Raw genomic sequence first — 54,832 nt, 5'->3', positions numbered from 1 at the left:
GCCCCGCTTACGTGTTTTACTTTATCGAAGCGATGCAGCAGGCGGCCGCCGAATTGGGTCTCACGCCCGAGCAGGGCACGCAGCTGGCGATTGCCACCTTTACGGGCGCGGCGCAACTGGCGGCCAATTCCAGCGAACCCGTGTCCTTGCTGCGCGAGCGCGTCACGTCGAAAGGCGGCACGACGTACGCGGCCCTGACCAGCATGGAAGAGAGCGGCGTCAAGGCGGCCATCGTCAAGGGCATCAAGGCTGCCGCGCAGCGCGGGCGCGAGATGGGGGACGAGCTGGGCAAATAAACGCTACATGACCTTGACGGCGCGGCCGATATACAGGATCGGCCCTGTCGGCCTGCCTGTCGGCGAGCCCGTTTGCGGTTCCAGCGTGATTTCAAACAGTTGGTCGGGCTGCAGCGGCGGCAGCTTATCCAGGGTCAACTTGAGGCTTTGCCCCGGCTTGACGAGGCCCAGCGAGACAGGGGCGCCCCAGTCCTTGCCCTTGGTCCAGAATTGCAGGGCTTTTTGCTGCGGCACGCTAGTCGGCCCCAGCGGAATCAGGCTCAGGTCGCGGTTCTTGCCGCCCCGTCCGCCCGCCTGCACGATCCAGCCCGGCGATTTATCCTGCGGCGCCACCAGCACCACCAGGTAGCCGGGTCCGCTTGGCGCTTGCAGTTGCACGCTGACCAGCACGGCCAGCGCGGCCGTGGCCGCCAAGCCGCTACCGGCCAGCACTCTCCAGAAAGCCAGGCTGTTCCACCACGCTTGCCAGCCGCCCGCTTGCCGCACGGCCTTCGGCGTGAACAGGCTGGCGCTGATGCGCGGCCACAGCTGGGCCGAGGGCGTTTCGGGCGGCGCCAGCGTGGTCAAGGGCAGCAGACGCCGTTCCCAGGCATCGACGGCGTCGCGCAACGCTGGCTCGCGCGGCAAACGCTGTTCCACTGCCGCCCGTTCGGCCAGCACCAATGTGCCCAGCACGTATTCGCCAGCCAGCCTTTGCAAATCTTCGTCGCTGTCGATCATCCCATGCACTCCCGCAAGGCGGCCAGGCCCCGCTTGACCCAGGCTTTGACGGTCCCCAGCGGCGCTTGCAGGCGCTGCGCGATTTCGCTGTGGGAACAGCCATCGACATAGGCGTACAGGATGCTATTGCGTTTGCCTTCATCCAGGTGGCCGAGGCAATCATGCAGCTTGCCCAGATCCGCCTGGTCGGCATAGGCCTCGCCCGTATCATGGCCTTGGCGTTCGTGCAGCAGGGTTTCCACGGTATCCTCGTCGGCTGACAGTTCATGGGCGCGGGCACGCGCCACGTCCAGCGCCTGGTGCCGCACCACCACATAGATCCAGCCCTTGCCGCTGCCGCGCGTGGCGTCGAAACTGCCGGCGCGGCGCCAGATGTTCAGGAAGGCGTCGTGCAGCACGTCTTCGGCCAGGGCCCGCTGGCGCACGATGCGCAGGGCCACGCCCAGCAAATAGCGGCTTTCCTGCTGGTACAGGCCGTGCAATGCCTGCTGCTCGCCCCTGGCGCAGGCGCGCAGGGCGGCATCGTAATCGTAAGGGGCGGCGTGGGCTGGCAAGGTCGGCGCAATCGTCAGGAGTAAACGGTTAGCAAGTTTTCAATGCCGAGTATAGGCCAGAAACCAGCTTGCCAACCGTCAACGCCAGGTATTTATACGGCTTTCCAGAAGATATAATCGGCCTGGTAGGGCACCCATTGTTTGGCGCCGATGGACTCCATGCCGCAGGGGCTGCTTGGCGCCACGCCACCGCTGGTGGCCACGCGCTGGATGTAGCTGACGCCCTGCATGGCGCCGCTGCCCATGGCCGGGTTGGCTTTCACCAGTTGATACGGGATGTTACCCGTGCCGGCCGGCGCCACGGCCACTTGCGTCGCCGTTACTTTCGAGCCATCCAGGTTGGCCCAGGTGGCAGGAGGACCGACGTAGGTGCCCACTTGCATGCCGCTGCGGTCGTTCAAGGTCGCATCCGGTCCCACGAAGACCCATTCATGGCCCGTCATGTCTTTTTTCGCCTTGCATTCGTAGGCGATCTTGCCCACGCCCACCGTTTGCATGGCCACCTGGTGGCCATCGGGCACTTTCACGGCGTTCGGCAATTGTTCCTGCGAATAGCGCGCGCTCATGGGGGCGCAGGCGGCCAGCAGCAGGGCGGCGCACAGCACGGTGAGGGAAGGGGCGGTATGGCGTGGGGCGATGATGGCATGCATGGCAAGCTCCTGGTAGTTGGCTCAACCGGCTGGTTGATACCATTACTACGCAGGGGTTTGCCATTTGGATGCAGCCAGGAAAAAAATAATTTATTCCGGCGTTTCTTTCTTGCTGAAACGCTGGGCCAGCGCCAGCACGACGGGCATGGCGGTGGTGGCGTGCTTGAGCAGCGCGCCGCTGGCCCGCAGCAGCGGCAGGAAACGGCGCGGACGTACGAGCAGCAGGCCCAGCACTGCCCCCCCTATCATCAGGGGAATTTTAAAGCGCGTGGCCAGGGTGTGGCGCAGATTGCCGCCCGTCAAAGGTTCCAGCAATTGCCGCGTCTGCACGCCCAGGGCCAGGCGCTGCAGCGCACATTCGGCCAGCAGCGCGTCGCGCCGCTGCGCCAGGCTGGTGGCCGTGTGCACATGCGACAGTTTGGTAGGGTGCGTGGTCATGGCCGCTCCGATCCCCGGCGGGCCAGCAGTTGCAGCTCGTCCAGGTCTTTGTTCAGTTCGGAAAGTGTGAAGGACAGCAGTTTCGGCTTGCTGCGGAAACTGGCGCGCACGCCCAGCAGGGTGGCGATGGCGGCAACGATGAAGACGGCGGCCGTGATGGCGATGGCGGCGATGCGGTGCGTGTCCCAGAACAGCACGATGACGAGGAACACGATCAATACCAGGCCGACAAACAGGCACAGCAGTGCCAGCATGGCCAGGGCCAGATACGACAGGAAGCGCAGCGACTCTTCTTCCATTTCCACGGCCGCCAGGGCCAGACGGGTCTGGACGATGGCGGCGAGAGTCGCTGCGACTTGGGCGACATGGTGCACGATAGCCATATGCTGCCTTTCGCGTCAGGAGACGGCTTATGCCGTCGGTACTAACTAGCGGCGTGACGAGGAAAGCAACAGGCCGAACAGTACGCCCACGACGGCGCCCGCGCCCACGGCTTTCCACGGATTGTCCTGCACGTACTCGTCGGTGGCCTTGGCCGCCTTCCTGGTACGTTCGAGCAAGTCTTCTTCCAGCTTGATCAAGTCTTTCTTGGCCGTTTCCAGCGTGGCGATGAACTTGTCCTTGACGGCTTTGACATTCTCGCCCGTCTGATCCTTGGCGCCGTCGAGCCAGCCTTCCGCTTCATTGATGACGGTTTTCAGGTCGCCCACCAGTTTGTCGCGCGCCTTGTCGGCGTCGGCGAGGATGCTGTCGCTGCTGGATTTTCCGGTATGTATCGAGCTCATGTATTACCTCTTGGAAGTGAAACTGCACAGTGAAATACCAGTGTAGGCAGCTGCGGCCAGGCTTGTCTTGCGCCGCCTCAAGGGCTACCGCGGCGCAAGGATGATTGCTTAACGGAAAGCAAAGTCCAGAACCACGCCCGCAAACACCGCTGCTCCTAGCCAGTTATTATGCCGGAATGCCGCAAAACACGGCATACGCTCGCGTGCGCGGATCAAGGTGTAGTGGTAAACGGCGCAGCCGGCCGCAACTACCAGGCCCGCGACGAACCAATAACGCAAGCCCAGGGACCAGCCGCAGGCCAGCCACAGCAGCAGGAAAACGGCGTAGCAGAACATGACGATGGCCACGTCGTAGCGGCCAAAGGTGATGGCCGACGTCTTGATGCCGATTTTTAAATCGTCGTCGCGGTCGACCATCGCGTATTCCGTATCGTAGGCCACGGCCCAGAAGACATTGCCCAGCAGCAGCAGCCAGGCGACGACGGGCACGGAATCCGTGATGGCGGCAAAGCCCATGGGGATGCCGAAGCCGAAGGCGATGCCGAGATACGCTTGCGGGATGGCAAAGAAGCGCTTGAAGTAGGGATAGGTGCCGGCGATGATGACGGCGGCCACGGACAGTTGCTTGGTCAGCGCATTCAAGGGCAGGATCAGGCAAAAGGCCAGCACGGTCAGCACGCCGGCCACGGCCAGCGCTTCCTTGCCGCTGATGCGTCCGCTGGTGATGGGACGCTCGGCCGTACGCTTGACGAATTTGTCGATATCCTGGTCGGCGTAGTCGTTGATGGCGCAGCCGGCCGAGCGCATCAGGAAAGTGCCGAGAGTAAAGATGAGCAGCAGCCGCCAGTCCGGCACGCCCTGCTGCGCCAGCCACAGCGCGCACAGGGTAGGCCACAGCAGCAATACGGTACCGATAGGCTTGTCCAGCCGTATCAGGCGGAAATACAGCGCCAGCTTGTTCATGGAAGACTCGATCTTGTTGAAGAGAAAGGTCGATTATCGCAAATAGTATGTAAATGTACTATTCGTCGTCTTCGCACAAGGGGGTGATGCCAGGCAAGTTGCAGCTGGCGATGGCCGCGCACAAGGCGTCGATGGCCGCCTTGCGCGTAAAACTCTTGCGCCACAGCATGACCACCCGGCGCGATGGCACGGGTTCCGCGAACGGCCGGTATTCAAGCATGCCGTCGGTGGCGTGCATATTGGCGACGGAGGCGCGCGGCAAGACGGTCAGGCCGATGCCGCTGGCCACCATGTGGCGGATGGTTTCCAGTGAAGAACCTTCGAACGTGCGCTGCATGCCGTTGCCGGGCGAGGAAAAACGCGCCATTTCGGGGCACACTTCCAGCACCTGGTCGCGGAAACAGTGGCCATTGCCCAGCAGCAGCATGGTTTCCGATTTCAAATCCTGCGCGGCGATTTTGTCGCGCGCCGTCCACGGATGCTGGCGCGGCATGGCGACGACGAACGGTTCGTCATACAGTTCCTGCATGGCCATGCCATGGTCGGGCAGGGGCAGGGCCATGATGGCCACGTCCAGTTCGCCCTGGCGCAGCAATTCGAGCAGGCGAACCGTGAAGTTTTCCTGCAAGATCAAAGGCATCTGCGGCACCTGGTCTATCATGGCCTTGACCAGGGGCGGCAGCAGGTAGGGGCCGATCGTATAGATCACGCCCAGGCGCAGGGGGCCGGCCAGCGGGTCCTTGTTTTGCTTGGCGAGTTCCTTGATGGCGGCCGTCTGTTCCAGCACGCGCTCGGCTTGCGCAATGATCTGCGCGCCCAGGGGCGTGACGGAGATTTCCGCGCCGCCCCGTTCGAACAGGACGACGCCCAATTCGTCTTCGAGTTTCTTGATGGCCACTGACAGGGTGGGCTGGGCAACGAAACAAGCTTCGGCGGCATGGCCGAAGTGCTTCGCTCGCGCGACTGCAACGATATATTTCAGTTCAGTCAGTGTCATAGGTTGATTGAAACACAGGAAGTACTTACTTGCAATGAATGAAAGGTGGCGCAAACGTGAAACTGTGGCGCCGATGGCGTATTGTAGCGGATCGCCCCCTATAATGCGGGACCGGGCGGCGGAGGGAGAGGGCGATGGAACTGCGGATGCAGGCGCTGGAAGCGGCGATCAATTACTGGCGAGCTAGGCAACCGGCGCGCGGCAATGAATATGCGCTGTCGCCGCCCGTCAGCCGCCTGGCTCGCGTGTATGCACTGATGATTTATTACCGGCAAGATCGCATTGCCGAAGAGGGCCTGGAACCGGCCGTCCTGGCCTTGATCGATGCCTGGCGCCGGGATGCGGGCGGCATCCAAAGCGATAGCCACGTCTGAGCTTGACCATAATTAACCCAACAAGAGATATCCATGCCTGACTTTGAAAACAAACTGTGCAGCCGTGATGAACTGCGCGTCCGCGCGCAAGCGCTGCCGAAACCGGTGGTGGTGACGAACGGCGTGTTCGACATTTTGCACCGCGGCCACGTGACGTATCTGGCGCAGGCGCGCGCACTGGGCGCTTCGCTGATCGTTGCCGTGAATACTGATGCTTCAGTGAAACGCCTGGGCAAGGGCGACGACCGTCCCCTGAACAACTGCGAAGACCGCATGGCCGTGCTGGCCGCGCTGGAAGCGGTGAGCCTGGTCGTGCCATTCTCGGAAGACAGCGCGCTGGAAGTGGTGCAGGACATTCAACCGGAAATCTATGCCAAGGGCGGCGACTACGACATGACGGCCATTCCGGAAGGCAAGGCCGTGCTCGCGTATGGCGGCCAGGCCGTGGCCATCGATTTCGAGCATGACCGCTCGACCACCAAGCTGTTGACGAAAGTGCGGACGCAGCAGGGCTGAGGAAGCTCGTCAATGTTTCCATACAGATAAAAAGACGTTACTATGAGAACTGCCAGGGCTGCGACTTCGTTTCGACAGCCCCAGCACGTTACACCGTCTGATATGCATTGCTTGTCATAGAAAATAAATGGATCATAAAACTTCTGGGGATTGGCCACTGCCCTCCGGCGCCTGGTACGTCGATGACGAGGGCGCATGGAGCATGCAGCGCAGCGCGGACGGCCAGAACGTCTCGCCCTTGGTGAGCCACGCCGATATTGGCAAGCTGATGCTGGCGCGGCGCCTGCCTGCGACCGCCGACGCGCCCGTGCGGCAGTTTCCGCCCGAATTCTCGTTCGACCCCGCCTCGGGCGCGGCCTTGCAAGTGCCGCCCGACACCTCTATTACCCCGCCGTGGGTGCCGCCCTACGGCGCACACCCCGTCAGCGACGTGCCGCCGGCCGGCCCGTCCGGCTTGCGCCAGGCCAGCGTACCCCTGAAACTGGCCGACCAGCGCGCCCGCGAAGAGCATGCGCAGGCCGATGCCTCGCTGCCCATGCCGCCGCCCGGCGAATACGAATTCTTTTCCGCCCAGTTCGGCACCGGCGCGCCCGCGCTGCTGGCGCTCGACCCGCGCAAGGCCGTCCTGCACGCGTGGCTGCCCGCCTCGAAACGCTGGCTGGCGCTGGACCCCGACTATGGCAGCCTGCTGGCCGAATCGGACCTGGCCCACGGCGCCTGGCGCGCCGAGCTGGTGCCGGAGTTCAATAGCGTGCTGGTCTTGCCGACCAGCCATGGCCTGGCTTGCATCCGTCCCGACGTGCCATCGCTGACCTACGTGGTCGAGCACGTGGGCGGCGCGCCGTGCGTGGCCAGCCCCGTCTGGTTCCAGAACCGCCTGTGGGCGCCGCTGCGCGACGACGATGGCCGCATCCGCTTCGTCAACCTTGACGCCGCGCAAAAGCCGGGCAGCGATGTGCTGCTCGACGGCCTGGCCGACCTGGGTAGCGTCAGCGCGCCCGTGGCCTACAACCGCATGGCCGTGTGGCCCTGCGCCAATGGCCAGCTGCGCTTGCAGCTGCAGCCGGACGGCAACGTGGCCGCGTCGTTTACGCCCTGGCCCGAAGGGCTGGTGCCGCATTTCGAATTCGGCAGCCCCTACGTGTCGCGCGACGGCGGCCTGTGGCAGCTGTGTTTCGAGCGTAGCCGCGGCACCTATGTCTATGTGAAACTGGGCGCGCAGTCCGAACGGGCCGACGCGCTGGCGCCGCGCCTGTGTTCGGGCAGCTTCAATTACCGCTTTGCCACCAAGCTGAAAACGGCGCCGTGGGAAGAGCCGGAACACGGCGACGATGGCGGCAAGAACCAGGCCGTCATGCCGCTGCTGGAGTCAAGCGTGGGCAACAGCGTCTTCGGCGTCAAGTTCGCCACCAGTGCCGGCCTGTCGAGCGTGCTGCGTTCGAACGAGCGCCTGGCGGCCCAGCTGGTGCAAGACGACGAGTTGCGCGAAACCGTGTTTCACACGTTCGCCGTCAGCGAGCCGTGGCGTGTGCGCCTGTTTGTCCACGAAGGCATGCTGTGGGCGTATCACTCGCTGCTGTCGCGCATCGATGGCTGGGCCTTGCAGGCATGAAAGCGCGCGTCCTGATCGCGGCCTGCGCCGCTTTTTTCGCCACCGCCAGCGTGCAGGCGGCGGGTATCCAGCAAGCGTTTCTCGTGCAAAACTCGGGTTGGATGGAGCCGTTTTACACGGATGAACAGTCGCAACTGAAAGCCCTCGTGGGCGCCGTGGCGCAGGCCGCCACCAGCCCGTCCGATAAAGTATATACGCTGGCCTTCAGCCAGAGCAGCGGCAGCAATGTGTCGCCCGCACTGATCGGGCAAGGGCAGGGCGGCGCCGGCGTGGCGGGCCAATTGGCGAACTTGGGTCTGGCACGCAAGAGCGCCGGCGGCGCGCTGGCCGATACGGATTTCCAGGAAGCCGTCACCAAGACCATCACGGGCCCGTTCCAGTCCGCTTCCGGCATCGTATGGATTTTTACGAACAACAAGAACAGCCCGAACAACGACAGCCAGACGGCCGAGCGCAACCGCGACTTTTACCGGCTGCTGCATCTGGAGCCGTCGATCACCAAGACGGTGGTGTTTCCCCTGCGCATGCCCGTGCAGGGCAAGCTGTACAGCGCCAAGGGCCTGATGGTGTATGCGCTTGCGTATGGACAGCCCGCGTCCGAGGCGTTGAACCGCATCCTGGCCGAAGGGCGGCTGTCGCAAGTGCTGACGCGCCCGCCCGCGCGCTTGAAACCGGTGGACCAGGATGCCGTGCGCATCGTGCCCCAGTCCGTCAAGAACAGCGCCAATGTGCACGCCAGCCTGGGCCGCGACGGGCGCACCATCGTGCTCGACGTCGATGCGGCCAACCTGGTGCCGCAAGTGGTGCTGCAGGCGTCCTTGCAAAACATGTTCTTCCCGTACGTGATCGACAGCGCCAAGGTGCACGCGAGCCTGGCGGGCCACAACGCGCCGCTAAACGTTGCGCCGGATCAAATCCGTCAGCTGCAGCCGGGCGCCAGCCAGTCCGTGCAGGTACAGTTCGCGTTGCCGATGGCGCAGATTCCATCGCCGTGGTCGGCGCAGGCGATTGCCGCCATGGGCAAGCAGGTGATGTTGCCCATGCAGGCCCAAGTGGGCCTGTCGGAACAGCGGCTGGCACTGGCGTCCAGCTTCGGCAAGGATTTGCAGGAACTGTTCCCCGGCGACCCGATCTCAAGCATGTTTACGCCGCCCGACAGCGTGCGCGCGTCGCAGGCGACGATACCGCTGCTGGTGCGCATCCAGTATCCGCTGCTGCCCGTGCTGGTGATACTCGGCGGCGTGCTGGCGTTCGTGCTGGGTTTGCTGGCGCTGGGCTTGCTTGGCACACGCGCCACGCGCTACAAGGTGATGGCCGACGGCGTGCAGCGGCAAGTGTTGTTGAAACCATTCAAGAGCGTGCAGATCCGCGACGATGACGGCCGCGACATTGGCGAACTCAAGCGGGGCCTGGGCAAGCCGGCCGTCGTGCGCGTGGCTGAAGGCCATACCCTGAGCCTGGCCTGAACACAGATTCCTTTTTAATTAGTCAAATCCACCAGAGGCATACCATGGCGCAAGACACTCCAAAAGACAACGCAGGTTTTACCTTGCCAGCCCCGGCGTCCGCGCCGCCCGCCGCCGATACACCGGCTGCCGGCGCTGCGGCAACCACGGCCACGACCGAACCTGCGCCCGCGCTCGATCCCGCCAGCACGACCGATACCTCGTCGCGCGACACCCTGATCGGCGGCGTCGTGCTGTTACTGCTGTTCATCGCCTTTTTCTTTGCCAAGAATGCCTATGCGAATGGCCTGGTGGCCAAGCGCGTGCCGCCGAACAAGGCCAATGCCTCGGGCTGGTGGCTGTTCATCTTCCTGGCCAGCCTGGCGACCGGTGTCGTGCTGGCCGCCGTGAACGCGCATAAATTCCTCGCGCCACTGTTCATGGGACCGCTGGTGCTGGTGGGCCTGGTTGCCCTGTTGCTGACATTCACCTCGAGCCGCCGCTAAGAGCACGCCGTAACACGCATCATCGAAGGAATCACCATGGCAGAGAACCTGAACCAAACCATCACCGGCGGCGCCAGCGAGCGCAAGCAGGACAAGATCATCGAACTGCGCCCGACCCTGTTCATCGGTATCGGCGGCACGGGCATGCAGGTGCTGATGCGCGTGCGCCGGCGCGTCCTCAATACCCTGTGGGGCGGCGCGGGCAACCGCACGCGCATCGAGGGATTGGCCGACTTTCCCATCGCGCAATTCATCCATTTCGACCTCGACAATGGCGCCGTGATCGAAAGCGGCGAGTCGCAGGCGAAGGACTTGCAGTTCGACCAGGTGAAGTTTACGGACGATGACAAGGTGGTCGAATCGTTCGACATGGACAAGTACAGCCGCGATGAAGACTCGCTGGAAAAATATCCGCATATCAAGGAATGGCTGCCGTTGACGCCGCAGCGCATCCGTGAGTTGCGTTTTGACATGAGCAGCGGCGCCGGCCAGATCCGCGCCGTGTCGCGCCTGTATTTCTTCGACAAGTACGCGAAGATCCGCGACAAGATCCGCTTGAAGCTGAAAGCCTTGAAGGCGGGCCTGTCGCACGAGCGCCAGCTGGCCGAACTGGGCTTGCGCATGGAAACGAACCGTTTCCGCATCGTCATCGTCGGCTCCGTGGCCGGCGGCACGGGTTCCGGTTCCTTCCTCGACATGGGCTTGCTGGCGCGCTGGCTGGCGCGCAGCGAAGTGGGCGCGGCCGACGTCGAGCTGATGCTGTTCTTGCCGACCGGCTACACCAAGGCCAACAAGGACCGGGTCGAGGCCAACGGCTACGCGGCGCTGATGGAGCTGGAATCGGCCATGATGGGCAACAAGGGCTACGTGGGCCGCTGGGATGCGTATGACCGCCCGGAACTGACGCGCGAGCCGTACAGCGAGGTCTACCTGATCGATTCGGGCAATCTGGCCCAGCAGCACACCAAGGATGTCAGCGACGTGTACCACATGGTGGCCGATTCGCTGTTCGAGGATTTCGCCTCGGCCGACTTCGCGCGCGCCAAGCGCTCGATCGCCGTCAACCAGGCGCAGCACAAGAACTCGCTGTACAACGCGCCCGTGCCGCAAGACCGTTTCGGCGACATGCGCCTGTATTTCTCGAAGCGCTTTTCCTCGTTCGGCATGGCCGTGCTCGACACGCGCCAGGAAGCGGCGCGCGACGAGCGGGCCCACCGCTGGGCCGGCGCCATGCTGCAAGCGTTCTTTGGCGTGGGCGGCACGGATGCGGGCGCCAACCGGGCCACGGATACGCAGCGCGATAATTTCCTCGCCGCCAATATGTTCCTGAAGGGCACGCCGTTCAGCGACTTCCCCGAGTTTTCCGACAAGAGCATCGAACTGAAGCGCTCCAGCGGCGACTTCATCGATTTCCGCGTCGTCGACGAATTGCTGGAAGACCGCCACGGCCATTTGCTGGCCGGCGTGGAAAACCGGGTCAATACGCGCATCAACGATATCCGCACGGGCTTTGACCGCAGCGAATGGCCGGCGCAAGTGCGCGATGCCATGAAGCATTTGGAACGCGACGCCGTGCGCGACCAGGATTCCACGGCCGACACGACGGAAGACCGCATCAGCAAGCGCCGCCGCGAAGTGCTGGAAGACGTCAAGAAAGTCGTGCGCGACCAGCTGTATGGTTACCTGGACAACAAGGAATTCGGCGGCCTGGAATACGTGCTGTCCTTGGTGGAGCAGATCAAGGACCGCATCGAGGCGCCTGGCAGCGGCTTGACGGCGCAGATCGGCAACAATGCCGAGCGCTACCGCGAAATCAAGGAAGCCGTGCGTTCGCGCGAATATGAGCGCCTGCTGAACAACCTGGAACAGACGCGCAGCACCTTCGGTTTCCTCAGCAATGGCGAAAAGCAGGCGGGCGTGGTGATGGACCATTTGCGCACGGAAATGGCGAATGCGCTGAAATTCCATCTGCGCGCCAAGGCGGCGGACGAGTCCGTCATCCTGCTGGGCGAACTGTCGCGCTGGCTAGGCAACCGGGTCGGCGTCGATGCGCAAGGCCGCGCGCAGTGGAATGGCCTGGTGGGCGAGCTGCAAACGGGCCGCGAAGGTGTGCTGGCCATGCTGGCCGAATTGAAAACCGCCAACACGATTTTGCAAAAGGACCTGGACAAGGAACACGCGACCCTGATCGTCATTCCTGTCACGGAAAAAGACATCGCGCTGCCGTCGGCGGCCACCTTGCGCCAGTGGGCCGATGAAGCGTTCAAGGACATGGGCGGCTCGAAAGCGCTGTTCCCCATGCTGGGCGAACCGGCGCAACGGGGCTTGATCCTGGCCAAGGTCACGCGCATGGCCGAGAACATGATTGCCACGACCAGCCTGGTGGAAGGCGCGACGAGCACGCCCGACCCGCTGTTCGAAGCGCTGGAACAGATGGATGTGTCCGAACGCCTGGACCGCTTCCGCAAGCTGCTGGCCTGTTCGATGCCGTGGATCGACGCCAACATGGCGGGCGATTTCACGGTCGTGTCGGACCAGTTCAAGTGCGTGATCGGCGTGGCCAACGCGGCCGCCTTCAAGGCGAAGTTCGGCGCCGAGCTCGAATCGTGCGTGCCGACCCAGGTGGGCATCACGGTGAGCCAGCTGGAAATCGTCGAAACGGGCATCCGCGGGCGCGCCGTCTGCTACTGCGAACTGGCCGGCGTGCCGATGACGGTGCTGCGCGGCCTGGAAGGCTGGCGCACCAGTTACCGCAAGGAAGGCGACAACGACAAGGCGCCGACCCACACGCATATCGATCCGACGCAATTCACGCACCCCATCGCACCGAACACGGACGAGATGAAGCGCCTGGCGGAAGACTTTGGCGAATTCCTGCAAGCGATCATGCTGGGCGTGCTGACGCGCCACACGGGTAGGGTCGTGCCGCCGGGCCAGTACCAGTTTGCCGTCGAGCCGGGCGACTTGCGCCGCATCGGCAATGAACGGGCCATCCGCCAGAACGGCATGCCCGCTTCGTACGAGAAAAATATCGCCCTGCGCATCGAGGAAAAATTGACGGCGCTTGACGCCGTGCAGACGGCCGCCATGGCGGCGCTGGCAAAATACTATGAACGCACCGTGTATGCGCCCAAGCTGGTGGCGCAGGCCGATGGTTCGCAACTGCCGTACGTCGGTTTTGGCAGTGCCATTTCCGCCGAAGTGGGCGCGCGCCTGCGCGAATCGGCGCGCCGCAAGGGTATGGCCAGCGATGAGCTCGACCGCACGGTGCAAGCCTTGCTGGGCCGCCTGAAGGAGTGGGCGAACGTCATCGGCGACTCCGACAGCGATGCCTACGACTGGGAAGTGCGCGAGCCGGAAGCGGATGGCCAGCCGCGCCTGAAATACGCGATCAAGGCGGAAATGCTGGAAGCGGGGCGCCTCGAGCAATTGCTGCGCCCGGCCGGCGCGGCATCTGCCCCGGCGGCAGCCGTGTTCGGCATGGCGCCGCCACCGCTGGGCGGCATGCCGCCGCCGCTGGTGGAATACCAGTATTTCCTGGGCATCAATGGCCAGCAGCAGGGACCGTTTACGGCCCAGCAGATCGTGCAGTACGTGCAGGCGGGCCAGGTCGCACCAGGCACCACCAAGGTGTGGCGCGCCGGCTTGCCGGCCTGGGCCGACCTGGCCCAGCTCCCCGAACTGGCGCCCTTGTTTCTCAGCGCGCCGCCACCGTTGATGCCGCCGCCTCTGTGAACGCTGGAATGACGTTGGAATGAAGGATTAGTTTTGGATATTTGCAACAAATGCAAGACGGGTCTGTGGACCGTTGTCAGCCATTGCCCGTACTGCGGTCACGTGGTGGCTGGTGCTGCCCAGCCGGCAGCGGCCGTGCCGCCGCCGCTGCCAGCGCCAGCGCCTGTATCACCGCCAGTAGCGCCCAAGCCGCCGCCCGTGCCGGTGGCGCCGGCGCCTGTGCCTGCACCGAAAGCGCCGCCGAAGCCGGCACCGGTACCGGTACCGCCGCCAGCGCCGCCTGAGCCGGCCCAGCCGAAAGCCGCGCCCAAGCCCGCACCGGCAACTCCACCGGCATCAACCGAACCGCCATCACCGCCGCGCAAGTGGCTGCGCTGGCTGGGCGGCATCGCCGTGCTGGCCTTGGTGATCGTCTACATGAATGGCAAGCCGGGCGGAAAGAATGAATCGGCCTGCAATGACGCCATCGATAGCGGCTTGAAACTGGTAGCGAACGGCAGCCTGGACGGCGCCCGCCAGAAGCTGGCGACGGCGAAGAATGTATGCACGGGCAAGTCCAGCGCCAAGGCGGACGATTTGCAGGCGGCCATCAGCAAGGCCGGTGCCGCGTCCAGCGGTTGCCAGCGCAGCGTGCGCGCCATCGAGCGGGCTATCGATGGCCATCAATTGCAAAGCGCCGCCAAGGGTATCGCCGCGCTCGACATCGATTGCGCGGGCGCTGCCAGCGTGGATTCCTTGCGCAAGCAACTGGCGCGCCAGCAAGCGGCAGCCGCGTCCGTGCTGGTGGGCGTGCGCCAAGCGCTCGATGGCAGGGATGCGACGGCGGCACAAAATGGCATCGCCAGGCTGGAAGCGATCGACCGCGAAGCGGTGGAATTGCCGCAGTTGAAGGCCGATGTGCAGGCGCTGTCGGCGGCCGCGGCGCCTGCGCCCGTTTTAACACCGGCACCAGCCCCGGCGACCGTGTCGACGCCGGCACAGCAGGAACCGGCGCCCGCGCGCGCGGTCGAACGTTCTGCGGTGGCCGAACGCCGTCCGCTGGAAACGTCGCCCGTCGATAGCGGCGCGGCCATGCGCAACGAGATGGCGCAATCGTTTTTGCGCGATGCCGAGCGCTCTTTGCTGGAAGGCAAGTTCGATGCGGCCAAGACGTATCTGGAAAGCGCGCGCCGCGTCGATCCGGGCAATGCGCGCATCGACAATCTGTCGCGCCGCATCCGCGAGCGCGAACGGCAAGTGCTGCAGACGGAAACAACGATCAACTAGCTATCTGGGGAGTCACCATGCTGAACCACACCACCATGCGCGCGGCCGCTGCGCTGACCATCGCGGCCATGCTGGCCGGTTGCGCCACGGCGCCGATGAACCCGAATGGCGTGCGCCAGGACGGTTCCTATTCGCAAGGTGGCGCCCAGGCGGCGACGGATGAGGACCCGTGCAGCGTGGGCACGTCGGCCGCTGCCGGTGCGGCCGTGGGAGCGTTGCTGGGTGCGTTGGCGGGCGGCAAGAATGGCGCGCTGAAGGGGGCGGCCATCGGCGGCGGTCTGGCGGCGGCCGGTTGCCTGGCCATCAATGTCAATTCGCGCCAGACCAAGACGGCGGCGCAGGCGGACCGCGACTACATCCGCACGCGGGGCGCGCTGCCGCGCGAGCCGCAAGTGGTGTCGTACACGCCGCAGCTGAGCGCGTCGACCGTCAAGCGCGGCCAGCCGTTCAAGGTCAATTCCGTGGTGGAGCTGGTCAATGGCAGCGCGCAGAGCGTCAACGACGTGCGCGAAGAGCTGGTGGTGCTCGACCCGCAAGGCCAGCCATTCAAGTCCGGCTCGAAGGCCCTGGCCAGCAACAACAAGTCGGGCGGGCGCTTTGAAAACTCGTTCGAGCTGACCTTGCCGGCCGGCGTGTCGCAAGGCGTGTATGGCGTCAAGACGAATCTGTACGTGAACGGCAAGCTGGCCGCCACGCGCGACTTGCGCACGCAGCTGGTGATGCTGGAGGCGGGCGACGCCGCACCGCAATTGGCGCTGCGTTAGTTAAGCGCCACCCTGATATCCGTGCTGGCGCCAGGCCTCGTAGACGACGACGGCCACCGTATTCGACAGATTCAAACTGCGGTTGTCCGGGCGCATCGGCAGGCGGATGCGCTGCTCTGCTGGAAAGCCGTCGCGCAGGGCCGGGTCCAGGCCTTTCGTTTCCGAGCCGAACACGAATACGTCGCCCGGCAGGAAGGCCACGTCGCCGAACGGGCGCGAGCCGCGCGTCGTCATGGCGAACATGCGGGCCGGGTCGGGCTGGGTGTCGGCCAGGAATGCGTCCCAGTTCTTGTGCACCTTCATGTTGGCGTAATCGTGGTAATCGAGGCCGGCGCGCTTCATCTTGGCATCGTCGAGCGGAAAGCCCAGCGGTTCGACCAGGTGCAGCTGCGCGCCCGTGTTCGCGCACAGGCGGATGACGTTGCCCGTATTGGGCGGGATTTCAGGTTCTACCAAAACAACGTGAAACAAAATGCTCTCCTTATATAAGTGATGCTAGCGTGGCGGCGTGCGCGCCACCACTAATATGCTGACCCTGGCCGCGCCCGCGCTCTTGCAGGCGGCGGCCAGGGCGTTGACGGTATGGCCGCTGCTCATCACGTCGTCGACGATGCCGATATGGCGCCCTTGTAATAACGACACGTGTTCGGGCGCGATGGCGAACGCGTGCGCCAGGTTGGCTTGCCGCTCCTGTGGCGCCACGCCGCTTTGCGCGCGGGTTTCGCGCACCCGCAGCGCCAGGCGGGGCTGTAAAGCTACGTCCATCAGGCGCGCCAGCGGGCGGGCAATTTCCAGCGCCTGGTTAAAGCCCCGCTCGGCCAGCCGGGCCGGGCCCAAGGGCACGGGGCACAGCAGCTGCGGCGCTTCCCACTCTGGTTGTTGCTGAATGGCAACGTGCAGCAGTTCTGCCAACAGGGGCGCCAGCACCAGGCGCGCGCCGAATTTCAGCTGCAGCAGCAACTGGTCGACGGGCGCCGCATAGTCAAACGCCGTGATCGTGGCGTCATACGCGGGCCGCTGGCGCAAACAGCGTCCGCACAGTGTTGCCACATCGTCGAGCGGATTGGCGCACTGGCGGCAGCGGTGGCGCAGTTGCCCGCGTCCTTGCCCCAAGTACTGCGCGCGGCAGGGCGAACACAGCACTTGCGGGCAGCCCATGCCGCACAGCGCGCACTGGGCCGGCAGCACCGTGGCGCCCAGCCACAGCCGCAGCGCCTGCCACGCGGCATCAAGACGGTGCCGGGTGGCGGTCCGCATCGCGATGGCGTCGTTCCATGTACACTGCCGACATTATCTCACCTCACCCGATTCAACATGCCAGTTCCCACCAGTCCGCCCAAAATGAGTGCGCCCATCGATGCGGTGCAAGTACGCGATTTCTTTTCCCGTCCGGCGCGCGTCGCGCCATCGGATTTCCTGCGCCGCGAAGTGTCGGCACGCATGCACGAGCGCCTGGAGCTGGTGAAAATCACGCCGCACCGTGTGCTTGACGCCGGCTGCGGTCCGGGCGCGGACCTGGCGCAGCTGCAAAAGGATTATCCCGCCGCGCAGATTATCGGTCTCGATGCAGCGCAAGCGATGATGCAGGCGGCGCGCGCACCCGCGTCGAAACTGGCCAGCCTGAACCAGTTCCTCAGCAAACTCTTGCCGGCCAAGGCGGGCGTGGATTTGCTGTGCGGCGACCTCGGCGACTTGCCGCTGGCGCAGGGCAGCATCGACCTCGTGTGGTCGAACCTGGCGCTGCACTGGCATGCCCAGCCCGATCGCGTGTTTGCCGAATGGCGGCGCGCGCTGCGCCTCGATGGCTTGCTGATGTTTTCCTGTTTCGGTCCGGACACCTTCCGCGAAGTGCGCGACGCCTTTGCCGAGGCGGACTTGTATCCGCATGCCTTGCCCTTTGTCGACATGCACGACTTTGGCGACATGCTGGTCGAAACGGGCTTTTCCACGCCCGTGCTGGACATGGAGATCATCACGGTGACCTACGATACGGCGGAAAAACTGCTGGCGGACGTGCGCGCCTTTGGCGGCAACCCGCTGACCACGCGCCGGCGCGGCCTGATGGGCAAGGCGGCCTGGCAGCGCATGCTGGCCGCGCTGGAAAAAACGCGCCGCCCCGATGGCAAGCTGGGCCTGAGTTTCGAGGTGATCTATGGCCACGCCTTCCGTCCCGCGCCGCGCGTGACGCGCAACGGGGAAGCCATCATCCGTTTCGACCTGCCGCGCAAACCCAAATAAAAGGGCAAAGAAACCGACACTTGGTCGCCATCTGCGCATGGATGTTGCAACAAGCGTTGCAAAGCGCGCGGCGGCCGGGAGAAGGGCGCGCACAAAGCCGATTATTGCTTGATGGATTCAAGTTTACTTGATTATAATCGTTGATTGTTTGTCAGCTTGTTAAGTAGAAAAAACAAGGGCTGCATACAAAATAAAAAAAACAAAGCAAGACGAATTCGAAGTTACTGCATTAGTATAGTAACCATCTTCCACACGAGGCCATTTCGATGTGGGGAAGAAAAACAGGGTTCCAGCATGGTTGTCCGTCAGCGTTTTAGCGTCGGCAGCCAGCATGGAATTCGCTGGTGCTTGACGCACATGGCCGTATTCTGGCCGTGTTGCTTTCATGGAGGAGCGGCAGCGGTCCAGTACGGAGAAGTCCGCAGCCGTTTAAAATATCATTATTTTTGGGTGGTTGGGGAAAACATGACACATGCAAAGCGACTTCAATCGTTGCTGCTCGGGCTGTCTTTGACAGCGTTTGGCATCGGGCGATGGGCCACGGCGGCACCGGCTGCCGGCACCTATCCCGGCACCGGCGGTCCCGTGCCGTTCGAAATGAATCTGCAACCGCCGGCGACACAGATCGCCCATGAAATCTACGATTTGCACACCCTGATGATGATCATCTGCCTGGTGATCTTCGTGGCTGTGTTCGGCGTCATGTTTTATTCCATCTTCAAGCACCGCAAGTCCCTCGGCCACAAACCGGCCACTTTTCACGAAAGCACCACCGTCGAGATCGCCTGGACCGTCGTGCCTTTCCTGATCGTCATCGGCATGGCCCTGCCTGCCACGCGCACCGTCGTCGGCATGAAGGATACCTCGAACGCCGACATCACCATCAAGGCCACGGGCATGCAGTGGAAATGGGGCTATGACTACCTGAAAGGCGAGGGCGAAGGCATTTCCTTCCTCTCCAACCTGGCCACGCCGCGCTCGCAAGTGGGTGCGCCAGGCGCGCCGCCGACGGAAAAACGGGGCGAAAACTACCTGATCGAAGTCGATAACGAAGTCGTCGTGCCGGTCAACAAGAAGATCCGAGTGGTGCTGACAGCCAACGACGTCATCCACGCCTGGTCCGTGCCCGCCTTTGGCGTCAAGCAGGATGCGATTCCCGGTTTCGTGCGCGACACCTGGTTCAAGGCTGACCATATCGGCACCTTCCGCGGCAATTGCGCCGAGCTGTGCGGCAAGGAACACGCGTTCATGCCCATCGTCGTCAAGGTCGTATCAGCCGATGACTACAAGGCCTGGGTTGATGTAAAACAAAAGGAAATGGCGGCATTGGCTGATGATCCTAGCAAGGTGTGGACCATCGACGAATTGAAAGTCAAGGGCGAGAAAGTGTATGCGGCCAACTGCGTGGTCTGCCACCAGGCGACAGGCAAGGGCGTGCCAGGTGCGTTTGCGCCGCTGGACGGATCGGCCGTGGTGAACGGTCCGAAAGCGGACCAGATCCACGTCTTGCTGAACGGGCAAAAGAGCGGCAAGTATCCCGCTGAAATGCCAGCCTGGAAACAGCTGTCCGACACGGAAATTGCCGCAGTGATCACTTACACGCGCAATTCCTGGTCGAACAAGGCCGCAGAGAACATCGTTCAACCAGCCGAAATCGTGGCTGCACGCAAGTAATTAGGAGCCGCATATGAGTACTAGCACGAGCACCTTGGACCACGCCGGTCACGACCACGACCATGCCCACGACCACCCGACTGGCTACCGCCGCTGGCTGTTTGCCACCAACCACAAGGATATCGGTACCCTGTATCTGTGGTTCTCGTTCATCATGCTGCTGTCGGGCGGCGTGCTGGCCCTGATGATCCGTACGGAACTGTTTCATCCAGGCCTGCAATTTTTCCACCCTGAATTTTTCAACCAGCTGACCACCATGCACGGCCTGGTGATGGTGTTTGGCGCCATCATGCCGGCCTTCGTCGGCTACGCCAACTGGATGATCCCGCTGCAAGTGGGCGCGTCCGACATGGCGTTTGCCCGCATGAACAACTTCTCGTTCTGGCTGCTGCCGCCGGCCGCGCTGCTGCTGGCCACGTCCTTCCTCGTGCCGGGCGGCGCCACGGCTGCCGGCTGGACCCTGTATGCGCCGCTGTCGACGCAGATGGGCCCTGGCATGGACATGGCCATTTTCGCCATGCACCTGATGGGCGCCTCGTCCATCATGGGTTCGATCAACATCATCGTCACCATCCTGAACATGCGCGCGCCGGGCATGACCCTGATGAAAATGCCGATGTTCTGCTGGACCTGGCTCATTACCGCGTATCTGCTGATCGCCGTCATGCCCGTGCTGGCTGGCGCCATCACCATGACCCTGACGGACCGCCATTTCGGCACCTCCTTCTTTAATGCGGCCGGCGGCGGCGACCCCGTCATGTACCAGCACATCTTCTGGTTCTTCGGCCACCCAGAGGTCTACATCATGATTCTGCCGGCCTTCGGCATCGTCTCGCAGATCCTGCCTGCGTTTGCCCGCAAGCCTTTGTTCGGCTACGCCTCGATGGTGTACGCGACGGCCTCGATCGCGATCCTGTCCTTCATCGTCTGGGCGCACCACATGTTTACCACCGGCATGCCGGTGACCAGCCAGCTGTTCTTCATGTACGCGACCATGCTGATCGCCGTGCCGACGGGCGTGAAAGTGTTCAACTGGATCGCCACGATGTGGAAGGGTTCCATGACGTTCGAGACGCCGATGCTGTTCTCGGTCGGCTTCATCTTCGTGTTTACCATGGGCGGCTTCACGGGCCTGATCCTGGCCGTCACGCCGATCGACATCCAGCTGCAGGATACCTATTATGTGGTGGCGCATTTCCACTATGTGCTGGTGGCCGGTTCGCTGTTTGCCCTGTTCGCCGGCTTCTACTACTGGTCGCCGAAATGGACGGGCCACATGTACAACGAGACGCGCGGCAAGATCCACTTCTGGCTGTCCCTGATCACCTTCAACGTGACCTTCTTCCCGATGCACTTCCTGGGCCTGGCCGGCATGCCGCGCCGCTACGCCGACTATCCGGCGCAGTTCACGGACTTCAACATGATCGCCTCGATCGGCGGCTTCGGTTTCGGCCTGATGCAGGTGTACTTCCTGTTCTTCGTGGTCTTGCCGACCATCCGCGGCGGCAAGGCTGCGCCGGCGAAACCTTGGGAAGGCGCGGAAGGCCTGGAATGGACCGTGCCGAGCCCGGCGCCATTCCACACGTTTGAAACGCCGCCGACAGTGAAATAAGGTATCCCGGGCCGGCGTGTTGCGCGGCCCGTCTTGAATAAAGTGCCTGTCATGACCGAACGTAAAAAACCGAACAACCTGCGTACCGGGCTGATACTGGGGGCCCTGGCGGCCTTCTTCTTCCTGTCCGTGTTCGTCAAGCGCATGTGGCTCTGACGTGACGACGCCCCACCAACAGGAAACACGCGGCCTGAACCGCAAGATGCTGGGCAAGCTGCTCGTCATTGCCGTGCTGATGTTCGGCTTTGGCTATGCCCTGATCCCGGTCTACAAGCAGATTTGCGAAGTGATGGGCATCAACGTGCTGACGCAAAAAGATGGCACGGTAGCTTACGACAACAATACGCAGGTCGACACGACGCGCAGCATCACCGTCGAGTTCGACGGCAATGCGCAGGGGCCATGGCGCTTCCGCCCCACCGTGTCGAGCATGCAGGTGCATCCGGGCGAACTGGTGACCGTCATGTATGAAGTGGTCAACACGCAAAACCGCGTCGTCAACGCGCAAGCCATCCCCAGCTATGCGCCGCAAAGCGCCACGCCGCATTTCAAGAAGGTCGAGTGCTTCTGCTTTAAGCAGCAGACCTTGAAGGCCAATGAAGCGCGGCAGATGCCAGTGGTGTTCTTCCTCGATCCGGCCCTGCCGAAAGAGGTGAAGACCATCACCCTGTCGTACACGTTTTTCGAGATCGCCGGTCTGAGCCAGGCTCAGACGCCGGCCGTCCAATAGGAGAGTGGCATGGGCGAATCCAAGCAGCCGGAAAAAGCGTCGTTCCTGTATTCGCTGCGGGCCGTCGTGTGGTCGTTCACGGGCTTGCGCCGCAAGAGCGATTTCGACACGGATTCGGCCAAGCTCAATCCCGTGCACATCGTCATCGCCGGCTTCCTGGTGGTGGCTTGCCTGATCGGCATCCTGATTTCAATTGTTAAATTCGTCGTTTTATAAATTATAAAAAACCACCCTATAAGTTTTTGAGGAGATGATGATGAGTTCCAACCACGCCGCCGTACCTTATTATTTCGTGCCCGGCCCGTCGCGCTGGCCCATGCTGGGCGGCGCCAGTCTGCTGCTGACCATGATCGGCGCCTCGGCCTGGGTCAACGACGTCTTCTGGGGCCCGTACGTGAATTACCTGGGCATCGCCGGCATCTTGCTGGTGCTGTATTTCTGGTTCGGCGACGCCATCAGCGAATCGGAACAGGGCCTGTACAGCGAGCGCATCGACCACTCTTTCCGCTGGAGCATGAGCTGGTTCATCTTTTCGGAAGTCATGTTCTTCGCCGCCTTCTTTGGCGCCCTGTTCTATGCGCGCAGCATCTCGATGCCATGGCTGGCCGACCTCGACCACAAGGTGATCTGGCCCGATTTCGCCGCCCAGTGGGGCAATACGGGCCCGGCCGGCACGGTGCAGGAATTCACCACCATGACGCCGTTCTGGATTCCAACCATCAATACGGCTTTGCTGCTGCTGTCGGGTGTCACGTTGACCATCTCGCACCACGCGCTGCGCGCCGGCCACCGCGGCATGACGGCCCTGTTCCTGTTCGCCACGATCTTGCTGGGCGCCATCTTCATGGGCTTCCAGGTCTACGAATACATGCACGCCTACAGCGAACTGAACTTGAAATTGACGTCCGGCATCTACGGCGCCACCTTCTTCATGCTGACGGGTTTCCACGGCTTCCACGTGACCCTGGGCGCCATCATGCTGTCCGTCATCCTGTACCGCGTGCTGAAAGGCCACTTCACGCCCGAACACCACTTCGGCTTCGAAGGCGCCGCCTGGTACTGGCACTTTGTCGACGTCGTCTGGCTGGGCCTGTACGTGGTCGTGTATTGGTTATAATGGCGGGGCAGGGCGCGCGTACTTGAAGCGTGCGCCGGCACCATAAAAAAAAGCCGTACCGGGACATCCTGGGTACGGCTTTTTTCTTAGTTTAAGAATTTTGCTAACCAAGCAACGTCGTTAGCACCGGGGTCAGTCCCTGCGGGATCGGAATCCGCCCCATTGAGATGCATTCCCCCGCGGGTCTGACCCCAGCATTTAATGTATTCCCGTGGGCTGGATATAGCCCAGATGATGCGCCAGCAGGATCAGCAAAAACAGGGTGATCGACAAGCCCACGCGCAGGGCCAGCGCCTGCACGGTGCGGTTGCTCTTGCCCTTGTCGCGCATGAGGAAGAACAGGGCCGAGCCCAGGCTGCCCAGGATCAGGATGAAGGCGATGGCAACGAGGATTTTCATGGATGGTAGCGCCAGGCTTGAGGAGGTTTCATTGTAATGCGTATCCGCTTCCATTTTAGATGGATTCCATTTGTTGTAATGCTGCTACTGGTAGCCCTGGGCGTGTCGCTGGCGCAATGGCAGCAGCGCCGAGGCGATGAAAAAGTCGCCCGCGCCGCCAGACTCGCCGCGGGCAACCAGGCCGCGCCCCTGGCATTGACGGCCGCGCCGATGCTGCCGACCGACGCGCAAGTGATCGAATATCGCCGCGTTACCGTCACGGGCCATTTCGTGCCCGCCTGGACGGTGTACCTGGACAATCGTCCCTACAAGGGCCAGGCCGGCTTTCACGTGCTCACGCCATTCCAGATCGACGGTTCCCAGATGCACGTGCTGGTGGCACAGGGCTGGTTGCCGCGCAACAATGCCGAGCGCACGCGCATTCCCGATTACGCCACGCCCACGGGCACGGTGACGATTTCCGGCATCGCGCGCCTGAACGCGGGCCATGTGATGGAACTGGGCACGGCGCCGGCCCTGGCGCCGCACGCCATCGTGCAAAATGCCGATATCGGCCAGCTGGCACAGGCCAGCGGCCTGGTCTTGCAGCCTTTCATTCTCGAACAAACAGTCGACGGAGCAACGGCGCCTGCGTCCAGCCAGCTTCCCGTGCGCGACTGGCCGGCGCCCGACCTGGGCGCGGACAAGCACCGCGGCTATGCCTTCCAGTGGTACGCACTGGCACTGATGGCTTTTTTATTTTTTGTCTTTACAGGATTTCGACGTGCAAACAAACAACCCTGAAGCAACGCAAGACAGCGCCAATAAACAGGCACAAAATACGGGACGCTGGAAACTGCTGGCCGTCGTGGCCGTGTGCGCGTTTCCCATCATCGCCTCGTATTTCACGTACTACATCATCAAACCCACGGGCCGCAATAATTACGGCGCCCTGATCGACCCGCGTTTGCATCCGATTCCCGAAGAACAATTGCACGTGACGGAACTGGACGGCAAGGCGTCGCCGCTGGCGCAATTCAAGGGCAAGTGGGTGCTGCTGCAGACGGGGCCATCCGATTGCCAGGAAGCATGCAAGAAGCAATTGTTTGACATGCAACAACTGCGTCTCATGCAGGGCAAGGAACGCGAGCGCCTGGAACGGGTCTGGCTGGTGACGGATGCCCAGCCGCTCGATACGCTCGTGATGCGCGAATTCGATGGCACCAGCATGTTGCGCGTCAATGGCGACGCCTTGAAAGCCTGGCTGCCCGTGGAGCCGGGCGGCAAGACCAGCGACCATTTGTATTTGATCGATCCGCTGGGCAATCTGATGATGCGCTTCCCGAAAGACGCGGACCCGAACAAGATCAAGAAAGACATCGCCAAGCTGCTCAAAGCTTCGGCGATCGGTTGAGGAGTCTGCATGCCGACGATGCATCTCTCCGCGCTGGCCCAGCTGGGCTTGACGGGTCTGCTGGTGGCGCTGCTGCCGCTGACCATGGTCTGGGTGTCCGCGGACGCCAATAAATACCGCAAGCTCGTGTGGATCGCCGTCTTTTTGACGGTCGACCTGATCATGTTTGGCGGCTTTACGCGCCTGTCCGATTCCGGCCTGGGCTGCCCGGACTGGCCCGGCTGCTATGGCTCGGCAAATCCTTTCCTTGCGCACGAGCATATCGTCGCGGCGGAAACGCTGATGCCGACGGGGCCCGTGACGGTGGTGAAAGCGTGGATCGAAATGACGCACCGCTACCTGGCCATGGCCATAGGCGTGCTGATCGTGGCGATGATGGTGCAGGCGTGGCGCCAGTGGAAGAAAAGCCGCCGCGCGGAATTCGCGCCCGCGCTGCCGACGGCGCTGTTTTTGTTCGTCTGCCTGCAAGGTGCGTTCGGCGCCTGGACCGTCACCCTGAAACTGCAGCCCGTGATCGTCACCATCCACTTGCTGCTGGGCATGGGCTTGCTGGCCATGCTCACATGGCTGGGCGGGCGCCAGGATCATGCCGTGAAACCCTTGCTGCGCGCCGATGCGGACGCTGCCGTGCTGCGTCCCGTGCGTGCGCTGGCCATCTTTTCGCTGGTGCTGTTGACGGTGCAGATCGCGCTGGGCGGCTGGGTGAGCACCAACTACGCCACCCTGGCCTGCACGGATTTCCCCCTGTGCGGCGGCAAGGTGATTCCGGAGATGGATTTCGAGCATGGCTTCCATCTGTGGCGCGAGCTGGGCAAGACGGCCGCCGGCCATTACTTGCCGTTTTCCGCGCTGACGGCCATCCACTGGGTACACCGCAATTTCGCCTTCATCGTGCTCGCCGGCATCGGCTATACGGTGTTTCGCGCATGGAAGCTGCCGTCCTTGCGCGGCACGGCCCGCTGGGTTGCGCTGGTGCTGGCCCTGCAGGCGGCAACGGGCCTGGCGACCATCTACCTGAGCTGGCCATTGTCGATTGCCGTCATGCATAACGGCGGGGCGGCGCTGCTCGTGTTATTGCTGACCATGTTAAACTACAAGGCTAAATTCCAACTCGATGTTGCGCGCAATGTTAAGCGCGCTTGCGCCTCCGCGCCAGTGCCCTCGGCACCAGCCAGTCCTTCCCGTATCGCATAAATGACTACTCAGACCATCAGCCGTAAACCATCCCCCCGCATCGCCCAGTATTGGGCGCTGACCAAGCCTCGCGTGACGCAACTGGCCGTGTTTTGCGCCGTCATCGGCATGTTCCTGGCCAGCGAGGAGTTGCCCGACTGGCACGCGGTGGTGTTCGGCACCGTCGGTATCTGGCTGCTGGCCGGCGCCGCGTTTGCCGTCAATTGCCTGGCCGAGCGCGAGATTGATGCGCGCATGGCCCGCACGGCGCGCCGTCCGATGGCCATGGGCGACATCACGGTGAAGCAGACGGTGGTGTTCGCGCTGGTGATCGGTGGCCTGGGCATGGCGATTCTGTATCACCTCGTCAATCCGCTGACCATGTGGCTGACCTTTGTCACCTTTGTCGGCTATGCCCTGATCTACACCATGGTGCTGAAACCCGCTACGCCGCAAAACATCGTCATCGGCGGCCTGTCCGGCGCCATGCCGCCCGCGCTGGGCTGGGCCGCCGTCGCCAACGACGTGCCGATGCAGGCGTGGCTGCTGGTCCTGATCATTTTCGTGTGGACGCCGCCGCACTTCTGGGCCCTGGCCATGTACCGGCGCGACGATTATGCGCGCTCGGGCCTGCCCATGCTGCCCGTCACGCACGGCATGCAATTCACGCAATTTCACGTCTGGCTGTACTCGATCGCGCTTGCCGCCACCACCTTGCTGCCGTACGCCGTGCGCATGAGCGGCCTGATCTATCTGGCTTCGGCCGTGGTGCTCAACGCCGGCTTCCTGTATTACGCGTGGAAGATGTACCGCCACTACACGGACTTGATCGCGCGCAAGGCTTTTACGTTTTCCATCATCTACCTGGCATTGCTGTTCGCGGCCTTGCTGGTCGACCACTACATTCCTCTCGGCACATGAAAAAATACCTGACCCTGTTGTTGGCGGCCGCGCTGGTCGCCGTCCTGGCCGGCTGCGGCAAGCCTGCCGCGACCAAGCTGGCCTTCAAGAACACGGACGTGACGGGCCTCGGCTACGCGCGCGAGTTCGCGCTGACGGACCACACGGGCCACCCGCGCACCCTGGCCGACTACAAGGGCAAGCTGGTGCTGATGTTCTTCGGCTACACGCAATGCCCGGACGTGTGCCCTACCACCATGGCCGACATGGCCCAGGTGATGCAGGAAATGGGCCCGCAGGCGGACCAGGTGCAAGTGCTGTTCGTCACCGTCGACCCCGAGCGCGACACGCAGGAATTGCTGGCGCAGTATGTGCCGGCCTTCGACAAGCGCTTCGTGGGCCTGTATGGCGACGCTGCCGCGACGGCCAAGGTGGCCAAGGAATTCAAGGTGTATTACGCCAAGGTCGAGGGCGAGACGGACAGCAGCTATACGGTCGACCACACGGCCGGCACCTATGTGTTCGACCGCGAAGGCAAGATTCGCCTGTTCGTGCGCCACGGCGAAAAGCCTGCCGCCATCGCGCACGATCTTAAACTTCTGCTATCCTGATCCGGTCGCGCCCCCAGGCGCCATCTTCAGGATATGCAGTACATGGACAAACGTTTCGAGCCGCACGCCCGCCTGGCAGCCATCATCTTTTTGTTGATCGGCTGCTTTTTCGTCTTGCGGCCCTTCTTGGCCGCCATGCTGTTTGCCGCCTGCGTGGGCATTTCCAGCTGGCCTTTGTACCTGCTGCTGCTGGAACGCCTGAAGGGACGGCGCAACTGGGCGGCCGCCATCATGACCCTGTCGCTGCTGCTCGTCATCGTGCTGCCGCTGGCCCTCGTCACCTACAACCTAGCCGACAATGTGTCGCGCATCTATGAACAGTTGCGCGCCGCGCTGGAATCGGGCGGCCTGCATCCGCCGGCCTGGCTGGCCAGCATTCCCGTGGTGGGCGAAACCATCGCTGGCTACGTGGAACGCCTGCTCGCTGACCGCGAGGAATTACTCAATTTGGGCAAGACCATGCTGGAGCCGGCGCGCCACTTCCTCGCTTCCGGCGGCATCCTGCTGGGTACGGGCCTGGCGCAGACCAGCCTGGCCGTGTTCGTCAGCTTCTTTCTCTACCGCGACGGCCAGCAACTGAGCCGCGCTCTGATGACGGGCGCCGGCCGCATCATCGGCGACAGCGCGCCGGGCGTGGGCCTGACCATCAGCCGCACCGTGCGCGGCGTCATGTACGGCTTGCTGGGCACGGCGCTGGCGCAAGCGCTGGTGGCCGTGGTGGGCTTTTTGATCGCCGGCGTGCCGGCTGTGGCGCTGCTGGGCGTGGCCACCTTCATCTTTTCGCTGATCCCCGTGGGCCCGCCCCTGATCTGGGGTGGCGCCGCCATCTGGCTCTTCAATGACGGCCAGACGGGCTGGGGCATCTTCATGCTGGTGTGGGGGGGATTGCTGATCAGCGGCGTGGATAACGTGGTGAAACCCATGCTGATCAGCCGCGGCAGCAGCCTGCCGTTCCTGTTGGTGCTGCTCGGCGTGCTGGGCGGTGTGCTGGCCTTCGGCTTCGTCGGCATTTTTATCGGTCCGACCCTGCTGGCGGTGCTGTACAGCTTGCTGCAAACGTGGACGGTGGGCGAGACCACCGTGCCGCAGGGCAAAGATACCCTGACGAGCAAGAAGTAATTAATCTCTTAAATCGGCGTCCAGGTCCCGTTCCTGCTTCGGGATCACTTTAATGAGCACGATGCGGGGCCCGTTCATCTTCTTGACAACGATGTCGAAGTCGACAAAGGTGATGCGCTGGCCCTGCTTCGGAATGTCACCGAGCTTGACCATGATCAAGCCGCCCACCGATTCCACGTCGTCCAGCCCCAGTTCCTCGTTTTCGATATCGATGCCGAGGATGCGTTCGAGCGAGAAGATGGGCAAGCTGGCCTTGCCGATCAGGGTGCCGTCGCTTTGCTTGAGCCAGTCGTTTTCATTGCGGCGGAATTCATCGCGGATTTCACCGACCATGGCGCCGAGCAAGTTATCCAGGGTAATGAACCCCAGCGGGCGCTTGCCCTTTTCGCCGATCAGGGCGAAGTGGGGCGCGCCGTCGCGAAAGCGCCGGAACAGTTCCAATGCCGGCGTGCGCGCGGAAATGATGTCCACGGGACGCAAAAACGGCGTGAGCGAGGTGATCGGTTTGCCTGCTTGCTGGGCAAAGAACAGATCCTTGAGGTGCACGACGCCGAGCACGTCGTCTTCATTTGTGTCGAAATACGGGTAGCGGCTGAAGCGGTTGCGCAGCACCGTGTCGAGGTTTTCTTCCAGCGTGTTCGACGCGTGCAGGGCGATCACTTCATTGATCGGGCGCATCAGGTCCGACACCGTCATCTGTTCGAAATCGAGCGATTGGGCCAGGATGTTGCGTTCGTCGCGCGTAAACTTCTCGCCGGGCTGGCTGGTGCGCAGGATCAGTTTCAGTTCTTCGGACGAATAATGGGCGTCGTGGCCGCCCTTGCCGGACAGGCCCGCCAGGCGCAGCACCCAGTTGGCGCTGGCGTTGAGCAGGTAGATGGCCGGGTACATGGCCCAGTAAAAGCCGTAAAGGGGGATCGCGCTCCACAGGCCGACGGCTTCCGGGTTGCGGATGGCCATCGATTTGGGCGCCAGTTCGCCCACGACGATATGCAGGAAGGAAATCACGCTGAAGGCGACGACGAAGGAGACGCCATGGATCAGCTCTTGCGAGGTGACGCCGATGGCGCCGAACAGCGGCTCGAGCAGGCCGGCGAACGCCGGTTCGCCGACCCAGCCCAGGCCCAGCGACGCGAGGGTGATGCCCAGCTGGCAGGCGGACAGGTAGGCGTCCAGCTGGCCATGCACCTTGGCCAGGATGCGGCCCCGCAGTCCCTGCGTCTTGGCGATGGCGCGGATGCGCGTGCGCCGCAATGTGACGATGCCAAATTCGGCGGCAACAAAAAAACCGTTCAGCGCGACCAGGAAGAGGGCGAGCAGGACTAGCAAGACATTGTGCATGGGGGCGCTGAAGATGGGCTGGTAAAACGTCATCTTAAACGACGAAGGGCGCCATAGCCTAATTTTGCCGCGCGCCACCCCGCCAGGGACGGGCGCGGGGACGCTGGCCTTACGCTTTGGCGGCCGTTTGCGGTCCGCCGCGCATGGCAAAGACCATGACGGCCGAGACGATGGCGGGAATGGCGACGACGAGGAAAATCGTGCTGTTGGGCCAGTTCAGGCGGATCAACTCGCCACCGAGCACGGGGCCGATGATGGAACCGATGCGGCCCACGCCCAGGCTCCAGCCGATGCCCGTCGAGCGCAAGGTGGTCGGATAGTAGCTGGCCGCCAGGGCGTTGACGGCCGGCTGGCCGCCCACCACGCAAAAGCCGGCGATGAAGATCGTGATGAACAGGAACGCCAGCGACACGTCCGGACGGCCGATCAGAGCAATGGCCACGGCGGCGACCAGGAAGCATGGCAGCAGGATGCGGCGGAAGCTGGAGCGGTCGATCAGCTGGCCCATGACGAGGGTGCCGATGGTGCCGCCCACTTGCAGGGCCGTGCCGGCCAGCACGGCGTTCGCCGTCGACAAGCCCGCTTCCTTGGCGATCGTCGGCAGCCAGTTCGACAGGAAATACAAGTTCAGCAAGTTCATGAAGTTGATGACCCACAGCAGTATCGTCATCTTGGCGCGGCCGCCTGTAAACAATTGCAGCACGGGCGCGCCCTTGTGTTCCTTCTCATGCACGACGTATTGCGTGTCGGCCGTGATGGTCACTGTCGGATCGATGCGTTTCAGCCATTGCGCCACTTTATCCAGCTTGCGTTTCTTGAGCACGAGGAATTGCATCGATTCCGGCAGCAGGAAGAACATCAGTACGCCGATGACCAGCGGCACCACGCCGCCCACGTAAAACACGGATTGCCAGCCGAAGGCGGGAATCAGCGCGGCGGACAATAAACCGCCCAGCACGGCGCCCAGGGTAAAACCGCACGAGACCAGCATCATCAGGGTGACTTTCTTGCGCAGGGGGCTGTATTCGCCGGCCAGCGCCATGGCGTTCGGCATCACGGCGCCCAGGCCCAGTCCCGTGATGAAACGGATCAGTTGCAATTGCTCGATGGTCGTTGCCAGCGGCGTGACCAGCATGCACAGGGAAAAGAAGATGGTCGAGCCGATCAGCACGGGGCGGCGGCCGAACTTGTCGGCCGTGATGCTGAACACGAGCGAGCCGACCAGCATGCCCAGCAGGCCCGCGCCAAACACGGGACCCAGGTTGGCCTTGCTCACATGCCAGTCGGCAATGATGGCGGGCGCCACATAGCCCATCGCCTGCACGTCGAAGCCATCCATGATGACGCACAGCCCGCACAGGATCAGCATGCCGATCTGGAAGGAGCCGATCTTGTTGTTATTGATGAGATCGGGAATATCGATCGTCTTGCCTGCCATGGACATGGTGCCGCTCCTGTTTTTTATGGTAATCGCGCCCTTCCGGCGAGGGCTGGGCGCGTGTTTGTCTCAGGCTTTATTACAATCGCTTTTGATTGATTATTCAAACGTTATTTTCGAATGGATTTATCAGATTTCCTTGTTAATCTTTGTCGTCCTCTGGATGGCCGCCAGGATCACGTCGAGCGCCGGGTGCATGATCTTGCGCTCGTTCGAGATGACGTAAAACTGTTCGCGCAGGGACGAGGCGTCGCCGACCAGCACGGCGCCGAATTGTTCCTCGATATCGGCCGCCAGGCTGGCGGAGGCGAAGAACAGGCCCAGGCCCTTGCGGCCAAACGCGTTGAGCATGGCGTTGTCCTCGAATTCGCCGACCACGTCGGGACGCACGCCTTGCTGCACCATCCATTCGTCGATGCGTCCGCGCAAGGCGTTATTGCGCGCGGGCAGTAGAAACGGTGCGCCGTGCAGGCTGTGCGGGAAATTGCCGCGGTACTGTTCGGCCAGCGCGGGGATGCCGAACAGCTTCATGGCGCTCTCTCCCCACAGGTGGCTGGACACGCGCAGGCTGGCGCCGGCCGGTACGGCACGGTCCGTCAAGACCAGGTCCAGCTTGTGCAGGGCCAGGTCGGCCAGCAGGGATTCGAATTCGTCTTCCAGGCACACGAGCTTGATGGGCTGGTCCAGGCTGCGCGTGGCGTCGAGCATGCGATACGCCATCAGTTTCGGCAGGGAATCGGAAATGCCCACCGTCAGGCGCATCTTTTCCGCATCCGCATCGGCCAGCGCATCCTGCATCTGCTCGCCCAAGAGAAAAATCTGGTCCGCATAGCCGAGCGCCAGGCGGCCCGCTTCCGTCGGCACCAAACGCCGTCCCTGCGGCTGCAGCAGCGAGCGGCCCAGCTCCTTTTCCAGCAGGGCCAGCTGGGTGCTGATGGTTTGCACGGCCAGTCCCAGCCGTTCAGCCGCGCGCGTCACGCCGCCTTCCTTGGCGACCACCCAAAAGAAGTACAAATGGCGGTAATTGAAGCCCGTGGTTTTCATCGCTGCATCCTCTATCTTCTGTTTTTACGAAGTAATACTTCCATTATCTTCTATTTTTAAATGTGTCACACATCCCTATACTACGTTCCATTGAATTTGGATAAAGGGGAACTATCGATGAAACATTTCAGAGTGTCATTTTTAGTGACATTTATCTGCCTGGGCATTTCCGCCTGGTGGGGTTACACGCACGGTGGCGTGCAGACGATGCTGGCGGCGCTCGGTATCGCGGTGATCCTGGGCGTGATGGAAGTCTCGCTGTCGTTTGACAACGCGGTGGTCAATGCTTCGGTGCTGAAGAACTGGGACAAGTTCTGGCAGGGCCTGTTCCTGGGCGTCGGCATCATCATCGCCGTGTTCGGTATGCGTCTGGTGTTCCCGCTGGTCATCGTGGCGCAAGCGGCTGACCTGGGCTTGATGGAAGTATGGAATCTGGCACTGAGCAATCCTGAACAGTACTCGATGCACCTGACGAACCACCATGCGGAAGTGGCGGCCTTCGGCGGCATCTTCCTGCTGCTGGTGTTCCTGAACTTCCTGCTGGACGACGAAAAAGAAACGCACTGGCTGGGCCGTATTGAAGAAAAACTGGGCGCGCTGGGCAAGATATCCTCGATTTCCGTGATGATCGCGCTGGGCACCCTGATGGCCAGCCTGTCGATGATCGAAGAAGGCCAGAAACTGGTGGTCCTGACGGCCGGCCTGTGGGGCATCCTGACCTACGTGGGCGTCGATGTGGTCAGCGGCTTGCTGGAAGGCGATAACGGCGACGGCAACGTGGGCGACATCGTCAAGCGTGGCGGTATCGGCGGCTTCCTGTACCTGGAAGTGCTCGACGCTTCGTTCAGCTTTGACGGCGTGATCGGCGCGTTTGCCATCACCAAGGATGTCGTGATCATCATGCTGGGCCTGGCTATCGGCGCGATGTTCGTGCGGTCGATGACGGTGTTCCTGGTGCGCAAGGGTACGCTCGACGAGTTCGTTTATCTGGAGCACGGCGCGCACTATGCGATCGGTATCCTGGCCGTGATCATGTTGGTCAGCATGAAGTTCCACATTCCCGAGATCTTCACGGGTCTGATCGGCGTGGCCTTCATTCTCGCCTCGCTGTGGTCGTCGATCCGCTACAAGCGCAGGATGGCGCTTGAAGAAGGCCCGACGGAAGCGCTGGAAGCGGTCAAGGCAACAGCAGTGTAAAGAATGCGCGGCAAACGACTACACCCGTTTGCCGGCAAGTTGTAGCAAGCGTCGCCGCCGGCCTGGGGAGTCAGGCCGGTGGAGGACGCCAGGTGTTTGGTGATACACAACCCACATAGGAGAAACACATCATGGCAATCAGTCTGCAAAAAGGCGGCAACGTCAACCTGAGCAAAGAAGCTCCCGGCATCTCGAAGATGATCATCGGCCTGGGCTGGGATGCCCGCGCCACCGATGGCGCCGCGTTCGACATCGACGGCTCCGTGTTCCTGTTGAAGGCCGACGGCAAGGTTCGCGCCGACGTCGACATGATTTTCTACAACAACCTGAAATCGAGCGACGGTTCCGTCACCCACTCGGGCGACAACACCACCGGCGCCGGCGATGGCGATGATGAAACCGTCATCGTCGACCTGGCCACGGTGCCAGCCGAGATCGACAAGATCGCCGTCTGCGTGACGATTCACGATGCCGAAGCGCGCAAGCAAAACTTTGGTATGGTATCGAAGGCGTACGTACGCTGCGTGAATGCCAACGGCAACACGGAAATCGCCCGCTTCGACCTGTCGGAAGACGGTTCGGCGGAAACGGCGATGGTCTTTGGTGAAATCTACCGCAATGGCGCCGATTGGAAATTCAAGGCCATCGGCCAGGGTTATAAAGGCGGTCTGGGCCCACTGGCTGCCTCCTTTGGTGTCGGTGTTTAAGTTGTAAGCAGTCAAGGCGGTCCGCTGTATGGACCGCCCCCATCATTACTGAGTTGAGGAAGGAACAGGTATGCCAGTTTTCAATATTACCGGGGACGTCGACCCGTTCCTGCATGTGTCGCTTGCCAAGGGCGAGAAGATTTATTGCGAATCCAATGCGATGGTGATGATGGAAACCAATCTTGAGCTGAAAGGCAAGATGACTGGCGGCATAGGCGCCGCGCTGATGCGCACCTTTGCCAACGGGGAATCGTTCTTTCAGCAGCATATCGAAGCCATGCGGGGCGACGGCGACTGTCTGCTGTCGCCTACCTTGCCTGGCGCGATGCGGGTGCTCGAGGTGGGCGCCCAGCAATACATGATCAGCGACGGCGCCTTCGTGGCGGCCAGTGCTGGCGTGGAATTGAAGGTGCGCACGCAGAGCCTTGGCAATGCGCTGTTTGCCCAGAGCGGTGGTTTTTTCATTACCGAGACGGCAGGCAGCGGCCAGTTGGCGGTGTCCGGTTTTGGCGCGATGTCGATACTGGAAGTGACGCCGGGCAAGGACGTGGTGATCGATAACTCGCACGTCGTGTGCTGGGACAACCGCCTGCAATACGAAATTTCCATGACGACCGGCAGCAGCGGCGGCTTTCTGGGGAACCTGATCAACAGCCAGACCAGCGGCGAGGGCGTAGTGCTGAAGTTTTCAGGCACGGGAAAAATCCTCGTGTGCTCGCGCAACCGCGCGGCCTTCCTCGCCTGGACCCAAAGCAAGCCGGCGTAACTAATATTTGATGTAACCAAGCAAACAGGAGCTATGCGTATGTCTGTCAATTTGAGCAAGGGCCAGAAGATTTCTCTGGACAAAGAAGCTGGTACCACCCTGACCCGTATCACCATGGGCCTGGGCTGGGATGCGGCCAAGACCAAGGGTTTCCTCGGTTTCGGTTCGAAGACGGAAGCCGTCGACCTGGACGCGTCGTGCGTCATGTTCGATGAAAACAAGAGCACATCCGACATCGTCTGGTTCCGCCAGCTGAAAAGCAAGGACGGCAGTATCGTCCACACGGGCGACAACCGCACGGGCGCGGGCGATGGCGACGACGAACAGATCAATGTCGATCTGTCGAAAGTGCCGGCGCACGTGAAAAGCCTCGTCTTTACCGTCAACAGCTTTACTGGCCAGAACTTCTCGCAGGTGGAAAACGCCTATTGCCGCATCTTGAATGCCAGCAATAACCAGGAAGTCGCGCGTTTCAACCTGTCTGTGCAAGGTAGCCACACGGCACAGATCATGGCCAAGCTGTACCGCCATAACGGCGAATGGAAGATGCACGCCATCGGAGAAAACGGCAACGGTCGCACCTTTGACGACTTGATGCCGCAAATCTCCGTGCATCTATAAGGAGCAGTACGCAGCGGGCGGGGGACGGACCGGATACCGGCCCTTGTCCGCTGCTCTATTTTGAAGGAGAGTATGTCGTGATGCGATTGCTGATAGCCTTGCTACTTCCGTGTCTCACGTTTTTCATGCTGGGGCGCCCGCTGGCCGGTGCCGCCGCCTTGATCTTGCAGTGCACTGTGATCGGCTGGGCGCCGGCGGCCCTGTGGGCCCTGTACACGGTGAACCAGCATAAAACGGAGCAGGAACTGGAAGGTGCGTTAAGCCGCAGCTACATGCGCAGGCGTAGTCGGTTGATCTAAATCAGCCGGGCGCTTGGAATCCTTGCGCTAAAACCCGCACGAGCGATCGTGCGGGTTTTTTTGTGCGCGCTTACTTCTTGCAGCGTATCGGTACGTTCACGGAATTGCCGTCCGAACTCAGGTTGCGGTACTGCAAATCTTCACTCTCGATGGCGAAGCGAGGCACGGCGTGCACATAGCGCTGCTTGCAGACGGTGTCGTCATTGATCAGCTTGCCCGTCAGCATGTAATCGCACAGGGCGAAGCGCGATTCCTCGTCGTCGAGGATCAGCACGCGCGCGGCGCTGTACAGGGCCGATTGCAAAACGTCCGGACTGCAATTTTCCGGGCCCGTCAGCTTCAGATGGGTTTTCGTCTGCGTGGCCAGGCGCTGCAGCTTGACGAGGGCGGCGCGCTCTTCCTTGCGGGCACCGTCGACTTGCGCATCGCCGCTGGACAGGCGCAGCGCCAGCGAGGCGATCTGGTCGATGGAAATATGCCAGGCAAAGCCTTCCAGCCGCGTGCGGATCTGGCCCGGCAAGGGATCGGCCGCATCGACTTCGCAGCGGTACTGGCCCAGGTGGGGGCGGCACAGCACGGGGATGGCAAAGGCCGAGGTGCGCTTGCCCTTGACGAATTTTTGGCTCAGGTCGCCAAAATTTTCATGCGTGATGGTATCGAAGCGGGCTTGCCCAAAACCCATCTTGACGAGATTTTCCTTGCGCTGGCGCGAAAACAGGGCGTCGACGGCATCGTAGATATTCTTGTTGAAGATGCGGTCCAGCGGCTGGCGCTCGTCCGACATCTTTTCGAAGACGGCGCTGGAATTGGGCGCGTTGGCGTCGATGGAAATGAGGATGAAGGGCTTGCTGTTCAGGCGTGGCGGCACGATGGCCATGTCGTTGCCGTACAGCTGCGTCAAGGCCACGTCCCACAGGGTTTCCACGCCTAGGTTGTCGGCCGCGCCGCCATCGAACAGGTGCACGTACGACGGCGATTCGCGCGACTCGGAACCGAGCTCCGGCACGAAGGTGTTTTTCGGACGGAAACGCTCGAAGGTGACGGAATCGAACACGCCGGGAAAGGCGGCCGAGGTGGCCACGGCCGTGGCCAGGCGGATATCCTGGATAGGCGAATGCAGGGTGCCGTAAAAATACTCATAGGAAAATACCACGCGCTTGCCGCCATCGGTGGCGTCTGTTGCATTGGCCAGGAAAATGGGGCCGTCGTGCGGCAAGTCCTCGTAGGTTTTCTTGTCGTACAGCACATCGTCAAACACGTCGGACAGGAACGAGGTACGCGTCTTGTTCGTCAACAACATCGTCGTCAGATTGGCCGGTTTCAAAATGGTCTGGCCGAAGAAATCCGTTTTCAGCTTGCTGCGCAGCAAAGGCCAATCCGTCTGCTTGCCATGCAGCGCATAGTAGCCGCCCGCGATGGCGCCGCCCGAGACGCCGGAGATGGCCGAGGCGCCGCTGACGAGGCCGAACTGCTCCAGCTGCTCCAGCGAGGCAGCCGAGAAATTGGCCGCGCGGCTGCCCCCGCCGGACAGGGCGATGCCGATGAAGTGGTCGTTGGGCATGGGATTCTGGATGCGCGCCTTGGGCGCGTCGATGCGCAGGCGCGGGGCTTCCTGCACGGTGAACATGCGGTTTTCGACGCCGCTGTTGGGGCGCAGGGCGAGTACCGTGCAGCCGCTCAGCAGCGCAACGAGGATACATGGTGCAAACAAGCGTGGATTCATGCGTGATCTGTGCGTAGTCATTGGTTGGGATACGGACGGAAATCGTGTGCGATTCTAGCAAACTTGTCTGTGCCTGTATCTATCCTTGCAACTGGTACGCGAGGAGGGCGGCGTTGTAGGCGGCATGCACCAGCATGGGCGCCAGCAGAGCGCCGCTGCGCTCGTATGCGATGCCCGTGCACAGGCCCAGCGCGAAGGCGGGCAGCATGGCGGCCGGTGGATGCACGATGGTAAACAGGGCGGCGGCGACAGTGATCGCCTTCCAGGCCGGCAGGGAACGGCGCAAGCCGCCCTGCAGCAAGCCGCGGAAGATGAATTCCTCGCACAGGGGCGCGGCCAGCACGCCCAGTGCCAGCAGCCACGGCCAGTGCCCGCCGGCCGGTGGAAGCGTGCCAGGCGGCAACAGGGCCGCGTAGCCGACGCCGAACAGCACCGCGGCACAGGCGCCTGCGCCTCCCCAGCGCCACGGCTGGCGGCCCTGTGCCATGCGCGGCACGCCGGCCGTCCCTGCGCGCCAATACACGAGGCGTAGCAGCACATACGTGAGCGGCGCGGCCACCGGGTACTTGAGCAGGATCAAGGCCAGTGTTTGCAGAATGAAAAACAGCATGGCGGCGATCAAGCCGTCGGCCGCCGTGATTCTGGCCGGCGGCGAGGCGACCGGGTCGAGCAGGTAGGGCAAAGCGTCGCGCGCCTTTTGCCACAGTGCCGCGGCCAGCGCGCCCGTGAGCACGACAAACACCAGTTGCTGCACGGGGTTGCCGGCGGCCAGCGCGGCGATATACAGGCCGGTCAGCAGCAGGTACAGATACGTGTAGGCAGGCCGTATTTTTGACGTCGCCTCGGCGGCCAGCGGATCGCTGGCAAACACGCCCAGCGCCACGGCGATCAGCGAGTACAGGGGGATGCCGGCCAGGGCCTGCAGCATCAACCCCGCCATGTCCCAGCGCCAGGCGTCTTGCCAGGCCAGCGCCACGCCGAACAGGATCAATGGATACAGCAGGGCCAGCGCGGCCCACAGCTGGGCCTTTTGCCGCAGCGCCTGTTCGACGGAGACGGGAAACGTGTACAGCAGCCACAGCGCGCCGCCTTCCTTGTTGAGGGTCTGGAAGGCCGACATCATCAGCACATAGGTGCCGAGGAAAAAGCCGGTGGAGGCCAGCAAGGCGGGGCTGGACAGCAGTTCGTGCAGGTCGCGCGCCTGGCCCGAGAACAGGGCCTGGCCGCCGAGGATCAGCAAGGGCAGCAGCAGGGTTTGCACGAGAAAATTGCGATCGCGCAGCAGCAAGGTCAGTTCGCGGCGCTGGATCACCGTGCCGATGCTGGCGTGCCACTTGCCTGTGGGCGGTGCCGCCGGGGACGGCTTGCGGCTGGCCTCGCGCTGGCCGGCGCCCACCACGCCATGGCGCAACTGGTGGCGTAGCAGCGCCATGCCCAACAGCATCAGGCACAGGCATTGCGTCAGCAGCAGGGCGGCCGGCAGCGCTGCCGCCGCACCCCTGGCATTGAGCAATGTAACCAGCAGGCCGGGCGGCGTCCAGGCGCTCCAGGCGGGCATGGCCGCCGCCCACTCGTGGGCAAAGCCGCCCGCGCCCATGCCGAAGGACATGCCCATATACATGGGAAACAGGCCGGCCACCGATAGCAGCGCCTGCAGGTTGCCCAGCTGCGCGGGACTGAACGACAGGCGCAAGCCCGTGTCGACCAGGGTACGCAGCATGGCCGCCAGGGCCAGCAGGAGCAGGCAGGCAAAGAGGCCCGGCAACGGCGAAAACCAGCCCTGGCCCGAATACCAGGCGATCATGGTGGTGCAGGGCCACAGCACCAGCAGGCCGAGCGGGTTGACCAGCGTGCGTTCAAGCACGCGCGCCCACAGCAAATTGCTTTTCTCGACGGGCAGGGTGACCAGCCATTCCAGATCCCAGTCTGGCTTTGACAGTTCTCCCATGCCCAGCGGCAGCAGAACACTGACCAGCCACAGCAGGGCCAATTGCAGGGTCAGGGCGCCCGCCAGCGCCGTACTGAAGGGTTGCTCGATCAAGTGGGCGATGACGGGCGCCAGCACGCGCTCGCCCGCGTTCATGCTGCCCTTGGCCTGGCAAACGGCCACCTGGTCGAGCAGGCAATGCATGTTCAGCAGGTTGTGGCGGGCGATATTGCCGGAGGAAAATAGCATGGGCAAGAGCAGCAGCGCGCCCAGCAGCCAGCGTCCCCGTTTCTTGCCTGGCGTGGCGGCCCGGCTCTTGCCGCTCCGCTTGAACGACCAGCCCCTGCCGCTGACGTTGAGCAGGCGCTGCAGGCGCAAGCGTGTCAGCAGCCAGACGGCGCGCCAGGCGGTGGGTGGCGCCGGTGTCATGCGGTCGACGTTTCATCGGTCAGTTGCAAGAAGAGGTCTTCCAGGCTGCCGTCGCTGGACAGCTGCCGGCGGATATCGTCCAGGCTGCCCGTGGCGACCAGGGCGCCACGGTGGATGATGGCAACGCGGCTGCACAGTTTTTGCGCCATATCGAGCAAATGCGTGGAAACGAAGATGGTGGTGCCGGCCGCGGCGATGCGCAGCAAGCGTTCCTGCACGTCGCGCGAAGCACGCGGGTCGAGACCGTTGATCGGTTCATCGAGGATCAGCACGGCCGGATCGTGTATCAGCGCACAGGCCAGGCCCAGTTTCTTTTTCATGCCCAGCGAGTAATTGACGGCGAAATCCTCGCTCGCTTCATTAAGGCCGAATTCCGTGAGCAGACGCGCGGCGCGGGCGGCCGCTTCCGTGCGTGAAAAACCATGCATTTCGGCGACGAATTGCAGGATTTCGCGGCCCCGCAAATAATCGTAAAAGATGGGATTGTCGGGCAAATAGCCCACCTTGCGCTTGACGGCGGCGCCATCGCGGTGGCAATCGAGGCCGTCGACCAGCACGCGGCCGCTGCTGGGCACGAGGATGCCCATCAGCATGCGGATGGTGGTGGTCTTGCCCGCCCCGTTCGGGCCCAGGAAGCCGAAGACTTCTCCTTTTCCCACTTGCAGGGTCAGCGGCTTGACGGCTTCGAAGCTGCCGTATTGTTTGGCCAGTTCCTGGAACGCGATCATCGTGCTTCCCTCAGCAAGCGCCGAAGGCGGCCAGCAGGTGCCGTTCGCCGGCCGGCGTGATGCGCAGGGCGCGGCTGTCGAGTTCGCGTTCGGCCCAGCGTTGGCGCAGGGCCAGTTGCAGCAGGGCGGCTCCCAGCGCGCCGCCCAGGTGGGCGCGCCGTTCGCTCCAGTCCAGGCAGGCGCAGGCGAAGCGGCGGCGCTGCTTGAGCAATTGCGGCACGTCGATGCCCAGGGCCGCCATGCCGGCCGCGCCCGCTTCCGACAGACGATATTCTCCGCCGTCGTCCAGCAGCCAGCCCTGCGCGTGCAGCTGGTCGTGCAGGGCGACGGCGACGGTGCCGGCCATGTGGTCGTAGCAGGTGCGCGCATGGCGCAGGCGGTCCGGCGTCGAGGGAGTAAATGGCGTTGCAGGCACGCCGGCCACCACCAGCAGCGCTTCGAGGGCTTGGCCCACTTCCGCGCTGGCCAGACGGTAGTAGCGGTGCTTGCCCTGCGCCAGCATGGACAGCAAGCCATCGTCGCGCAGCCGGCTCAGATGGGCGCTGGCCGTCGAGGCGCCCACTTCGGCCAGCGTGGCCAATTCCGTGGCTGTGCGCGCATGGCCATCGAGCAGGCTGCACACCATGCGTGCGCGGGCCGGTTCGGCGATGGCGCCGGCCAGTTGCGCCAGGCCCATGTCGGCCGAGGGAAGTTTGTCGTCCATGGTTCGTTCGTGGGCGAAGTGTAGTGGTGGAAGGAGCAGCATACTCGTGTCCCCACCTCACTGCAATGGAATGCGCATGCCGCTCGCCGACCCCGCCGACCCTTTTTCCGCCGTCACCCACGCGGCGCCGTATGACTACTATCGCCGCCTGGCCGATGGCCCGCCGCTGCGTTTCGATGCGGCACTCGATTGCTGGCTGGCGACGGGCGCGGCCGGCGTGCGGGCCGTGCTCGCGCATCCCGCTTGCCGCGTGCGCCCGCAGGGCTTGGGCGTGCCGCACAACTTGGCGGGCACGCCGTGCGGCGCGATTTTTGCGGAACTGGTGCGCATGAACGATGGCGAACGGCATGCCGTGCCGAAACAGATGCTCGTGCGCGCGCTGGGGCAGGTGGATGTGGTTCGCCTGCAGGCGCAGACATTGCGCTTGGCCAGCGACCGTGTGCCCGTTGGAGCTGCCCAGCTGAATGAGGCGATTTTTCAACTGCCGCTGTTTGCCATGGCAGACTTGCTGGGCTTTGCGCCAGCGCAATGGCCGGCGCTGGCGGCCTGGACGCGCGCTTTTGTTGCTTGTCTGTCGCCGCTCAGCAATGGAGAACAACTGGCTGGCGCGCAGGAAGCGGCCGATGCCCTTCTACAAGGTTTTGGCCACTTGCTGCGCGAGGGCAACGCGAGGCCGGGCAGCCTGCTGGCCAGTATCGTGACAGAGACCGATGCCATGGGGAGCGGCTTGCCGGCCAACCTCGTGGGTTTGCTGTCGCAAACCTGCGACGCCACTGCCGGCTTGCTGGGTAATGCCGTCGTTGCCTTGCGCACGCAGCCGGATTTGTCGGCGCAACTGCGCGCAACACCTGAGCGATGGCCGGCCATGCTGCGCGAAGTCAGCCGTTTTGATCCGTCGATCCACAACACGCGCCGCTACACGGTGCAAGACGTGGAGTTCGATGACGTGCGCGTGCCGGCCGGACAGATGATCGTCGTCGTGCTGGCCAGCGCCAGCCATGCGGAGTTGGGTTTTGGCCATGGCCGCCATGTCTGTCCGGGCCAGTCCATCGCGCAGGCCATCGCTGCGGCTTGTTTGCAGGCGTGGGCCGATGGCCTGGAGGGCATGGCGCTGGCGTGGCGTTATCTGCCGTCGCTGAACGCCCGCATCCCCGTGTTTACGCAAGGAGAAAATGCATGATTGCCGTGATTTTTGAAGTCTGGCCCAGCGCCGAAGGTCGCCAGCAGTATCTGGACCTGGCCGCTGCGCTGCGGCCCCTGCTCGACGAAGTCGATGGTTTCATTTCCATCGAGCGCTTCAGCAGCCTGAGCGAGCCAGGCAAACTGCTGTCGCTGTCGTTCTTTCGCGACGAGGCGGCGCTGGCGCAGTGGCGGCAGCTGGAAGCGCACCGGGCGGCGCAATCGGCTGGCCGGCAGGGCGTATTTGACGATTACCGGCTGCGCATCGCCGCCGTCGTGCGCGATTACGGCATGCTGGACCGGCAGCAGGCGCCCAGCGACAGCCGCCTGCGCCACGATGTTAGCGGGGCAGGGCGCCCTGCGTGATCTTGACTTTCACGCGGTAGGTGGGCTCTGCCGCATTCAGGGCGGGCGGCGTGGCCGGGTCGACGTCGAGCAAGGTAAACGTCAGGTGCTTGACGGTGACGGAACTGGAAGCGCCGGGCATGGAGTCGGACAGGACGATGTCGGTGGCGCCAGCACTGTTGAGCAAACTGAAACTGTAGCTGACGTAGCCTTTCCACACGCACACGGCGCCCTTGCGGCAGCGGCTATCGTTGACACGCTCGAGTTTCAGGGTATCGGTGGCCGTGATGGCGACCTGTTCGCCCGGCGACAGCACGTGGGTGACACTGCGCGGCGTGTTTTCCGCGTCGCCGGCGCTGCCGGCCGCGCCGCAGCCCGCCAGTACGGCCAAGCAGGCGAAGAACAGGGGAAGCAGCATGGTGCGATAAGAGCGGGTCAGGTAATGCATGTTTTTCCTTTCAGGTAGAGCGTCCCCGGCGTGCTTGTTCACGCGTGGGATAAAATGATAGTAACAAAATGATATTTTTCAGGCGCACTATTGGCGTGCTGCCGATGAATTGACGCGCCGGCCACGCGGCGCGCCGATTACTGCGTAAAATGGCTGTTTTGAAAATCAGGAAACAACCATGAAAAAAACCGACCTGGCCAAAAGCGATGCCAAGAAACTGATGGGAAAGATGAGTGTTCCCGGCGCCGGTGCATTCGGTAAGGAAGCGGTGGTCGTCGACCGCCGCGAGCAGCGCAAGCGCGATCAGGCCCTGGGCCTGGTGCCATTTGCCGTCAAGCTGAACAGCGATCTGGTGTTGCAATTGCAGACCCTGGCCAAGGAACGCGGCGCGGATCTGAATGAATTGGTTGCCGAAGTCCTCGTCAAGGGCCTGGCTGCAGCGTAAGGGCTGACAATGTTTATCTGTTGATAAATATCAGTTATAAAACCAAAAGGCGCCTTGCGGCGCCTTTTGCATTGCGGCATTGCTTGTGATTACACCCAGGCGGCCAGGGCGCCCTTCATTTTTTTCAGCGCCGCCACTTCGATCTGGCGGATGCGCTCGGCCGATACGCCGAACTCTTCCGCCAGCGCGTGCAGGGTGGCGCCGGAACCGTCGTCGTTGGCCAGCCAGCGCGCTTCGATGATGCGGCGCGAACGGGCGTCGAGCTTGCTCAAGGCCGTTTCCAGGCCTTCCGATTGCAGACGCGTCACTTGCTCCGCTTCCAGCACCTTGGTCGGCTCGCTTTGCTCCGACGACAGGTAGGCGATCGGCGAAAACTTGTCGTCTTCATCGTCGGTTGGCGATTCCAGTGCGATGTCGCGGCCGCTCAAGCGCGTTTCCATCTCGATCACTTCTTCGCGCTTTACGTCGAGCAGCTTGGCCAGCGCATCGATCTGCTTCGGCGTCATCGCGTCCAGGCCCGTCTTGTGGCTGCGCAGGTTGAAGAACAGCTTGCGCTGCGCCTTCGTCGTCGCAACCTTGACCAGGCGCCAGTTTTTCAGGATGTACTCGTGCATCTCGGCTTTCACCCAGTGCATGGCGTACGACACCAGGCGCACGCCCTGGTCCGGATCGAAACGTTTCACCGCTTTCATCAAGCCGATATTGCCTTCCTGAATCAGGTCGGCATGCGGCAAGCCATAGCCCAGGTAGCCACGGGCAATCGAGACCACCAGGCGCAGGTGCGACAGCACCAGTTCTTGCGCGGCGGCCAGATCATTTTTTTCACGCAGGCGTGTCGCCAGCGAAATTTCTTCGTCATGGGTCAACATGGGCAGGCGGTTCACGGCCGAGATATAGGCGTCAATATTGCCCAGATTGCCAGTGAACCCGAGGCCCAGCGCATTACTTTTGGTCGGAACCAATGCGGACGTTGCGGACATCATAGTCATGTTTTCTCCCTCGTAGTCTTGCTTTGTTCCAGTTGGCCACGTCACGCGACGTGGTCCGTTTGTCTGTTCGGTCTTGCGTATTCGGTCTTGTACTTTGCAGAGCGCGGCACCATCTTCATCTGGCGTCCATGGCGCTTCTGCTCTTGGTATGTCCCTATATTAGCACTCTCTGCTTGAGAGTGCCAATCAGCACATTTAATCGTCCTGATAGCCTAAATGCTATGGCGATGTAATGCTTGATATATATCCAGATAGCGCTTCACGACAACGTAGTTAGTCTACGGCCTCTGGCTGAAGCGAGCCTTAAGAATACTTGCTTATTATCAAGATAGCAGCAATATGGGACGCATGGCGGCGCCAGGAGCGCCGCCATGGAAAGAGGGTCAGTTCAGGCGCGCCAGGTGGCGCTGCACGCAGAGGAAGGCGCCGATCAGGCCCAGGCTGGCGCTGACGGCCAGCAAGCCGGCCATCGGCAGCGGCGCCAGCGGCACCAGCTGGAATTCGGACGCATACAGGCGGGCAAACTCGGCAATCGCGGTATTCAGCGGCTGCAAGGCCAGCGCCACGGCGCCCAGGGCCAGCGCGCCGGCGCACAGGCCCAGCAGGGCGCCCGTGTAATAGAAGGGGCGGTGGATGAAGGTGTCCGTCGCGCCGATCAGTTTCGAGATGCTGATTTCATCGCGCTGCTGCATCACTTGCAGGCGGATGGTGTTGAAGACCACGGCGATCACGGCCACGCCCAGGGTGATGGCCAGCAGCAGCAGCACCAGGCGCAGCACGCCCAGCAGGGCCGCCAGGCGCTTGACCCAGGCCGAATCGACTTGCGCCGATTCCACGCCGGGCAAGTGGCGCAGCTGTTCCGCCACCGCATCGACGTCCTGCGCTTCGCTGGCGCTGCTGAAGGCGTCGAGTTTCAGCACATAGCTGTCAGGCAGGGGATTGTCGCCCAGTGTGCTCAGTACGTCGGCCAGGCCGTTCTTGTCTTTCAGGGTGTCGAGCGCCTGTTCGCGGGGGATGAAGACGATCTTCGCCTTTTGCTCGCCGACGATCTTGCGCATGGCGCTGGCCAGGGCCACGGCTTGCTCGCGCGGCGTGTCGATCTTCAGGAAAACGCTGATTTCCGGGTCGACCGACATCTGTTCCGACATCGGGCGTACATTGTCGAGCATGGTCAAGCCGGCGAACGGCAGCGACAGGGCGATGGCGACCACCACGACGTTCAATAGAAAGCCGCCTGGCGACTTGCGCAAATGAATCAGCGCCGAACCGAGGGCGAAGCGGTGTTGACGGAACCAGCCTCTCATGCCTGTTCTCCCTGCGCGTCATCCTGGTCGGGGGAGGGCGCAAAATCGGGATCGGGTGGCGCGAAGACGGGCGCTTGCGTGGCCTTGTCGATGGCGACCAGCTGGCCGTTTTTCAGGTGGATCACGCGGGCGGCGGCGTCGAGCATCTGTTCGTCATGGCTGGAAATGAGGCAGGTCACGCCCACCGAGTGGAATGCTTTCAGGGCGTCGAGCACCTTGTTGGCGCTGGCGCGGTCCAGGTTGGCCGTCGGTTCGTCGGCCAGGATGATCTGCGGCCGGTTGACGATGGCGCGCGCGATCGACACGCGCTGCTGCTCGCCGCCCGACAGCGACAGCGGACGCGCCATGGCGCGGTCCAGCAGTCCCACCTTGTCGAGCGCGGCGCGCGCGCGCTGTTCCGCGGCAACTTTATGCGCGCCGACGACGAGCAGCGGCAGCATGACGTTGGCCAGGATGGAGCGGTCGTTGAGTAACTTTTGCTGCTGGAAGATCAGGCCCATGTTACGGCGCAAAAACGGCACGCCGGCCGGCTTGATCTTGGCCATGTCCTGGCCATTGACGATCAGCTTGCCCGATGTGGGGCGTTCCATGGCGGCGATCATTTTCAGCAAGGTGGATTTGCCGGCGCCGGACGGGCCGGCCAGGAACACCAGCTCGCCCTTGGCAATACTGAGCGAAATGTCGCTGAGCGCCACGGCATCGGAGGAGTATTGCTTGGAGACGTGCTGAAATTCAATCATGTATGGGCTTATCCGAGCAGCGCTTCGACAAATTCGGCAGCCACGAAAGGCTGCAAGTCTTCAATTTTCTCACCGATGCCGATGAAATACACAGGCACGGGGCGCACGCGGGCAATCGCCGCCAGCACGCCGCCCTTGGCGGTACCGTCCAGCTTGGTAATCACCAGGCCGCTCAATTGCAGGGCATCGTCAAATGCTTTCACTTGCGTGAGGGCATTCTGGCCCGTATTGCCGTCGATGACGAGCAGGGTTTCATGCGGCGCGCCATCCATGCCCTTGCCGAGCACGCGCTTGATTTTCTTCAATTCTTCCATCAGGTGCAACTGCGTCGGCAAGCGTCCCGCCGTATCGACCATGACCACGTCGATGCCGCGCGCCTTCGCCGATTGCACGGAGTCGTAGGCCACGGCGGCCGGGTCGCCAGATTCCTGCGAGATCACGGTAACGTTGTTGCGCTCGCCCCAGACCATCAACTGTTCGCGTGCGGCGGCGCGGAAAGTGTCGCCTGCGGCCAGCAGCACGGACTGGTTGTTCGATTGCATGTGCTTGGCCAGCTTGCCGATGGTGGTGGTCTTGCCGGCGCCATTCACGCCGGAAATCATCATCACCAGCGGCTTGTGGCGGCCCAGCTCGAAGCGCTTTTCCAGCGGCGAGAGCAGGTCGATCAGCAGCACTTTCAAGGCGGCCTTGACGGCGGCGGCGTCAAGCAGCTTGTCTTCCTTGACCTTTTTCTTCAATTCCGTCAGCAGGAATTCCGTGGCGTCGATGCCCGCGTCGGACATCAGCAAGGCCGCTTCCAGCTCTTCGTACAGGGCATCGTCGATCTTTGCGCCGACGAACAGCACGGACAAGGTGTTCGAGGTTTTCGACAGGCCGGCCTTCAGGCGCGTCATCCACGATTTTTTCTCGGGTTCGGCGGCCACGATCACAGGCACGAGCTCGGCCGGCGCGCCGCTCAGGGGCGTAGCGGCAGGCTGCGGTGCAGGCGGCGTGGCGGCGGGAAGGACGAGGGGCTCGGCTGGCGCAGCCTCGGGAGCGATGGGTTTTTTCTTGAAGAAACTAAACATGGATGTGTGGTGGCGGGTGCTGACCTTAGGCCCGGCGGCGCCGGACACTGTTGATCCGGCTATTCTACCAGAGCGCGCCCGGCCCTTCATGCTTTACTGTTCGATTGGCAACATTGCGCGGCTATCCACGGAGATCGCCGCAGTTGCCGCGCTTTCCAGCCGGTTCAGTGGGTTTGCAAGGCCAGCGCCTGATGGCGGCGGCGCCAGTCGGCGATGCTTTCGTCGACTTGCCGCAAGTCCAGCACGTGCAAAAAGGCTGGCGGCTGGCGGTACAACACGGGACTGCGTCCGCCGGCCCACAATTCCATGCTTGACGGCAAGTTCGCATGCAGCTGCTGCAGGCTGTCGCGCGTCTGCCGTTGCTTGCTCGCGCTGGAAAACGACAGCGCGACGATATCGGCCCGCTGCGCGCGGGCGGCCGCGACGATGTCCGTCAGCGGCGTTTCCACGCCCAGCGACATGCAATGGGCGCCGGCAGCCGCACACAACGCTTCGGCCATCAGCAGCCCCAGGCCATGACGCTCCTGCGGCAAGGTGCTGAGGACGATGCGCGGCGTGCGCGTGGACGGGCTGCTTGCTTGCGGCAGGGAAAAGATGGCGTGGCGCATCACCGTCTGCAAGGTTTCGCTATACAGATGCTCTTCATACACGGCCAGGTCGCCGCAAGCCCACGCTTCGCCCACCATGCCGGTGAGGGGGGCGATTACGTCGATGGTGAACGCTTTCAAGCCCAGCACGGCCAGCGCCTGGCGCAGGGCGTCGCCCAGTTCCGTCATCTGGTGGCCACGGCAAAGGGACAGGTAGTGTTCGAGCTGGGGTGCCGGCGTGGATGGCGCTGCGCTGCCGGCGCTGGCCAGCTGCTGCAGTTGCAAGGTGCTGTGCTGCATGATTTTGCCCGGACGAAATCCGAGGTCCAGCAGGCGCTTGACCATGCGCAACTTCTGCACTTGCTCGGCCGGGTAGCTGCGTTCGCCAAAGGCGTCGCGCTGGGGCTGGGGAAAGGCATAGCGGCGCTCCCACACACGCAAGGTTTCCTTGGCCAGTCCGGTATCGCGCTCGACATCGCTGATGCTGAAGGCGGAAGTAGGTTGCAGGTCAGTATCCATACCAGGGGGCTTGCTCGCATGCCAAAAGAACGTGGAGTGCATTTTACGCCTTCCGCTGCCCCGTACCAAATAGCTGAATCCGATTAGAAATTGCCGACGTATAAGTTTCTGAATGGCTCAGGACGCTCATTGACATAAATCAATATTTCATCGATTATCCATGAGGCTTATTTGTCCAGGACAAACTTAACACGGGTGCACTCATGAAAATTGCCGTCGTCGGAGCAGGAATTGCAGGATTGTCGTGTGCCTATCGCCTGGCGCAAGCGGGCCAGGACGTCACCTTGTACGAGGCGGGCGACTATTTTGGCGGCCACAGTCATACGGTCGACGTCACGCTCGACGGCGTCACGCATGGCGTGGACACGGGTTTTCTCGTGTTCAACCACGCCACCTATCCGAACCTGGTGCAACTGTTTGACGAACTCGGTGTCGAGGCGGCCGACAGCGACATGTCGTTTTCCGTCAAAATGCCGCTGGGCACGGCATCCGATGCGCGCGTGCTGGAATGGGCGGGCGCCAATCTCGATACCGTGTTTACCCAGCGTAGCAATCTGCTGCGCCCCGCCTTTTTGCGCATGCTGCGCGATATTCTGCGCTTCAACCGCCAGGCCAGCGCCCTGGCGACGGGAAGCGTGCCGGCGCCGGCCATGTCCCTGGGCGAATTTCTCGACCTGCACAATTATGGCGACGAGTTCCGCCACTGGTATCTGCTGCCGATGGCCGCCTGCATCTGGTCGTGTCCGGCGCGCCAGATGCTGGCCTTTCCATTGGCCACTTTCATCCGTTTCTGCCACAACCATGGCTTGCTGCAAGTGAGCGACCGTCCGCAATGGCGCACGGTGCGGGGCGGATCGCGCGTGTACGTGGAAAAACTGCTGGCCGGCATCCCGCAGCAGCGCCTTGCTTGCCCCGTGCTGGCCGTGCGCCGCCAGCCGCACGGTGGCGCGCGCATGGTCGAGCTGCACACGGCCGCCGGCGTCGAGCATGTCGATCACGTCGTGCTCGCTTGCCACAGCGACCAGTCGCTGGCCTTGCTGGCCGATATCCGCGACGACGAGCGCTCCGTGCTGGAAGCCGTGCGCTACCAGCCGAACCGGGCCGTGCTGCATACGGATGCGTCCTGCCTGCCGCAGCGCCGCAAGGCCTGGTCCGCCTGGAATTACCAGGGCCGGCCGGCAGTGGCGGAAGGCGAGGCGCCGCAAGTGTGCGTGCATTACTTGCTGAACCAGCTGCAGCCGCTGCCTTTCAGCACGCCCGTCATCGTCTCGCTCAATCCGCTCGACGAGCCCGCTCCGGCCAGCATCATCGACGAATTTTCGTATGCCCACCCCGTGTTCGATGGCGCGGCCATTGCCGCCCAGGCGCGCCTGGCCGGTTTCCAAGGTGCGCAGCACACGTGGTTCGCGGGCGCCTGGACGGGCTATGGTTTCCATGAAGACGGCTTGAAGTCGGGCCTGGCCGTGGCGCAAATACTCAATGGCATGGCGACGGCGGAGCTCGGCCATGCCGCGTGATCCATCGCCGCCCGTGGCGCCGCAGCCCCAGCTGTGCCTGGGACAGGTGCGCCATGCGCGGCTGCGCCCGCGCGCGCATGCTTTTGTTTACGGCATGTTTTATCTGCGCCTGCCCTTGCGCAGCATGGGCGCGCACGATTTTTCTGCGCGGCTGATTTCACGCAACGGCGCCAATGTGCTGTCCTTCCGCGACAGCGACCATGGCGACGGCGCGACGCCGCTGCTGGACTGGATCGACGGCTTGCTGCGCCAGCAGGGCGTGCTGGATGCGGGCGGCGAAATCTGGCTGCAAACCATGCCGCGCATGTTCGGCTATGTCTTCAATCCCGTCAGTTTCTGGTTTTGCCACCGCCCGGATGGCGCGTTGCGCGCCGTGGTCTGCGACGTGCGCAATACCTTTGGCGAGCGTCACCTGTACCTGCTTGAGCAGGGCGGCGCCATCGCGTATGGCAGCGAGTTGCGCGCCAATAAAATTTTCCACGTCTCTCCGTTTTGCAAGGTGGAAGGAAATTATCGTTTCCATTTCTTGCGCAATAGCGAACAGGACGGCGAGCGCCACCTGGCCCGGGTCGACTATGACGACCTCGACGGTCCACTGCTGCAGACGAGCTTGTCCGGCACGGCGCAGCCGCTGCGCGATGGCGCCATCGCCTGGGCCTTGCTGCGCTATCCCCTGATGACGTTTGGCGTGATGGCGCGCATCCATTGGCAAGCCTTGCGCCTGTGGCTGCGACGCGTGCCGTTTTTCAGCAAACCCCACCCTCCACAAGAAAAGGTGTCCCGATGAGCTCCGATTCCCTGCCGACCGGCCTGCAGGCGCGCAGCAGCGTTTGTCACGATCACTCGCATCTCGACATGCCCGCCTCCGGGCGCATGATCTTGCGCCTGCTGCAAAAATTGCAGCATGGCGCCCTGCGCCTGCGCACGCCCGATGGCAGCATCTTGCTGTATGGCGACGGCAGTCCTCCCGTCACCCTGGACTTGCACAACTGGCGTTTGTGCTCGGCCGTGCTGCGCTCGGGCGACATCGGCTTTGCGGAAACCTTTATCGCCGGCGACTGGCGCACGGACAATTTGCCCGGCTTGATCGAATTGATGATACGCAACCGCGCGCAGATTGAATCGCTGATCTACGGCAACTGGTGGGGCAACCTCGTCTACAAGCTGCGGCATTTACTCAACCGCAATTCGCGCGCCGGCAGCAAGAAGAATATCCACGCCCATTACGACATCGGCAACGCCTTTTACCAGTTGTGGCTGGACCCGTCGATGACGTATTCGAGCGCGCTGTTCACCGAAGGCGCCAGCCTGGAGCAGGCGCAAGTGGCCAAATACCGGCGCATCGCCGATCAGTTGCAACTGCAGCCAAGCGCCAGGGTGCTGGAAATCGGCTGCGGCTGGGGCGGTTTCGCGGAAACGGCGGCGCGCGATCATGGCGCCCACGTGACGGGTTTGACTTTATCCACGGAGCAACTTGCCTATGCGCGCCAGCGCCTGCAGGACGCGGGGCTGGCTGAGCAGGCCGACCTGCAGCTGTGCGACTACCGCGACAGCGCCGGCCAGTACGACGCCATCGCCTCGATCGAGATGTTCGAAGCCGTGGGGCAAAGCTACTGGCCCGGTTACTTCGAATGCTTGGCGCGCAACCTGAAGCAGGGAGGACGGGCCTGCATCCAGACCATCGTCATTGCCGACGACTTGTTCGAGCGCTACAGCAAGAGCACGGATTTTATTCAACAGTACATTTTCCCGGGCGGCATGCTGCCGTCGCCGGCCGAGTTTCGCCGCGCCGCCGAGGCGCAGGGCTTGCGCGTGGAAGACGCCTTCAGCTTTGGCCTCGATTATGCGGAAACCCTGCGCCAGTGGCGCGCCAGCTTCCTGGCCCAGCGCACGGCGCTGGAAAAACAGGGCTTCGATGGGCGTTTCCTGTTGACCTGGGAATTTTACCTCGCGTATTGCGAGGCCGCCTTCCAGGCGCACAACACGGATGTGATGCAATTTACCCTGATCAAGGACTGACCATGCGCCGTTTGCTTGCCGTTGTTGTGCTGTCATTGACCATGTTGGGTGCCGTGGCAGCGCCGCCTGCCTTTATCGCTGCCGACGTGCCCGAAGCCCGCCTGGCGGGCGAGGGCGAATACACGTGGTTTGGCATGCGTATTTATAGGGCGCAACTGTGGGTGGGCCCGCAAGGCTACCAGGGCGCGGCGTCCGAAACGGCGCCGTTTGTGCTGGAATTGCGCTATGCGCGCGCGCTCGACGGCAAGAAGATCGCTGAAGCCAGTTATGAACAGATGCAGAAAATCGGTGCGGGCACGCCCGAGCAGCGCCTGGCGTGGCTGTCGACCATGCAGCGCATCTTTCCTGACGTCAAGGAAGACCAGCGCATCGCGGGCGTCTACCGGGCCGGTACCGCGCCGGGCGTGCGTTTTTATCTCGACGGCAAGGTGCTGGCTGATGTGAGCGACGGCGACTTCGCGCGTGCCTTCTTTGCCATCTGGCTCTCGCCGTCGACCACGGCGCCGAAGCTGCGCGCGGCCTTGCTGCAGAGTGCGGCGCCGCTGCCATGAATGCCGTGGGCGGCGCCTTGAGCTTGCCAGCCTTGTTCAGTTATGGCCTGTTCGGCTTGCCGCTGGCCATGCTGGCGCTGCCCATCTATATATATGTCGCGCCGTTTTATGCGCAGCGCAGCAGCCTTGACCTGGCGCAGATCGGCGCCGTGCTGCTGGCGGCCCGCATCGCCGCCGCCTTCATCGATCCGGCCCTCGGTGCCTGGATGGCGCGTGGCGGGCGCAGCTATGCCGTATATGTCGGCGCCTCGCTGCCCTTGCTGCTGCTGGGCTTTGGCGCCCTGTTCCATCCGCCCGCCATGCAGGAAACGGTCACCCTGGCCTGGTTTCTTGCCGCCTTGCTGCTCGTCTACACCGCTTATGGCCTGGCCGGCATCGCGCACCAGAGCTGGGGCGCGGCCCTGAGCCAGCAGCGCGCGCAGCGGGCGCGGGTGACGGCCGTGCGCGAAGGCTGCGGCTTGCTCGGCGTGATCCTGGCGGCGGGGCTCACTTCCGTGTTCGGCTATGACGGCTTGTCGCTGGCCTTTGCCGCCTGCCTGCTGGCGGCGGGCGCGCTGCTGCTGGCGCGCGCGCCGCGCCCGGCTTTGCGCGGCGCCGCAGAAGCGGTTTCCGGCACTGGCTGGAAGCTGCCATTTCGCCAGCGCGCGTTCCGCTGGCTGTTTGCCGTCCTGCTCGTCAATGGCGTGGCGGCCGCCATTCCCGCCACCCTGTTCCTGTTCTTTGCCGGTGATTACTTGCGCCTGGGCCATTACGCCGGACCGTTTTTGATCCTTTACTTTTGCGCGGCAGCCGCCTCGATGCCCGTGTGGGTGGCGTTGGCGCGCCGCTTTGGCGAAGCGCGCGCCTGGGGCGGCGCCATGTTGCTGGCCGCGACCGTGTTTGTCTGGGCGTATGGCCTGGGCGCTGGCGCAGCCTGGGGCTTTGCCGCCATCTGCCTGCTGTCGGGCCTGGCCTTGGGAGCCGACCTGGCCTTGCCGCCGGCCCTGCTGGCGGGGCTGATCGGCGCGGCTGGCCATGCCGGACGGCACGAAGCGGCATATTTCGGCTGGTGGAACTGGGGCGTGCAGATGAGCCTGGCGCTGGCGGCCGGCATCGCCTTGCCCCTGCTGGCCTGGCTCGGCTACGTGCCGGGCAGCGACGGCGGCTTGCCGGCCTTGGCGGCGGCCTACGCCTTGCTGCCCTGCGCCTTGAAACTGCTGGCGGCGCTGCTGCTGTGGCGCGCGCCTCTACAACATATATATAGTGAAACTGGGGAGTATCGACCATGTACCTGATGAACTATTGCCGGCGCGGCATGACGGCGGCCGCCTTGCTGCTGGCGCTAGCTGCCTGTTCCACGCCCCCCACGCCGGCCATGTACGCGCAGGAAACACCCAAGCTGGACTTGCAGCAGTACTTCAACGGCACGCTCGACGCCCATGGCATCTTCCAGGACCGCTCCGGCAAGGTGGTCAAGCGTTTCACCGTCGTGATGCGGGCCAGTTGGGTGGGCGAGACGGGTACGCTGGACGAGGATTTCACGTATTCGGACGGCAGCAAACAACGCCGCGTGTGGACCTTGCGCAAGACGGCGCCCGGACGTTTCATCGGTACCGCGCCCGACGTAATAGGC

General features: G+C 62.9%; 60 protein-coding genes (2 of these 60 running past the window's edge). 36 read left to right on the top strand and 24 right to left on the bottom strand.

The genetic code is table 11. The features are described from left to right. On the top strand, positions 1 to 296 hold the end of the coding sequence (gene proC, locus ASN89_RS22030; protein WP_058050758.1) for a pyrroline-5-carboxylate reductase. It extends 535 nt beyond the left edge of the window; only the last 296 of its 831 coding nucleotides appear in the window; its start codon lies off the left edge, out of view; its stop codon occupies positions 294 to 296. A 3-nt stretch (positions 297 to 299) separates the two neighbouring features. On the opposite strand, the gene ASN89_RS22025 is transcribed toward proC, so the two are convergent. The 8 genes from ASN89_RS22025 to ASN89_RS21990 all read right to left on the bottom strand — a co-directional run bounded on the left by ASN89_RS22025 (position 300) and on the right by ASN89_RS21990 (position 5,403). Then, complete coding sequence (locus ASN89_RS22025; RefSeq protein ID WP_058050757.1) at positions 300 to 1,016, bottom strand: anti-sigma factor domain-containing protein; 717 nt, start codon at positions 1,014 to 1,016, stop codon at positions 300 to 302. Beyond that, positions 1,013 to 1,570 carry a sigma-70 family RNA polymerase sigma factor gene (locus ASN89_RS22020; RefSeq protein ID WP_046683406.1) on the bottom strand — a complete coding sequence of 186 codons (558 nt, stop codon included), beginning with the start codon at positions 1,568 to 1,570 and terminating at the stop codon, positions 1,013 to 1,015. The genes ASN89_RS22025 and ASN89_RS22020 overlap by 4 nt, the downstream gene beginning before the upstream one ends. Positions 1,571 to 1,662: 92 nt before the next feature. After that, on the bottom strand, positions 1,663 to 2,220 hold the full coding sequence (locus tag ASN89_RS22015; protein WP_058050756.1) for a DUF3455 domain-containing protein: 558 nt from the start codon (positions 2,218 to 2,220) through the stop codon (positions 1,663 to 1,665). Between the two features lie 90 nt (positions 2,221 to 2,310). Beyond that, entirely contained in the window at positions 2,311 to 2,658 is a 348-nt protein-coding gene (locus ASN89_RS22010) for a hypothetical protein (protein ID WP_046683404.1), read from the bottom strand. After that, positions 2,655 to 3,041, bottom strand: coding sequence for a phage holin family protein (locus tag ASN89_RS22005; RefSeq protein ID WP_046683403.1), 387 nt, complete (start codon positions 3,039 to 3,041; stop codon positions 2,655 to 2,657). The genes ASN89_RS22010 and ASN89_RS22005 overlap by 4 nt, the downstream gene beginning before the upstream one ends. Positions 3,042 to 3,086: 45 nt before the next feature. Beyond that, positions 3,087 to 3,443 (bottom strand): glycine zipper domain-containing protein, encoded by a 357-nt coding sequence (locus ASN89_RS22000; RefSeq protein ID WP_058050755.1) that lies wholly within the window; start codon positions 3,441 to 3,443, stop codon positions 3,087 to 3,089. A gap of 108 nt (positions 3,444 to 3,551) precedes the next feature. Then, the gene (ubiA, locus tag ASN89_RS21995; RefSeq protein ID WP_058050754.1) at positions 3,552 to 4,406 is read right to left on the bottom strand and encodes a 4-hydroxybenzoate octaprenyltransferase; all 855 of its coding nucleotides are present in this window, start codon (positions 4,404 to 4,406) and stop codon (positions 3,552 to 3,554) included. A 58-nt stretch (positions 4,407 to 4,464) separates the two neighbouring features. After that, entirely contained in the window at positions 4,465 to 5,403 is a 939-nt protein-coding gene (locus ASN89_RS21990; protein WP_046683400.1) for a hydrogen peroxide-inducible genes activator, read from the bottom strand. Between the two features lie 134 nt (positions 5,404 to 5,537). On the opposite strand from ASN89_RS21990, the gene ASN89_RS21985 reads away from it, so the two are divergent. The 8 genes from ASN89_RS21985 (at position 5,538) to ASN89_RS21945 (ending at position 15,621) form a co-directional block, all read left to right on the top strand. Beyond that, complete coding sequence (locus tag ASN89_RS21985) at positions 5,538 to 5,777, top strand: DUF3717 domain-containing protein (RefSeq protein WP_058050753.1); 240 nt, start codon at positions 5,538 to 5,540, stop codon at positions 5,775 to 5,777. Positions 5,778 to 5,810: 33 nt separating this feature from the next. Further along, entirely contained in the window at positions 5,811 to 6,293 is a 483-nt protein-coding gene (gene rfaE2, locus ASN89_RS21980) for a D-glycero-beta-D-manno-heptose 1-phosphate adenylyltransferase (RefSeq protein ID WP_058050752.1), read from the top strand. A 127-nt stretch (positions 6,294 to 6,420) separates the two neighbouring features. After that, positions 6,421 to 7,905 (top strand): hypothetical protein, encoded by a 1,485-nt coding sequence (locus ASN89_RS21975; RefSeq protein WP_152988647.1) that lies wholly within the window; start codon positions 6,421 to 6,423, stop codon positions 7,903 to 7,905. Further along, positions 7,902 to 9,371 carry a hypothetical protein gene (locus ASN89_RS21970; RefSeq protein WP_058050750.1) on the top strand — a complete coding sequence of 490 codons (1,470 nt, stop codon included), beginning with the start codon at positions 7,902 to 7,904 and terminating at the stop codon, positions 9,369 to 9,371. The genes ASN89_RS21975 and ASN89_RS21970 overlap by 4 nt, the downstream gene beginning before the upstream one ends. A gap of 44 nt (positions 9,372 to 9,415) precedes the next feature. Beyond that, the gene (locus ASN89_RS21965; RefSeq protein ID WP_046683395.1) at positions 9,416 to 9,856 is read left to right on the top strand and encodes a hypothetical protein; all 441 of its coding nucleotides are present in this window, start codon (positions 9,416 to 9,418) and stop codon (positions 9,854 to 9,856) included. Between the two features lie 36 nt (positions 9,857 to 9,892). Next, on the top strand, positions 9,893 to 13,591 hold the full coding sequence (locus ASN89_RS21960) for a tubulin-like doman-containing protein (RefSeq protein WP_058050749.1): 3,699 nt from the start codon (positions 9,893 to 9,895) through the stop codon (positions 13,589 to 13,591). 33 nt (positions 13,592 to 13,624) lie between these two features. Further along, on the top strand, positions 13,625 to 14,857 hold the full coding sequence (locus tag ASN89_RS21950; RefSeq protein WP_152988646.1) for a hypothetical protein: 1,233 nt from the start codon (positions 13,625 to 13,627) through the stop codon (positions 14,855 to 14,857). 17 nt (positions 14,858 to 14,874) lie between these two features. Then, entirely contained in the window at positions 14,875 to 15,621 is a 747-nt protein-coding gene (locus tag ASN89_RS21945; RefSeq protein ID WP_058050746.1) for a hypothetical protein, read from the top strand. Here ASN89_RS21945 and trmL read toward each other — a convergent pair whose 3' ends face one another. Both trmL and ASN89_RS21935 read right to left on the bottom strand, forming a co-directional pair. Continuing rightward, complete coding sequence (gene trmL, locus ASN89_RS21940) at positions 15,622 to 16,092, bottom strand: tRNA (uridine(34)/cytosine(34)/5-carboxymethylaminomethyluridine(34)-2'-O)-methyltransferase TrmL (protein WP_058050745.1); 471 nt, start codon at positions 16,090 to 16,092, stop codon at positions 15,622 to 15,624. A gap of 24 nt (positions 16,093 to 16,116) precedes the next feature. After that, complete coding sequence (locus ASN89_RS21935) at positions 16,117 to 16,878, bottom strand: ComF family protein (protein WP_058050744.1); 762 nt, start codon at positions 16,876 to 16,878, stop codon at positions 16,117 to 16,119. A 57-nt stretch (positions 16,879 to 16,935) separates the two neighbouring features. Between ASN89_RS21935 and ASN89_RS21930 the strand changes: the two genes are divergently transcribed. The 7 genes from ASN89_RS21930 (at position 16,936) to ASN89_RS21905 (ending at position 22,992) form a co-directional block, all read left to right on the top strand. Then, on the top strand, positions 16,936 to 17,859 hold the full coding sequence (locus ASN89_RS21930) for a methyltransferase domain-containing protein (protein WP_034749015.1): 924 nt from the start codon (positions 16,936 to 16,938) through the stop codon (positions 17,857 to 17,859). Between the two features lie 465 nt (positions 17,860 to 18,324). Beyond that, entirely contained in the window at positions 18,325 to 19,533 is a 1,209-nt protein-coding gene (gene coxB, locus ASN89_RS21925; protein ID WP_058050743.1) for a cytochrome c oxidase subunit II, read from the top strand. Between the two features lie 13 nt (positions 19,534 to 19,546). Further along, positions 19,547 to 21,145 (top strand): cytochrome c oxidase subunit I, encoded by a 1,599-nt coding sequence (gene ctaD, locus ASN89_RS21920; protein WP_034749009.1) that lies wholly within the window; start codon positions 19,547 to 19,549, stop codon positions 21,143 to 21,145. Positions 21,146 to 21,196: 51 nt separating this feature from the next. Beyond that, on the top strand, positions 21,197 to 21,301 hold the full coding sequence (locus ASN89_RS29560) for a cytochrome oxidase small assembly protein (RefSeq protein WP_211551746.1): 105 nt from the start codon (positions 21,197 to 21,199) through the stop codon (positions 21,299 to 21,301). A gap of 1 nt (position 21,302) precedes the next feature. Then, positions 21,303 to 21,875: a cytochrome c oxidase assembly protein gene (locus ASN89_RS21915; RefSeq protein WP_082654690.1), complete on the top strand. Its 573-nt coding sequence runs from the start codon at positions 21,303 to 21,305 to the stop codon at positions 21,873 to 21,875. Between the two features lie 9 nt (positions 21,876 to 21,884). Next, on the top strand, positions 21,885 to 22,091 hold the full coding sequence (locus ASN89_RS21910) for a DUF2970 domain-containing protein (RefSeq protein ID WP_034749002.1): 207 nt from the start codon (positions 21,885 to 21,887) through the stop codon (positions 22,089 to 22,091). Positions 22,092 to 22,131: 40 nt separating this feature from the next. Further along, positions 22,132 to 22,992, top strand: coding sequence for a cytochrome c oxidase subunit 3 (locus ASN89_RS21905; protein WP_058050742.1), 861 nt, complete (start codon positions 22,132 to 22,134; stop codon positions 22,990 to 22,992). Positions 22,993 to 23,190: 198 nt separating this feature from the next. Here the strand turns inward: ASN89_RS21905 and ASN89_RS21900 are convergent, their stop codons facing one another. After that, positions 23,191 to 23,391: a twin transmembrane helix small protein gene (locus ASN89_RS21900; RefSeq protein WP_046683386.1), complete on the bottom strand. Its 201-nt coding sequence runs from the start codon at positions 23,389 to 23,391 to the stop codon at positions 23,191 to 23,193. Positions 23,392 to 23,427: 36 nt separating this feature from the next. On the opposite strand from ASN89_RS21900, the gene ASN89_RS21895 reads away from it, so the two are divergent. From ASN89_RS21895 to ASN89_RS21870, 6 genes are read left to right on the top strand one after another with little or no spacing between them, the layout of a single operon-like run. Continuing rightward, positions 23,428 to 24,174, top strand: a complete 747-nt coding sequence (locus ASN89_RS21895) for an SURF1 family protein (protein WP_058050741.1) — start codon at positions 23,428 to 23,430, stop codon at positions 24,172 to 24,174. Then, positions 24,155 to 24,784 (top strand): SCO family protein, encoded by a 630-nt coding sequence (locus ASN89_RS21890; protein WP_058050740.1) that lies wholly within the window; start codon positions 24,155 to 24,157, stop codon positions 24,782 to 24,784. Before ASN89_RS21895 ends, ASN89_RS21890 begins: the two co-directional genes overlap by 20 nt. 18 nt (positions 24,785 to 24,802) lie before the next feature. Next, positions 24,803 to 25,978 carry a COX15/CtaA family protein gene (locus ASN89_RS21885; RefSeq protein WP_058050778.1) on the top strand — a complete coding sequence of 392 codons (1,176 nt, stop codon included), beginning with the start codon at positions 24,803 to 24,805 and terminating at the stop codon, positions 25,976 to 25,978. Next, the gene (cyoE, locus tag ASN89_RS21880) at positions 25,979 to 26,878 is read left to right on the top strand and encodes a heme o synthase (protein WP_046683383.1); all 900 of its coding nucleotides are present in this window, start codon (positions 25,979 to 25,981) and stop codon (positions 26,876 to 26,878) included. It begins immediately after the preceding gene. After that, positions 26,875 to 27,468 (top strand): SCO family protein, encoded by a 594-nt coding sequence (locus tag ASN89_RS21875; protein WP_058050739.1) that lies wholly within the window; start codon positions 26,875 to 26,877, stop codon positions 27,466 to 27,468. The genes cyoE and ASN89_RS21875 overlap by 4 nt, the downstream gene beginning before the upstream one ends. Before the next feature lie 42 nt (positions 27,469 to 27,510). Then, positions 27,511 to 28,587 carry an AI-2E family transporter gene (locus ASN89_RS21870; protein WP_046683518.1) on the top strand — a complete coding sequence of 359 codons (1,077 nt, stop codon included), beginning with the start codon at positions 27,511 to 27,513 and terminating at the stop codon, positions 28,585 to 28,587. On the opposite strand, the gene ASN89_RS21865 is transcribed toward ASN89_RS21870, so the two are convergent. The 3 genes from ASN89_RS21865 to nhaR form a co-directional block, all read right to left on the bottom strand. Beyond that, complete coding sequence (locus ASN89_RS21865; RefSeq protein ID WP_046683517.1) at positions 28,588 to 29,928, bottom strand: hemolysin family protein; 1,341 nt, start codon at positions 29,926 to 29,928, stop codon at positions 28,588 to 28,590. Between the two features lie 109 nt (positions 29,929 to 30,037). Continuing rightward, positions 30,038 to 31,372, bottom strand: coding sequence for an MFS transporter (locus ASN89_RS21860; RefSeq protein ID WP_138828921.1), 1,335 nt, complete (start codon positions 31,370 to 31,372; stop codon positions 30,038 to 30,040). A gap of 123 nt (positions 31,373 to 31,495) precedes the next feature. Continuing rightward, a complete protein-coding gene (gene nhaR, locus ASN89_RS21855; RefSeq protein WP_058050738.1) occupies positions 31,496 to 32,410 on the bottom strand; it encodes a transcriptional activator NhaR in 915 nt (304 codons plus the stop codon). A gap of 117 nt (positions 32,411 to 32,527) precedes the next feature. On the opposite strand from nhaR, the gene ASN89_RS21850 reads away from it, so the two are divergent. From ASN89_RS21850 to ASN89_RS21830, 5 genes are all read left to right on the top strand, one after another. Further along, the gene (locus ASN89_RS21850) at positions 32,528 to 33,607 is read left to right on the top strand and encodes a DUF475 domain-containing protein (protein WP_046683380.1); all 1,080 of its coding nucleotides are present in this window, start codon (positions 32,528 to 32,530) and stop codon (positions 33,605 to 33,607) included. A 131-nt stretch (positions 33,608 to 33,738) separates the two neighbouring features. Further along, positions 33,739 to 34,314 carry a TerD family protein gene (locus ASN89_RS21845; RefSeq protein ID WP_034784897.1) on the top strand — a complete coding sequence of 192 codons (576 nt, stop codon included), beginning with the start codon at positions 33,739 to 33,741 and terminating at the stop codon, positions 34,312 to 34,314. 70 nt (positions 34,315 to 34,384) lie between these two features. Next, a complete protein-coding gene (locus ASN89_RS21840; protein ID WP_058050737.1) occupies positions 34,385 to 35,080 on the top strand; it encodes a TIGR00266 family protein in 696 nt (231 codons plus the stop codon). A gap of 39 nt (positions 35,081 to 35,119) precedes the next feature. Beyond that, on the top strand, positions 35,120 to 35,701 hold the full coding sequence (locus tag ASN89_RS21835) for a TerD family protein (protein ID WP_046683378.1): 582 nt from the start codon (positions 35,120 to 35,122) through the stop codon (positions 35,699 to 35,701). Between the two features lie 80 nt (positions 35,702 to 35,781). Further along, positions 35,782 to 36,000, top strand: coding sequence for a hypothetical protein (locus tag ASN89_RS21830; protein ID WP_034784905.1), 219 nt, complete (start codon positions 35,782 to 35,784; stop codon positions 35,998 to 36,000). Positions 36,001 to 36,070: 70 nt separating this feature from the next. Here ASN89_RS21830 and ASN89_RS21825 read toward each other — a convergent pair whose 3' ends face one another. The 4 genes from ASN89_RS21825 to ASN89_RS21810 all read right to left on the bottom strand — a co-directional run bounded on the left by ASN89_RS21825 (position 36,071) and on the right by ASN89_RS21810 (position 41,510). After that, positions 36,071 to 37,723, bottom strand: a complete 1,653-nt coding sequence (locus ASN89_RS21825) for a patatin-like phospholipase family protein (RefSeq protein ID WP_161911791.1) — start codon at positions 37,721 to 37,723, stop codon at positions 36,071 to 36,073. A 79-nt stretch (positions 37,724 to 37,802) separates the two neighbouring features. Continuing rightward, positions 37,803 to 40,079 carry a CPBP family intramembrane glutamic endopeptidase gene (locus ASN89_RS21820; RefSeq protein WP_058050735.1) on the bottom strand — a complete coding sequence of 759 codons (2,277 nt, stop codon included), beginning with the start codon at positions 40,077 to 40,079 and terminating at the stop codon, positions 37,803 to 37,805. Continuing rightward, positions 40,076 to 40,807, bottom strand: a complete 732-nt coding sequence (locus tag ASN89_RS21815) for an ABC transporter ATP-binding protein (protein WP_058050734.1) — start codon at positions 40,805 to 40,807, stop codon at positions 40,076 to 40,078. Before ASN89_RS21815 ends, ASN89_RS21820 begins: the two co-directional genes overlap by 4 nt. 10 nt (positions 40,808 to 40,817) lie before the next feature. Further along, positions 40,818 to 41,510: an ArsR/SmtB family transcription factor gene (locus tag ASN89_RS21810; RefSeq protein WP_058050733.1), complete on the bottom strand. Its 693-nt coding sequence runs from the start codon at positions 41,508 to 41,510 to the stop codon at positions 40,818 to 40,820. Positions 41,511 to 41,586: 76 nt separating this feature from the next. On the opposite strand from ASN89_RS21810, the gene ASN89_RS21805 reads away from it, so the two are divergent. Beyond that, positions 41,587 to 42,690, top strand: a complete 1,104-nt coding sequence (locus tag ASN89_RS21805; protein ID WP_058050777.1) for a cytochrome P450 — start codon at positions 41,587 to 41,589, stop codon at positions 42,688 to 42,690. Further along, the gene (locus ASN89_RS21800; RefSeq protein WP_058050732.1) at positions 42,687 to 43,055 is read left to right on the top strand and encodes an antibiotic biosynthesis monooxygenase family protein; all 369 of its coding nucleotides are present in this window, start codon (positions 42,687 to 42,689) and stop codon (positions 43,053 to 43,055) included. The genes ASN89_RS21805 and ASN89_RS21800 overlap by 4 nt, the downstream gene beginning before the upstream one ends. Here ASN89_RS21800 and ASN89_RS21795 read toward each other — a convergent pair. Next, positions 43,030 to 43,482 (bottom strand): hypothetical protein, encoded by a 453-nt coding sequence (locus ASN89_RS21795; RefSeq protein ID WP_058050731.1) that lies wholly within the window; start codon positions 43,480 to 43,482, stop codon positions 43,030 to 43,032. The two genes, ASN89_RS21800 and ASN89_RS21795, sit on opposite strands and share 26 nt — an antisense overlap. 178 nt (positions 43,483 to 43,660) lie before the next feature. On the opposite strand from ASN89_RS21795, the gene ASN89_RS21790 reads away from it, so the two are divergent. Next, positions 43,661 to 43,927: a hypothetical protein gene (locus tag ASN89_RS21790; protein WP_046683371.1), complete on the top strand. Its 267-nt coding sequence runs from the start codon at positions 43,661 to 43,663 to the stop codon at positions 43,925 to 43,927. 89 nt (positions 43,928 to 44,016) lie between these two features. On the opposite strand, the gene rpoH is transcribed toward ASN89_RS21790, so the two are convergent. The 5 genes from rpoH to ASN89_RS21765 form a co-directional block, all read right to left on the bottom strand. Beyond that, a complete protein-coding gene (gene rpoH / locus ASN89_RS21785) occupies positions 44,017 to 44,910 on the bottom strand; it encodes an RNA polymerase sigma factor RpoH (protein WP_035824784.1) in 894 nt (297 codons plus the stop codon). A gap of 389 nt (positions 44,911 to 45,299) precedes the next feature. Continuing rightward, on the bottom strand, positions 45,300 to 46,220 hold the full coding sequence (gene ftsX, locus ASN89_RS21780) for a permease-like cell division protein FtsX (RefSeq protein ID WP_046683370.1): 921 nt from the start codon (positions 46,218 to 46,220) through the stop codon (positions 45,300 to 45,302). Beyond that, entirely contained in the window at positions 46,217 to 46,960 is a 744-nt protein-coding gene (locus tag ASN89_RS21775) for a cell division ATP-binding protein FtsE (protein WP_058050730.1), read from the bottom strand. Before ASN89_RS21775 ends, ftsX begins: the two co-directional genes overlap by 4 nt. An 8-nt stretch (positions 46,961 to 46,968) precedes the next feature. After that, complete coding sequence (ftsY, locus tag ASN89_RS21770) at positions 46,969 to 48,027, bottom strand: signal recognition particle-docking protein FtsY (RefSeq protein ID WP_058050729.1); 1,059 nt, start codon at positions 48,025 to 48,027, stop codon at positions 46,969 to 46,971. A gap of 164 nt (positions 48,028 to 48,191) precedes the next feature. Next, positions 48,192 to 49,133 carry a MerR family transcriptional regulator gene (locus ASN89_RS21765; RefSeq protein ID WP_046683367.1) on the bottom strand — a complete coding sequence of 314 codons (942 nt, stop codon included), beginning with the start codon at positions 49,131 to 49,133 and terminating at the stop codon, positions 48,192 to 48,194. Positions 49,134 to 49,336: 203 nt separating this feature from the next. On the opposite strand from ASN89_RS21765, the gene ASN89_RS21760 reads away from it, so the two are divergent. The 6 genes from ASN89_RS21760 to ASN89_RS21735 form a co-directional block, all read left to right on the top strand. Beyond that, positions 49,337 to 50,650, top strand: coding sequence for an NAD(P)/FAD-dependent oxidoreductase (locus ASN89_RS21760; protein ID WP_046683366.1), 1,314 nt, complete (start codon positions 49,337 to 49,339; stop codon positions 50,648 to 50,650). Then, a complete protein-coding gene (locus ASN89_RS21755; RefSeq protein ID WP_082654688.1) occupies positions 50,640 to 51,437 on the top strand; it encodes a DUF1365 domain-containing protein in 798 nt (265 codons plus the stop codon). The genes ASN89_RS21760 and ASN89_RS21755 overlap by 11 nt, the downstream gene beginning before the upstream one ends. A gap of 68 nt (positions 51,438 to 51,505) precedes the next feature. Further along, positions 51,506 to 52,669, top strand: coding sequence for an SAM-dependent methyltransferase (locus ASN89_RS21750; RefSeq protein WP_058050776.1), 1,164 nt, complete (start codon positions 51,506 to 51,508; stop codon positions 52,667 to 52,669). A gap of 2 nt (positions 52,670 to 52,671) precedes the next feature. Beyond that, entirely contained in the window at positions 52,672 to 53,220 is a 549-nt protein-coding gene (locus ASN89_RS21745) for a chalcone isomerase family protein (protein WP_058050727.1), read from the top strand. After that, entirely contained in the window at positions 53,217 to 54,494 is a 1,278-nt protein-coding gene (locus ASN89_RS21740; protein ID WP_058050726.1) for an MFS transporter, read from the top strand. Before ASN89_RS21745 ends, ASN89_RS21740 begins: the two co-directional genes overlap by 4 nt. Continuing rightward, positions 54,485 to 54,832, top strand: partial view of a DUF3833 domain-containing protein gene (locus tag ASN89_RS21735; RefSeq protein ID WP_152988645.1) — the 5' portion only. Its footprint extends 213 nt past the window's final position; 348 of the gene's 561 nt are visible here — the first part of the coding sequence; the start codon lies at positions 54,485 to 54,487; its stop codon lies beyond the right edge, outside the window. Before ASN89_RS21740 ends, ASN89_RS21735 begins: the two co-directional genes overlap by 10 nt.

This window comes from Janthinobacterium sp. Ant5-2-1, assembly GCF_001445815.1.
In the GTDB taxonomy this organism is placed as follows: domain Bacteria; phylum Pseudomonadota; class Gammaproteobacteria; order Burkholderiales; family Burkholderiaceae_D; genus Janthinobacterium; species Janthinobacterium lividum_E.
This window is presented reverse-complemented; position numbering and strand designations above follow the sequence as displayed.

Coding starts and splice junctions, on each gene's coding strand:
- ASN89_RS22025 (WP_058050757.1), bottom strand. CDS start 1,016: ATGATCGACAGCGACGAAGATTTGCAAAGGCTGGCTGGCGAATACGTG.
- ASN89_RS22015 (WP_058050756.1), bottom strand. CDS start 2,220: ATGCATGCCATCATCGCCCCACGCCATACCGCCCCTTCCCTCACCGTG.
- ASN89_RS22010 (WP_046683404.1), bottom strand. CDS start 2,658: ATGACCACGCACCCTACCAAACTGTCGCATGTGCACACGGCCACCAGC.
- ASN89_RS22005 (WP_046683403.1), bottom strand. CDS start 3,041: ATGGCTATCGTGCACCATGTCGCCCAAGTCGCAGCGACTCTCGCCGCC.
- ASN89_RS22000 (WP_058050755.1), bottom strand. CDS start 3,443: ATGAGCTCGATACATACCGGAAAATCCAGCAGCGACAGCATCCTCGCC.
- ubiA (WP_058050754.1), bottom strand. CDS start 4,406: ATGAACAAGCTGGCGCTGTATTTCCGCCTGATACGGCTGGACAAGCCT.
- ASN89_RS21990 (WP_046683400.1), bottom strand. CDS start 5,403: ATGACACTGACTGAACTGAAATATATCGTTGCAGTCGCGCGAGCGAAG.
- ASN89_RS21985 (WP_058050753.1), top strand. CDS start 5,538: ATGGAACTGCGGATGCAGGCGCTGGAAGCGGCGATCAATTACTGGCGA.
- rfaE2 (WP_058050752.1), top strand. CDS start 5,811: ATGCCTGACTTTGAAAACAAACTGTGCAGCCGTGATGAACTGCGCGTC.
- ASN89_RS21975 (WP_152988647.1), top strand. CDS start 6,421: ATGGATCATAAAACTTCTGGGGATTGGCCACTGCCCTCCGGCGCCTGG.
- ASN89_RS21970 (WP_058050750.1), top strand. CDS start 7,902: ATGAAAGCGCGCGTCCTGATCGCGGCCTGCGCCGCTTTTTTCGCCACC.
- ASN89_RS21965 (WP_046683395.1), top strand. CDS start 9,416: ATGGCGCAAGACACTCCAAAAGACAACGCAGGTTTTACCTTGCCAGCC.
- ASN89_RS21960 (WP_058050749.1), top strand. CDS start 9,893: ATGGCAGAGAACCTGAACCAAACCATCACCGGCGGCGCCAGCGAGCGC.
- ASN89_RS21945 (WP_058050746.1), top strand. CDS start 14,875: ATGCTGAACCACACCACCATGCGCGCGGCCGCTGCGCTGACCATCGCG.
- ASN89_RS21935 (WP_058050744.1), bottom strand. CDS start 16,878: ATGCGGACCGCCACCCGGCACCGTCTTGATGCCGCGTGGCAGGCGCTG.
- ASN89_RS21930 (WP_034749015.1), top strand. CDS start 16,936: ATGCCAGTTCCCACCAGTCCGCCCAAAATGAGTGCGCCCATCGATGCG.
- coxB (WP_058050743.1), top strand. CDS start 18,325: ATGACACATGCAAAGCGACTTCAATCGTTGCTGCTCGGGCTGTCTTTG.
- ctaD (WP_034749009.1), top strand. CDS start 19,547: ATGAGTACTAGCACGAGCACCTTGGACCACGCCGGTCACGACCACGAC.
- ASN89_RS29560 (WP_211551746.1), top strand. CDS start 21,197: ATGACCGAACGTAAAAAACCGAACAACCTGCGTACCGGGCTGATACTG.
- ASN89_RS21910 (WP_034749002.1), top strand. CDS start 21,885: ATGGGCGAATCCAAGCAGCCGGAAAAAGCGTCGTTCCTGTATTCGCTG.
- ASN89_RS21905 (WP_058050742.1), top strand. CDS start 22,132: ATGAGTTCCAACCACGCCGCCGTACCTTATTATTTCGTGCCCGGCCCG.
- ASN89_RS21900 (WP_046683386.1), bottom strand. CDS start 23,391: ATGAAAATCCTCGTTGCCATCGCCTTCATCCTGATCCTGGGCAGCCTG.
- ASN89_RS21895 (WP_058050741.1), top strand. CDS start 23,428: ATGCGTATCCGCTTCCATTTTAGATGGATTCCATTTGTTGTAATGCTG.
- ASN89_RS21885 (WP_058050778.1), top strand. CDS start 24,803: ATGCATCTCTCCGCGCTGGCCCAGCTGGGCTTGACGGGTCTGCTGGTG.
- cyoE (WP_046683383.1), top strand. CDS start 25,979: ATGACTACTCAGACCATCAGCCGTAAACCATCCCCCCGCATCGCCCAG.
- ASN89_RS21875 (WP_058050739.1), top strand. CDS start 26,875: ATGAAAAAATACCTGACCCTGTTGTTGGCGGCCGCGCTGGTCGCCGTC.
- ASN89_RS21870 (WP_046683518.1), top strand. CDS start 27,511: ATGGACAAACGTTTCGAGCCGCACGCCCGCCTGGCAGCCATCATCTTT.
- ASN89_RS21865 (WP_046683517.1), bottom strand. CDS start 29,928: ATGCACAATGTCTTGCTAGTCCTGCTCGCCCTCTTCCTGGTCGCGCTG.
- ASN89_RS21860 (WP_138828921.1), bottom strand. CDS start 31,372: ATGTCCATGGCAGGCAAGACGATCGATATTCCCGATCTCATCAATAAC.
- nhaR (WP_058050738.1), bottom strand. CDS start 32,410: ATGAAAACCACGGGCTTCAATTACCGCCATTTGTACTTCTTTTGGGTG.
- ASN89_RS21850 (WP_046683380.1), top strand. CDS start 32,528: ATGAAACATTTCAGAGTGTCATTTTTAGTGACATTTATCTGCCTGGGC.
- ASN89_RS21845 (WP_034784897.1), top strand. CDS start 33,739: ATGGCAATCAGTCTGCAAAAAGGCGGCAACGTCAACCTGAGCAAAGAA.
- ASN89_RS21840 (WP_058050737.1), top strand. CDS start 34,385: ATGCCAGTTTTCAATATTACCGGGGACGTCGACCCGTTCCTGCATGTG.
- ASN89_RS21835 (WP_046683378.1), top strand. CDS start 35,120: ATGTCTGTCAATTTGAGCAAGGGCCAGAAGATTTCTCTGGACAAAGAA.
- ASN89_RS21830 (WP_034784905.1), top strand. CDS start 35,782: ATGCGATTGCTGATAGCCTTGCTACTTCCGTGTCTCACGTTTTTCATG.
- ASN89_RS21825 (WP_161911791.1), bottom strand. CDS start 37,723: ATGAATCCACGCTTGTTTGCACCATGTATCCTCGTTGCGCTGCTGAGC.
- ASN89_RS21820 (WP_058050735.1), bottom strand. CDS start 40,079: ATGACACCGGCGCCACCCACCGCCTGGCGCGCCGTCTGGCTGCTGACA.
- ASN89_RS21815 (WP_058050734.1), bottom strand. CDS start 40,807: ATGATCGCGTTCCAGGAACTGGCCAAACAATACGGCAGCTTCGAAGCC.
- ASN89_RS21810 (WP_058050733.1), bottom strand. CDS start 41,510: ATGGACGACAAACTTCCCTCGGCCGACATGGGCCTGGCGCAACTGGCC.
- ASN89_RS21805 (WP_058050777.1), top strand. CDS start 41,587: ATGCCGCTCGCCGACCCCGCCGACCCTTTTTCCGCCGTCACCCACGCG.
- ASN89_RS21800 (WP_058050732.1), top strand. CDS start 42,687: ATGATTGCCGTGATTTTTGAAGTCTGGCCCAGCGCCGAAGGTCGCCAG.
- ASN89_RS21795 (WP_058050731.1), bottom strand. CDS start 43,482: ATGCATTACCTGACCCGCTCTTATCGCACCATGCTGCTTCCCCTGTTC.
- ASN89_RS21790 (WP_046683371.1), top strand. CDS start 43,661: ATGAAAAAAACCGACCTGGCCAAAAGCGATGCCAAGAAACTGATGGGA.
- rpoH (WP_035824784.1), bottom strand. CDS start 44,910: ATGATGTCCGCAACGTCCGCATTGGTTCCGACCAAAAGTAATGCGCTG.
- ftsX (WP_046683370.1), bottom strand. CDS start 46,220: ATGAGAGGCTGGTTCCGTCAACACCGCTTCGCCCTCGGTTCGGCGCTG.
- ASN89_RS21775 (WP_058050730.1), bottom strand. CDS start 46,960: ATGATTGAATTTCAGCACGTCTCCAAGCAATACTCCTCCGATGCCGTG.
- ftsY (WP_058050729.1), bottom strand. CDS start 48,027: ATGTTTAGTTTCTTCAAGAAAAAACCCATCGCTCCCGAGGCTGCGCCA.
- ASN89_RS21765 (WP_046683367.1), bottom strand. CDS start 49,133: ATGGATACTGACCTGCAACCTACTTCCGCCTTCAGCATCAGCGATGTC.
- ASN89_RS21760 (WP_046683366.1), top strand. CDS start 49,337: ATGAAAATTGCCGTCGTCGGAGCAGGAATTGCAGGATTGTCGTGTGCC.
- ASN89_RS21755 (WP_082654688.1), top strand. CDS start 50,640: ATGCCGCGTGATCCATCGCCGCCCGTGGCGCCGCAGCCCCAGCTGTGC.
- ASN89_RS21750 (WP_058050776.1), top strand. CDS start 51,506: ATGCCCGCCTCCGGGCGCATGATCTTGCGCCTGCTGCAAAAATTGCAG.
- ASN89_RS21745 (WP_058050727.1), top strand. CDS start 52,672: ATGCGCCGTTTGCTTGCCGTTGTTGTGCTGTCATTGACCATGTTGGGT.
- ASN89_RS21740 (WP_058050726.1), top strand. CDS start 53,217: ATGAATGCCGTGGGCGGCGCCTTGAGCTTGCCAGCCTTGTTCAGTTAT.